The organism is Streptomyces sp. NPDC046727, assembly GCF_040645635.1.
In the GTDB taxonomy this organism is placed as follows: domain Bacteria; phylum Actinomycetota; class Actinomycetes; order Streptomycetales; family Streptomycetaceae; genus Streptomyces.
The window spans coordinates 56,333-114,003 of the sequence record NZ_JBEYYR010000005.1 but is presented as its reverse complement, the minus strand read 5'-3'; the positions used below and the strand labels follow the sequence as shown (position 1 = coordinate 114,003).

At 73.7% G+C, this 57,671-nt stretch carries 34 protein-coding genes (1 of these 34 cut by a window edge); 11 read left to right on the top strand and 23 right to left on the bottom strand.

Annotation, left to right across the window (positions count from 1 at the left end):
- Positions 1 to 90 carry the 5' portion of an FUSC family protein gene (locus tag ABZ937_RS07920; protein ID WP_361687217.1) on the bottom strand. The gene continues 2,115 nt to the left of window position 1, outside the view, so the window shows 90 of its 2,205 coding nt (coding positions 1–90); it begins with the start codon at positions 88 to 90; its stop codon lies off the left edge, out of view.
- A gap of 281 nt (positions 91 to 371) precedes the next feature.
- Here ABZ937_RS07920 and ABZ937_RS07915 point away from each other — a divergent pair, with 281 nt between their 5' ends.
- Both ABZ937_RS07915 and helR read left to right on the top strand, forming a co-directional pair.
- Positions 372 to 1,583 (top strand): glycosyltransferase, encoded by a 1,212-nt coding sequence (locus ABZ937_RS07915; protein WP_361687215.1) that lies wholly within the window; start codon positions 372 to 374, stop codon positions 1,581 to 1,583.
- Positions 1,584 to 1,720: 137 nt separating this feature from the next.
- Complete coding sequence (helR, locus tag ABZ937_RS07910; RefSeq protein ID WP_361687212.1) at positions 1,721 to 3,877, top strand: RNA polymerase recycling motor ATPase HelR; 2,157 nt, start codon at positions 1,721 to 1,723, stop codon at positions 3,875 to 3,877.
- Between the two features lie 64 nt (positions 3,878 to 3,941).
- On the opposite strand, the gene ABZ937_RS07905 is transcribed toward helR, so the two are convergent.
- From ABZ937_RS07905 to ABZ937_RS07895, 3 genes are all read right to left on the bottom strand, one after another.
- The gene (locus ABZ937_RS07905; protein WP_361687209.1) at positions 3,942 to 7,790 is read right to left on the bottom strand and encodes a helix-turn-helix domain-containing protein; all 3,849 of its coding nucleotides are present in this window, start codon (positions 7,788 to 7,790) and stop codon (positions 3,942 to 3,944) included.
- 177 nt (positions 7,791 to 7,967) lie between these two features.
- Positions 7,968 to 8,336: a hypothetical protein gene (locus ABZ937_RS07900; protein WP_361687206.1), complete on the bottom strand. Its 369-nt coding sequence runs from the start codon at positions 8,334 to 8,336 to the stop codon at positions 7,968 to 7,970.
- 233 nt (positions 8,337 to 8,569) lie between these two features.
- Complete coding sequence (locus tag ABZ937_RS07895; RefSeq protein ID WP_361687203.1) at positions 8,570 to 9,421, bottom strand: LysR family transcriptional regulator; 852 nt, start codon at positions 9,419 to 9,421, stop codon at positions 8,570 to 8,572.
- Between the two features lie 185 nt (positions 9,422 to 9,606).
- Between ABZ937_RS07895 and ABZ937_RS07890 the strand changes: the two genes are divergently transcribed.
- Complete coding sequence (locus ABZ937_RS07890; RefSeq protein WP_361687753.1) at positions 9,607 to 10,050, top strand: cupin domain-containing protein; 444 nt, start codon at positions 9,607 to 9,609, stop codon at positions 10,048 to 10,050.
- A 40-nt stretch (positions 10,051 to 10,090) separates the two neighbouring features.
- On the opposite strand, the gene ABZ937_RS07885 is transcribed toward ABZ937_RS07890, so the two are convergent.
- Positions 10,091 to 10,558, bottom strand: a complete 468-nt coding sequence (locus ABZ937_RS07885; RefSeq protein WP_361687200.1) for a helix-turn-helix domain-containing protein — start codon at positions 10,556 to 10,558, stop codon at positions 10,091 to 10,093.
- A gap of 91 nt (positions 10,559 to 10,649) precedes the next feature.
- Here ABZ937_RS07885 and ABZ937_RS07880 point away from each other — a divergent pair, with 91 nt between their 5' ends.
- Positions 10,650 to 11,144 (top strand): PaaI family thioesterase, encoded by a 495-nt coding sequence (locus ABZ937_RS07880; protein WP_361687197.1) that lies wholly within the window; start codon positions 10,650 to 10,652, stop codon positions 11,142 to 11,144.
- 10 nt (positions 11,145 to 11,154) lie between these two features.
- Here ABZ937_RS07880 and ABZ937_RS07875 read toward each other — a convergent pair whose 3' ends face one another.
- Entirely contained in the window at positions 11,155 to 12,732 is a 1,578-nt protein-coding gene (locus ABZ937_RS07875; RefSeq protein ID WP_361687194.1) for a DUF4118 domain-containing protein, read from the bottom strand.
- 63 nt (positions 12,733 to 12,795) lie between these two features.
- Positions 12,796 to 13,203, bottom strand: a complete 408-nt coding sequence (locus tag ABZ937_RS07870; RefSeq protein ID WP_361687191.1) for an ATP-binding protein — start codon at positions 13,201 to 13,203, stop codon at positions 12,796 to 12,798.
- Positions 13,204 to 13,488: 285 nt separating this feature from the next.
- Between ABZ937_RS07870 and ABZ937_RS07865 the strand changes: the two genes are divergently transcribed.
- Positions 13,489 to 13,896: a response regulator transcription factor gene (locus tag ABZ937_RS07865; RefSeq protein WP_361687188.1), complete on the top strand. Its 408-nt coding sequence runs from the start codon at positions 13,489 to 13,491 to the stop codon at positions 13,894 to 13,896.
- Here the strand turns inward: ABZ937_RS07865 and ABZ937_RS07860 are convergent.
- The 3 genes from ABZ937_RS07860 to ABZ937_RS07850 all read right to left on the bottom strand — a co-directional run bounded on the left by ABZ937_RS07860 (position 13,874) and on the right by ABZ937_RS07850 (position 16,219).
- On the bottom strand, positions 13,874 to 14,581 hold the full coding sequence (locus ABZ937_RS07860; protein ID WP_361687185.1) for a response regulator transcription factor: 708 nt from the start codon (positions 14,579 to 14,581) through the stop codon (positions 13,874 to 13,876). The genes ABZ937_RS07865 and ABZ937_RS07860 overlap by 23 nt on opposite strands.
- 118 nt (positions 14,582 to 14,699) lie before the next feature.
- On the bottom strand, positions 14,700 to 14,984 hold the full coding sequence (locus tag ABZ937_RS07855) for a hypothetical protein (RefSeq protein ID WP_361687182.1): 285 nt from the start codon (positions 14,982 to 14,984) through the stop codon (positions 14,700 to 14,702).
- A 365-nt stretch (positions 14,985 to 15,349) separates the two neighbouring features.
- Complete coding sequence (locus ABZ937_RS07850; RefSeq protein ID WP_361687179.1) at positions 15,350 to 16,219, bottom strand: alpha/beta hydrolase; 870 nt, start codon at positions 16,217 to 16,219, stop codon at positions 15,350 to 15,352.
- A gap of 396 nt (positions 16,220 to 16,615) precedes the next feature.
- On the opposite strand from ABZ937_RS07850, the gene ABZ937_RS07845 reads away from it, so the two are divergent.
- Both ABZ937_RS07845 and ABZ937_RS07840 read left to right on the top strand, forming a co-directional pair.
- Positions 16,616 to 17,410, top strand: a complete 795-nt coding sequence (locus ABZ937_RS07845) for an SDR family oxidoreductase (protein ID WP_361687176.1) — start codon at positions 16,616 to 16,618, stop codon at positions 17,408 to 17,410.
- A 646-nt stretch (positions 17,411 to 18,056) separates the two neighbouring features.
- Entirely contained in the window at positions 18,057 to 20,843 is a 2,787-nt protein-coding gene (locus tag ABZ937_RS07840) for an AAA family ATPase (RefSeq protein WP_361687173.1), read from the top strand.
- Between the two features lie 131 nt (positions 20,844 to 20,974).
- Here ABZ937_RS07840 and ABZ937_RS07835 read toward each other — a convergent pair whose 3' ends face one another.
- From ABZ937_RS07835 to ABZ937_RS07785, 11 genes are all read right to left on the bottom strand, one after another.
- A complete protein-coding gene (locus ABZ937_RS07835; RefSeq protein WP_361687170.1) occupies positions 20,975 to 31,492 on the bottom strand; it encodes an SDR family NAD(P)-dependent oxidoreductase in 10,518 nt (3,505 codons plus the stop codon).
- A 110-nt stretch (positions 31,493 to 31,602) separates the two neighbouring features.
- Positions 31,603 to 42,291 carry a type I polyketide synthase gene (locus ABZ937_RS07830; protein WP_361687168.1) on the bottom strand — a complete coding sequence of 3,563 codons (10,689 nt, stop codon included), beginning with the start codon at positions 42,289 to 42,291 and terminating at the stop codon, positions 31,603 to 31,605.
- A gap of 82 nt (positions 42,292 to 42,373) precedes the next feature.
- The gene (locus tag ABZ937_RS07825) at positions 42,374 to 43,630 is read right to left on the bottom strand and encodes a methylaspartate mutase (protein WP_361687165.1); all 1,257 of its coding nucleotides are present in this window, start codon (positions 43,628 to 43,630) and stop codon (positions 42,374 to 42,376) included.
- Positions 43,627 to 44,073, bottom strand: coding sequence for a cobalamin-dependent protein (locus ABZ937_RS07820; RefSeq protein WP_361687162.1), 447 nt, complete (start codon positions 44,071 to 44,073; stop codon positions 43,627 to 43,629). The genes ABZ937_RS07825 and ABZ937_RS07820 overlap by 4 nt, the downstream gene beginning before the upstream one ends.
- A complete protein-coding gene (locus tag ABZ937_RS07815; RefSeq protein ID WP_361687160.1) occupies positions 44,073 to 45,320 on the bottom strand; it encodes a type III PLP-dependent enzyme in 1,248 nt (415 codons plus the stop codon). The genes ABZ937_RS07820 and ABZ937_RS07815 overlap by 1 nt, the downstream gene beginning before the upstream one ends.
- The gene (locus tag ABZ937_RS07810; RefSeq protein ID WP_361687157.1) at positions 45,317 to 46,843 is read right to left on the bottom strand and encodes an AMP-binding protein; all 1,527 of its coding nucleotides are present in this window, start codon (positions 46,841 to 46,843) and stop codon (positions 45,317 to 45,319) included. The genes ABZ937_RS07815 and ABZ937_RS07810 overlap by 4 nt, the downstream gene beginning before the upstream one ends.
- Positions 46,840 to 48,402 (bottom strand): amino acid adenylation domain-containing protein, encoded by a 1,563-nt coding sequence (locus tag ABZ937_RS07805; protein WP_361687154.1) that lies wholly within the window; start codon positions 48,400 to 48,402, stop codon positions 46,840 to 46,842. The genes ABZ937_RS07810 and ABZ937_RS07805 overlap by 4 nt, the downstream gene beginning before the upstream one ends.
- Positions 48,403 to 48,426: 24 nt before the next feature.
- Entirely contained in the window at positions 48,427 to 48,678 is a 252-nt protein-coding gene (locus tag ABZ937_RS07800; RefSeq protein WP_361687151.1) for a phosphopantetheine-binding protein, read from the bottom strand.
- Between the two features lie 25 nt (positions 48,679 to 48,703).
- Positions 48,704 to 49,639, bottom strand: coding sequence for an acyltransferase domain-containing protein (locus ABZ937_RS07795; RefSeq protein WP_361687149.1), 936 nt, complete (start codon positions 49,637 to 49,639; stop codon positions 48,704 to 48,706).
- Between the two features lie 30 nt (positions 49,640 to 49,669).
- Positions 49,670 to 50,566 (bottom strand): proline iminopeptidase-family hydrolase, encoded by an 897-nt coding sequence (locus tag ABZ937_RS07790; RefSeq protein ID WP_361687146.1) that lies wholly within the window; start codon positions 50,564 to 50,566, stop codon positions 49,670 to 49,672.
- A gap of 231 nt (positions 50,567 to 50,797) precedes the next feature.
- Positions 50,798 to 52,078, bottom strand: coding sequence for an MFS transporter (locus ABZ937_RS07785; RefSeq protein ID WP_361687143.1), 1,281 nt, complete (start codon positions 52,076 to 52,078; stop codon positions 50,798 to 50,800).
- A gap of 236 nt (positions 52,079 to 52,314) precedes the next feature.
- Between ABZ937_RS07785 and ABZ937_RS07780 the strand changes: the two genes are divergently transcribed.
- The 4 genes from ABZ937_RS07780 to ABZ937_RS07765 all read left to right on the top strand — a co-directional run bounded on the left by ABZ937_RS07780 (position 52,315) and on the right by ABZ937_RS07765 (position 55,716).
- Complete coding sequence (locus tag ABZ937_RS07780; protein WP_361687140.1) at positions 52,315 to 52,836, top strand: methyltransferase domain-containing protein; 522 nt, start codon at positions 52,315 to 52,317, stop codon at positions 52,834 to 52,836.
- Between the two features lie 148 nt (positions 52,837 to 52,984).
- A complete protein-coding gene (locus tag ABZ937_RS07775) occupies positions 52,985 to 54,217 on the top strand; it encodes a cytochrome P450 (RefSeq protein WP_361687750.1) in 1,233 nt (410 codons plus the stop codon).
- A gap of 45 nt (positions 54,218 to 54,262) precedes the next feature.
- Entirely contained in the window at positions 54,263 to 55,498 is a 1,236-nt protein-coding gene (locus ABZ937_RS07770; protein WP_361687137.1) for a cytochrome P450, read from the top strand.
- A gap of 26 nt (positions 55,499 to 55,524) precedes the next feature.
- Complete coding sequence (locus ABZ937_RS07765; RefSeq protein ID WP_361687135.1) at positions 55,525 to 55,716, top strand: ferredoxin; 192 nt, start codon at positions 55,525 to 55,527, stop codon at positions 55,714 to 55,716.
- A 46-nt stretch (positions 55,717 to 55,762) separates the two neighbouring features.
- Here the strand turns inward: ABZ937_RS07765 and ABZ937_RS07760 are convergent, their stop codons facing one another.
- Complete coding sequence (locus tag ABZ937_RS07760; protein ID WP_361687132.1) at positions 55,763 to 56,407, bottom strand: response regulator transcription factor; 645 nt, start codon at positions 56,405 to 56,407, stop codon at positions 55,763 to 55,765.
- Entirely contained in the window at positions 56,371 to 57,603 is a 1,233-nt protein-coding gene (locus ABZ937_RS07755; RefSeq protein WP_361687128.1) for a sensor histidine kinase, read from the bottom strand. The genes ABZ937_RS07760 and ABZ937_RS07755 overlap by 37 nt, the downstream gene beginning before the upstream one ends.
- Positions 57,604 to 57,671: the final 68 nt, after the last annotated feature.

The window sequence follows — 57,671 nt, the reverse complement described above, 5'->3', positions numbered from 1 at the left end:
GCCTGCCGCCGCGACCAGTGTCACGCGCAGCGCACGACGGCCTGAGGCGGCGTAGGCCGCCCGCAGCCGAGCACCTGGAACACCCCGCACCTCTTCAGAATCACCCAGCACCGGGCATCCGGCACCTCTGATCACCGTCTGACCGATGCACCCGCCGCACCGTCTGGATGACCGAGTCCCCCCGACGGCCGAGGGAGGAGGGGCGGCAGGACGGGACAAAGACAAAGGGGGCAAATGACAAAGGCAAGGAGATCAGCCACTCCTTGCCACTCTCAACTTATAGCGCACTGGGGGGCTTGCGGCAAGGCCCCCGTCGTACCGCAGAATCGTCCGCCGAGGCCAGGAAGCTGCGGGAACGGGAGATTCACGAAGTGCGTGTGCTGTTGTCGACCTACGGGTCGCGCGGGGACGTCGAACCACTGGCGGGGCTCGCGGTGCGGCTGCGGGAACTCGGCGCGGAGGTGCGGGTGTGCGCGCCTCCGGACGAGGACTTCGCGCGGCGGCTGGCCGGTGTCGGCGTACCGATGGTGCCGGTCGGACCGTCGGCGCGTGCCCTCACGAAGGCGGCGCCGCCGGCCTCGTCCCTGTCCCGGCGTGCGGCCGACCTGATCGCCGGCCAGCTCGACCCGGTCACCGCGGCGGCCGAGGGATGCGATGTGCTGGTGGCGACCGGCCCGCTGCCCGCCGCGGCCGGTGCGCTGTCGGTGGCCGAGAGGCTGGGCGTCCGCTCCGTGTCCGTGACGTTCCAGCAGCTCACCGTGCCGTCGCCGCACCATGCGCCGCTGGCGTACCCGGGCCGGCCCCTCCCGCCGGAGGTGACCGACAACCGGGCGCTGTGGGACCTGGACGCCCAGAACATCAACGCGCTGTTCGGCGAGGCGCTCAACACGAACCGGGCGTCGCTGGGCCTGCCCCCGGTGGACGACGTGCGTGACTACGTCCTCGGCGGCCGGCCGTGGGTGGCGACGGACCCGGTCCTCGATCCGCTGCACGAGCGGCCGGGCCTGGACGTCGTGCAGACCGGCGCGTGGATCCTGCCCGACGAACGCCCGCTCCCGGCCGGGCTGACGGCGTTCCTGGACGCCGGCACACCGCCGGTGTACGTGGGCTTCGGCAGCATGCCGATGCACGCGTCGTCGGACGTCGCCCAGGTCGCCGTCGAGGCGGTCCGCGCGCAGGGCCGCCGCGCGGTCGTGGCCCGCGGCTGGGCGGATCTGTCCCTGATCGACGACCGGGACGACTTCTTCGTCGTCGGCGAGGTCAACCAGCAGGCTCTGTTCCGCCGGGTGGCCGCCGTCGTGCACCACGGCGGTGCGGGTACGACGACGACGGCGACCCGGGCCGGCACGCCCCAGGTGGTGGTGCCCCAGCTGGCGGACCAGCCGTACTGGGCCGGGCGGGTGGCCGAGCTGGGCATCGGCGCGGCACACGACGGTCCCACTCCGACCCTCGCGTCCCTATCCGCCGCTCTCAGGACGGCCCTCACCCCCGAGACCGGCGCGCGGGCGACCGCCGTGGCCGGCCGGGTCCGCACCGACGGAACATCGGTGGCCGCGCGGCTGCTGTTCGACGCCGTCCGCTGAATTCGCTGCCCCGCCGGCGGGCCGAGCCGGAACCCAAGTCCCGTACATGAGAAACCTCGGCGCGCTGTTCCTCGCGCCTGCCCGGACGCCCTGCCGCGCACCATGGCCGGAAGCGGCCTCAGATCGGAGCCAATGACGTGAAACAGCCCCTGTCCACCAGCGCTTTCGACCTCCCCGACCGCCTTTCTGCGAAGTCCGACGCGACGCTGATCGCCGACGACGAGAAGCACTTCGCGGCCATCGCGGAGTGTCTTGAGGAGTCGATCTCCGAGCTGTCCGGCCGCCTCGCCGCCGAGCGGAAGGCGCCCGGCGGCAAGGGCCGGCAGGCCATGGACCGGGACGCGGAGATCCACCGGCTGACCGGCCGCCTGCGCGCGCTGCGCCGCTTCGGCCTGGACCTGTGCCTCGGCCGCATGGTCGGCCCGGACAGCGCCGAGCCCGTGTACGTCGGACGGCTCGGCCTCACGGACAGCACGGGCCGGCGGCTGCTGGTCGACTGGCGCTCCCCCGCCGCCGAGCCGTTCTTCGGCGCCACCCACGCCAACCCGATGGGTCTGACGAGCCGTCGCAGGTACCGCTGGACCGGCGGCCGGATCAGTGACTACTGGGACGAGGTGTTCACCGCGGACGGACTGGTCGGGCACGCCGCGCTCGACGACCAGTCCGCGTTCATCGCCAGCCTGGGCGGCAACCGCTCGCCGCGGATGCGGGACGTGCTCGGCACCATCCAGGCCGACCAGGACGCCATCATCCGGGCGGGCTCGCGTGGCGCTCTCGTCGTGGACGGCGGCCCCGGTACGGGGAAGACCGTCGTGGCTCTGCACCGTTCCGCCTACCTCCTCCACTCCGACCCCCGGCTCGGTCATCGCCGGGGCGGCGTCCTGTTCGTCGGTCCGCACCGGCCGTACCTGGCGTACGTCGCCGACGTCCTGCCCAGCCTCGGCGAGGAGGGCGTGCAGACCTGCACCCTGCGGGACTTGGTGGCCGAGGGAGCGGGAGCCGCGGTCGAGGCCGATCCGGAGGTGGCCCGCCTGAAGTCGTCCGCGGACCTGGTGAGGGCGATCGAGAGGGCCGTCAGGTTCTACGAGGAGCCGCCCACCGAGCCGATGACGGTCACGACCCCCTGGTCCGACATCCAGCTGAGCGCCGACGACTGGGCCGTGGCGTTCGAGGCGGCGGAACCCGGCACTCCGCACAACGAGGCGCGGGACCAGGTACGGGAGGAACTGCTCACGATCCTGGTGGACAAGTACGACGGCGACGGGGACGCCTCACCCGAGCTGCTCCGCCGGTCGCTGCTGCGGAACAGGGAACTGCTCACGGCGTTCAACCGCGCGTGGCCGCTGCTGGAAGCCGCTGACCTCGTCGGAGACCTGTGGTCGGTACCCGCGTACCTGCGGATGTGCGCCCCCTGGCTCAGCCGCGAGGAGGTCCGGTTGTTGCAGCGCGCGGACGCCCAGGCGTGGACGGTGTCCGACCTGCCGTTGCTGGACGCGGCACGGCAGCGACTCGGTGATCCGGAGGCGGCGCGACGGAAGCTCCGGCACAAGGCCGCGGTCGCCGCCGAGCGCGCGCGTATGGCCGTCGTCATCGACCACATCCTCCAGGCCGATGACGACGGCGAGGGCGCGGTGACGATGCTGCACGGACAGGACCTGAAGGACTCGCTCGTCGACGAGACCGCGCTGCCGAGCGTCGAACCTGACCTGCTCGCCGGGCCGTTCGCGCACATCGTCGTGGACGAGGCCCAGGAACTGACCGACGCGGAATGGCAGATGCTGCTGCTGCGGTGCCCGTCCCGGAGCTTCACCATCGTCGGGGACCGCGCCCAGGCCAGGCACGGGTTCACGGAGTCGTGGCGGGAGCGGCTCGAACGGGTCGGGTTCGGCCGGATCAACCTCGCTTCGCTCAGCGTCAACTACCGGACGCCGGAGGAAATCATGACGGAAGCCGCGCCGGTCATCCGGGCCGCTCTCCCGGACGCCAACGTACCGACCTCCATCCGCAGCAGCGGCGTCCCCGTCGTACACGGATCCATCACCGACCTGAACCCGGTCCTCGACACCTGGCTCGCCGCACACGCCGACGGCATCGCCTGCGTCATCGGCGCTCCCACGTTCCGCCCCACGTCCCGCGTCCGCTCCCTGACCCCGGAGCTGTCCAAGGGACTCGAATTCGACCTGGTCGTCCTCGTCGACCCGGAGGATTTCGGCGAGGGCGTCGAAGGAGCGGTGGACCGCTATGTCGCGATGACCCGGGCGACACAGCGACTGGTCATCCTCACGAGCACGTGACGCGCCTGCCCGTGGCCCTACTTCGACAGGCAACGGGAAACCCCCGGCCGAGCAGGGCGGTTGCTCAGTGCTCCGGGCACGCGGACGTGCCGGGGGCGGGCTCGCCGGGGAGCAGGGAGCGGCGTGTCGCCGGGTCCATGTCCCGGTCCAGGCGGCAGATCTCGGCCAGCCGCGCCCGGGTGTCCAGGTTCCACAGCCGTACCGTGCCGTCGTTGCTGCTGCTCGCCACCGTCCGCCCGTCGGGTGCGAAGGCCACGCCCCACACCGCGTTGGTGTGCCCGGCGAGTGTGGCCCACGGCCGCTGTCCGGGCACGTCCCACAGCCGTACCGTACGGTCGTTGCCGCTGCTGGCGAGCAGTCGTCCGTCCGGCGAGAACGCCAGGCCGCGCGCCGATCCGGTGTGCCCCGTCAGCGAGGCGAGGAGCCGGTGCCGTGCCAGGTCCCACAGGCGTACGGTGCCGTCGTTGCCGCAACTGGCCAGCGTGCGGCCGTCGGGGCTGAAGGCGACGCCCCGGACGGCGCCGGTGTGGCCGGTCAGCGCGGCGAGCGAGCGGTGCGCGCGCACGTCCCACAGACGCACCGTCAGATCGTCGCCGGCGCTGGCCAGGGTCCGTCCGTCGGGGCTGAAGGCGACGTCGTTGACGTAGTCGGTGTGGCCGGTGAGGACGGCGAGCGTGCGATGGCCGGTGACGTCCCAGAGGCGCAGGGTGCGGTCGGCGCCCGCGGAGGCGAGGGTGCGGCCGTCCGGCGCGAACGCCACCGCGAACACGGCTCCGCGGTGGCCGTGCAGCACGGTGTGCGGGTGGCGGGCGGCCGTGTCCCACAGCGTCACCGTGCCGTCGGAGCCGGCCGCGGCCAGGGTGGCGCCGTCCGGCGCGAACGCCACGGTGGTGACGCTTCCGCGCGTGCCCGTCAGGGTCGTGGGCGCGGCGCGCCGCCGGGCGGGGTCCCACAGGCGCACGGTGTGGTCGGCGTCCGCGGTGGCCAGCAGCCGCCCGTCGGGGCGGTAGGTGACGGCGGAGACCTCCGTGAACGGGCGTGCGGCCAGGGTCCGGCCGCGCAGGTCCCACAGGACCACGGTCTGGTCGAACCCGCCGGTGGCGAGCAGTGTGCCGGTGGCGTCGACCGCGACGGACATCACGTAGTCGGTGTGTCCGGTGAGGGTGGTGACGAGCCGTCCGCTGCGCACGTCCCAGAGCCTGGTCGTGCTGTCCCCGCTCGCGCTGATCACGGTGGTGCCGTCGGGGGTGTAGGCCACGGCGTTGACGTCGTCGCTGTGCCCGCTGAGCGTCGCGGTGGCCCGGCGGCGGCCGGTGTCCCACAGCCGTACGGTCCGGTCCACTCCCCCGCTGGCCAGGCCGCGGCCGTCGGGGGCGAACGCCAGGCCGAGCACCTCGTCGGTGTGACCGCGCAGGACGGCCAGTTGCTCGGCCCGGCCGGGATCCCACAGCCGTACGGTCCGGTCCGCGCCGGCCGAGGCGAGGGTCCGGCCGTCCGGGGCGAACGCGAGCGTGTCGACCTGGCCGGTGTGGCCGGTGAGGCGGGCCGCTCGCCGGGGCGTTCCGGCCGTGTCCCAGAGCTGGACGGCTCCGTCGGCGGCGGCGACGGCGAGGGTGTGACCGCGGGGGTCGAAGGCGACCGCGCGGGCCGCGCGGGTGTCCGCCGGCAGCAGGACGGCGCGGGCGGAGCGGCCCGGGGACCACAGCCGTACGGGCCCGGTGGTGTCCGTGACGGCGAGGGTACGGCCGTCCGGGCTGAAGGCGATCGAGCGGATCCGGCCGGGGACGGTGAGCGTCGCGGTCGTCCGGCGGTCGGTGGGGCGCCGCAGGCGGACCGTGCCGTCCGAGCTGCCGGTCGCCAGCAGGCCGCCGCCCGGCGCGAAGGCGACCGTGTTGACCGGGCCGTGGTGTCCGCCGAGCCGGGCCGCGAAGGGCTCGGCCTGGGTGCTCAGCAGGGCTCCGCGGGCCGTGGCGGTGGGTTCCGTGCGGTAGGCCTCCGCGGCGAGCAGCATGGACGCCTCGGGTCGGCCCCCGGCCAGCAGGGTGGACCGGGCGGCGAGGGCCTGGGAGCGGGCGAGGCGTTCCTGGACGAGTGCGTCGGCCCGTTGCCGGTGGGCGAGGCCGCCGGCGGCCAGGGCGCAGCCGAGCAGGACGACGAGGGTGGCCACCATCGCCTGCCGCAGCCGGGTCTGCCGCCGTGCCTGGCGCTGCCGGGCCTCCTCCTCCGCCTGACTCGCGGTCAGGAAGGCTTCCTCCACGGGGTCCAGCGGTCCGAGGCCGTCCTGCTCCTCGGCCCAGGACCGTACGGTGTCCAGCCGTGTGCCGCGGTACAGCGCCGACGGGTCGCGGCTCTCACGCTCCCATTCGGCGGCGGCGTGGGCGAGTTGCTGGCGGACGAGGAGGCCGGCCCGGTCGGCGCTGATCCAGGTCCGCAGCCGGGGCCAGCTGTGCAGCAGTGCCTCGTGCGCGATCTCGACGCTGTCGCTGTCGACGGTGACGAGCCGGGCGCGGACGAAGACGTCGAGCGCGGTGCCGGCGCCCTCCGCGCCGGCGAGCTGCGTCGTCAGGGCGGTACGGCCGACCCGGCGGCGGGTGGCACCGGTGCCGTCGGAGACCTGGACGAGCCGGGACAGGATGCGCCGGATGGTCTGCTGCTCGGCGGGGTACAGCTGGGCGAACGCGTCCTCGGCGGTGCGTGCGACGGCTCCCTGGATGCCGCCCGTGCTCTCGTACCCGGCGACGGTCAGGGTGCCCGCCTCGCGGTGGCGCCAGGTGGCCAGCAGCGCGTGGGAGACCAGGGGGAGCGCGCCGGAGGGGACGCCCCGCGTACCGGCTTCACCGGTCAGCCCGGCGTCCCGCAGCAGGACGGGGACCAGACCGGGATCGAGGGTGACACCGGCGAGTTCGGCGGGTCGGGTGATGGATTCGCGCAGCTCCGCCGTGGTCATCGGGGGCAGGACGTAGAGGCCGTCGGCGAAGAGGGGGGCGAGTTCCGGGAGGTCGAGACAGCGGCCGGAGAAGTCGGCGCGGACGCCGAGGACGACCACCGCGGGATCGTGCGCGGGGGACGGTGGGGGCGCGGCGAGCGCGCACAGCACACGGGCGAAGGCGCGCTGTTCGGCCTCGTCCAGGCAGAGGGTGAACAGTTCCTCGAACTGGTCGACGAGCAGGACCAGCCGGGGCGGTGGCGGTGGCCGGCGCCCGGCCGGGGTCGCTTCCGCGCGGGACCGGACGGCGCCCAGGAGGGCCTCGGGCCGCTCGCCGAGCTGGGCGGCGGTGAGGTCCAGGTCGCCGTCGAGGGCTTTGGCGGTGCGTTCGAGCAGCTCGTCCAGCGGGTGGGCGGTGGGGGTGAGGGTGACGACCGGCCAGCGGTCGGCGCCGGCCATCGGGAAGCCGCCGGACCGTCGGAGGGCGGGCACGAGACCGGCGTTGAGGAGGGACGACTTGCCCGCGCCCGAGGGGGCGACGAGCAGCAGCGGCCCCGCGCCGACGCGTGCGAAGACCCGCTCCACGAGGGCGGCCGTGGCCCGTTCCCGGCCGAAGAATCGTCCGGCGTCCTGCGCGGTGTACGGCGACAGGCCCGGGTAGGGGCAGGCGGCGCCGGTGACATCGTTGCCGTCGTCGGGTTCCGCCGGGCGCGCGGGCGCGACCAGGCGCAGCAACTCGCCCTCGGCGCACAGGATCTGGTCGCAGCGGCGGGCCACGTCGACGGTGGGGCGCTTCGCGCCGGTTTCGATCTTGCTCAGATATCCCTTGCTGTAGTGGGTCTGTCTGGCCAGGCCGGCGAGCGACAGACCGCGTTGCTGCCTCAGTCGTCGTAGCTGTGCGGGGAAGGACGGTGTGGTCGGCACCGTCCGGTCCCCGTCGTTCTCGTTCCGGTTGCCGGTGTCGGCTCCCTGTTGCGGCTCCCCCAAGGCGTCCCCCATGGCAGACGTGCCCAGGCCGTGAGACGGCGGGAGCCCAGGTTACTGCCGGTGTGGGGCAGGTGGCCCAGCCATGCGCGGGGAGTGACCGAAAACGAGCTTCCGGAACCGCGGTTGCGGTTCCGGAAGCTTCCCCCGTCGGTCCCCCTCGGCCGGCCGTGGGTGGGGTTACGGCCGGTTGAGGGTGATGGAGTTGATCGGCGTGAGGTCGGCGTACACGCCCGTGCCTTCCGCGATGGGGGTGCCGCAGCCGGTGCCGTTGTAGCCGGTGCACAGGCTCGCGGTGGCACCGCCGTACTGGTTGTTGAGGACCCAGTGGCGGCCGACCTGGTTGTTGAGGTTGTGCGGCCCGTAGCTGTAGAAGACAAGGCTCGGCGACTGGGCGGGGTTCTGGTTCTGCGGGTAGACGCACACCGCCCCGTCCGGGCAACCCGCCCAGGGGTCGGCGGCCGGCTCGGCGTGGGCCGCGCCGCTCATCGCCATCACCGCTGCCGCGGCGGTCGCGAACGCGGCAGCCCCGCGAATCATGTTGCGCATGGATTCCCCCTTGCAGTTCTCCTGCGTCATCTGCGTCGCCGCAGGTCGTGCTTGGCGCTGACGCCATCAAAGCTCCCGCCGCGGCCGACCGGCGTCCACGGGTTTCCCGTCGCCCGTCCCCACCGCCTGCGGGAAACCGCACCTGACCAGCGGGAGCGGGAGGGGTGGGCAACGCGGGCGGCACCGGGCGAGGTGCCGCGCGCGGGCGGCTGCCGGCACCGGTCGCGGGAACGTCAGCCGTGATAGGCGGCGACCGCGAGCTGGACGAACGAGCGGATCAGCGGATTCGTGTCACCTTCCTTCCATGCCACCACCACACGGCTCGGCGGCATGTCGGTCAGCGGCACCACGGTGAGCCCCTCGCCGTGTTCGTGACCGAGAGGGGTCATGCCGACCGTGCCGTTCCAGAGCACGGCCTGCCGGCACTCCTGGACGGCGCGCACCACCGGACCCTCGCGGAGCTCCCCGCCGTTCCAGTACGACTGCCACAGGGGGTCGGTGCCCGCCGGGAACCGGAACCAGCGGCGGTCGGCCAGGTCGGCCCGCTCCAGGCTGCCGCGGCCGGCCAGCGGATCGTCGGCGCGCAGCAGCGCCCCCACCGGGTCGGCCCGCAGTTCGCGCACCGTCAGACCGGTCTCGTCGAACGGCCCGCGGGTCAGGGCGGCATCGACCAGTCCGGCGTGCAGCCCGCAGGTGGGATCGGCCAGGTCGGTCTCGCGGACGCGGACCTCGACGCTCGGGTGCCGCCGGTGGTAGGCGCGGGCCAGCCGGGTCGCGCCCGGGTCGGTGCTGCCCCCCAGGAAGCCGACGGTCAGCGTCGCGGCGCCGGCCGCCGCGGCCACGCGTACGCGTGCGCGGTCGGCCTGGTCGAGCAGGGCACGCGCCTCGACGAGCAGCGTCGCTCCCGCCGGAGTCAGCGCGACACCGGCGGACGACCGCTCGAACAGCACGGCGCCGAGTTCGGCCTCCAGCCGCTTGATCGCCCGGCTCAGTGGCGGCTGGCTCATGTGCAGCCGGGCGGCGGCCCGGCCGAAGTGGAGTTCCTCGGCGACCGCCACGAAGTAGCGCAGCGTGCGTAGCTCCACGGTGCGACGATACCCGTGCGGTATCGAGGTCACCGAACGGGTCTTGGACAGTGACGGGAGCCCGGCGGTGGAATCGAGGCATGGGTGACAAACGGAAGAGCAGTGGGCCGGGGACCGGCGGGCCGTCCGCCGGTGAGCCGACCGTCGGCCCCACCGTGTCGGTGGTCGGTCCGGGTGACGGGGAGATGATCGTCCTGGGCACCACGCGGATGCGCGTTCTCGAAGACGGGAGCAACACCGGGCACCGCCTCGGGCTCGCCGAATCCGTCCTCGCGCCGCACACGCCCGGACCGCCGCAGCACCGTCACGCCCGGCACGACGAGGGTTTCTACGTCATCTCGGGCACGGTGCGGTTCACCGTCGGAGAGGACGGCTACGACGCGACGCCGGGCACGCTCGTCATGGTCCCGCCCGGGGTCCCGCACACGTTCGCCAACACGACCGGCCAACCGGCCGTCATGCTCAGCACGTTCACGCCGGACCTGTACGTGCAGTACTTCCGGGACCTGCGGGACATGTACGCCGACGGCGGGGCGCCGGCCCCACAGGCGGCCATCGAGGTCATGAGCCGCTACGCCACCGAGCCGGCCACCGATGTCGCCGGGGCCGAGCGGGGACGCGACTCGTGACCGTCGCCGACCGGTCCTGCTGTGAGTGCCAGGGTGCCCGTCAGGTCACAGCGCGGGCCGAGGCGCCGGGTTTCGTGTAGGCCTGTCGTGGGTCGAGACGTCCGTGATCGGTCGGGCAGACGACGACGGCTTCCACCTGTTCGCCGCAGTCGCGGTGCCGTACCTCCAGGGGCGGTCCCTCCGGGTCCGCGGTGTAGCGGTCGCCCCACTGCTTGAGGGCGATCATCACGGGCCACAGGTCCCAGCCCTTGGCGGTGAGCCGGTACTCGCGGCGCGTGCGGTGGCCCGGCTCCTGGTACGGGACGGTCGTCAGGATCCCGGCGGCGACCAGTTTGCGCAGCCGGTCCGCCAGCACGGCCTCGGACAGTCCCACATGCCCGCGGAAGTCATCGAAACGGCGCACGCCGTTCATGGCGTCACGCAACACCAGCAGCGACCACTTCTCGCCGATCACGTCGAGGGTTCGCTGCACCGTGCAGTTCTCGGTGCTGGTATCCAACCAGGTCATGCGGCCATCGTAGGCTGGCTTCGGCATTGACAGCCAGATGTCTCGCTGGCTAGCTTCGCATGGTGAAGTCAGTCGACGAGGAAGAGGCCCCATGACAAGGTCACGCACGTTCGAGTGGCAGGATCCGGGCATCTCCGCCGCCGCCGTGGGCCGGCAGAGCGGTCTCGACTTCTTGCGGAGCGTGCTGAGCGGACGCCTGCCCGCCCCGCCCATCATGGCGACCCTCGGATTCTCCTTGGAGGAAGTCGAGTTCGGCCGCGTGGTCTTCGCCGTGGAGCCGGGAGAGGAGCACTACAACCCGATCGGCAGCGTCCACGGCGGTGTCTACGCCACTCTCCTCGACTCGGCCGCGGGCTGTTGCGTGCAGACCGTGCTTCCGGCCGGCATGGGGTACACCTCGCTCGACCTGAGCGTGAAGTTCCTGCGCAGGATCACCGTCGACACCGGCAAGGTCCGCGCCGTCGGCACCGTCCTCAGTCACGGCCGTCGTACGGCCCTGGCACAGGCCGAGCTGCTCGATTCCGAGGACCGCCTGCTCGCCCATGCCACGAGCAGCTGCATGATCTTCCCGGTTCCCCCGAGCTAGGCCCTCGGGCTCACTGTCGTCCTCGGGTCGACTCCGTGTCGGTGTGGTGTCGGTCCGTGAGCGGCAGTTCGGCGCGCAGCGTGGTTCCCGCCGTGTGCGGACTGTCGAGGAAGACGCGGCCGCCGAGCGCCTCCACGCGGTCCTTGAGGCCGACGAGTCCGGTGCCGCGGCTGAAGTCGGCACCGCCGACACCGTCGTCGCGGACGGTCAGGCACAGTGTCTCGTCGCGCTGCTCGACCGTGACGGTGGCGGCCGAGGCGCGCGCGTGTTTGACCACGTTGGTCAGCGCCTCGGAGACGACGTAGTAGCCGCTCACCTGGACCTGTCCGGGCAGCTCCCCGTCGTCACGCACCACGAGATCGACCGGGAGGGGGCAGCGGCGGGCCAGCGCCTTGAGCGCGGCGACGAGCCCGCCCCTGGTGAGGATCGCGGGATGGATGCCCCGTGCCATCTCGCGCACCTCGTCCGACGCGTCCGTCAGCCCTGCGACCACCTGGTGGAGCCTGGCCCGGACTTCGTCCAGCCCGTTCGGCACCATCGCCTGCGTCGACCCCACGAGCAGGACCAGTGAGACCAGTCGTTGCTGGACGCCGTCGTGCAGGTCGCGTTCGATGCGCCGGCGCGTCTCGTCGGCCGCGTTGACGAGACGGGCGCGTGACGCGGTCAGCTCGGCACGGGCCTCGGCGTTCTCCACGGCGGTGGCGACCAGCGCGGTGAAGCGGGCGATCTGCTCCTCCGTCTTCGCCGGGAAGGGCTTGTCGCCCCTCGTCGAGGCGGCGATCGCGCCCCACAGGCGGCCGCCCACGATGACCGGGCAGCCGACAGACGAACGGATCCCCTTCGCGCGCGACTCCCGTGCGATGGCCCCCGTGGCGCCGGCGAAGCTCTCGATCCGTACCGGGCGCCCGCCGTCCCGGACGTCACGGGCGACGCTCAGCCCGTCCAGGTCGATCCGGGTGCCGACGGGCAGCGGGTCCGGTCCCCTGCTGCGGCTCCAGGCGGCGATGCCGGTGACGGTTCCGTCCGCCTCGTAACGCTCCATGCGGGCCACGTCCGCACCGCACAGCAGCCCGACCTCGCGGGTGACCGCCTCGAAGACCGCTGCCGGCGGCACCGACCGGGCGACCAGTTCCGCGACCCGGCGCAACGCGGACTGCTCTTCCATCAGCCGTTCCGCCGCCAGGGCCGCTCGCCGCAGCCGGTCCGCCAACTGCCCCACGACCACCGCCGTGAGGAAGAAGACGCCCAGGGCGAGGAGATCCTCGGCGCTGCCGATCCGCAGCGCGTGGAACGGCGGAATGAACAGGTAGCCGTAGACGAAGACGCACAGCACGGAGGTGAACAGCGCGAGTGCCGTCCCCCAGAACATGGCGACGGGAAGAACGACCAGCAGGTAGAGCAGCAGAGGGTGCACCGACGTGAGGTGCGGCTTGAGGAGCGCGATGACGCCGGTCATCGCAGCGACCATGATCACGCTGGCGAGAACTCGATTGGACCAGCGCAGAGCCGGCGAGCGGATCCGGCGCCGTGCCATCACATCGCTTCCCTGGCCGAGCGTGAACGGATACTGCCCTTCAAAGTGTGACATAGAGGGAAAATGCGGCCAATGCTGGGCTCGCATGGCCGCCGCCGCGCGGGTCGCGCCGATCGGTCACGTCGCGTAGGCGATGTCGGCCCAGTGGACGGCCTGCCCGGCTTCGTGGCGGTCTCCGTGGGCCGCGGTGATCCCGTCGATGATCAGCAGTCCGCGGCCGTGTTCGTCGTCGGGCAGACCCGCCGTCGTACCGTCGGCGGCGGGACCTCCGTCCGACACCTCGACGTACACGTGCCCGGTGGTGTGGTCACACCCCAGTCCCAGGCACAGCGGCGGCTGCGCGTGCCGTACGGCGTTGGCGACCAGCTCCGAGACGGCCAGCAGGACCGAGTCCGCCGCTTCGCCGGAGACCCCCCACCGGCTCAGCAGCCTCCGAGCGATCGTGCGGGCCTGCCCGGCGGCTTCCGGACAGTGCGCCAGGGTCCATGGACGTACCGACGTCGGCGTGCCGCGGTCGTCCAGCACGGCGACCACCTCCTCCAGCACCTCGGCCCGGCCCCGGGCTCGGGGTGCCGTGCGTGCCAGTGGCCCCCATGTTCGCCCGCGGCGCCCGTGCGCGTCTTCGAGGCCAGCGCCCAACGTCTCTACCGGACAGCGGGAACGGCCGGACTCCAGCTGGCAGCAGTGCGCGCGGGTCGGCTCCCGATGAGCCCGCGGTGGCACGGGGACGACGGGACGATCGCCCGGCGTATGCCTGCGAATACAGCTAGCAGGAATGCCGATCAGCTACCGCCCTGGGATTCTGGAGGCATGCTGCGCTGCCTGATCATCGACGACAGCCCCTACTTCCTGAGCGCCGCCCGTTGTCTGCTCGAACACCAGGGCGTCGCCGTCGTGGGCGTGGCGTCCGACTGCGCCCAGGCACTGCGGCTCGCCGAGCAGCTCAGTCCTGAGGTGGCCCTCGTGGACATCGACCTCGGTGGCGAGTGCGGCCTGGAGCTGGCCGGCCGGCTGCACCGCCAGTCCGGTGCGGCACACCTCCCGGTGATCTTGATTTCCAGCCATGCCGAGGAGGACTACGCCGACCTGATCGCGGCCAGCCCCGCGGTGGGGTACCTGTGCAAGACGGCACTGTCGGGCGACGCCATCCGGGCTCTGCTCGCCGGAACGGACGACCGTCACCCGGACGACCGGGTCAACGGGCCTCCAGGTAGGTGATCACCGCTCGGACACGGCGGTGGTCGTCATCGGTCTCCGGCAGGTCCAGCTTGGCCAGGATGCTGCGCACGTGCTTCTCCACCGTGCCTTCGGTCACCCACAGCCGACGGCCGATGCCGGCGTTGGACCGGCCCTCCGCCATCAGCTCCAGCACCTCGCGCTCCCGCGAGCTGAGCTCGGCCAGTGGATCGGACCTGTGCCGGGCCGACACCAGCTCCTGCACCAGCGCCGGATCCACGACCGACCCGCCTCTGGCGATCCGGTGCAGTGCCTCAAGGAACTCCTGGACGTCACCCACGCGGCTCTTGAGCAGGTAGCCGACGCTGTGGCCGCTGGCCAGCAGCTCCATCGCGTGCTCCACCTCGGCATGCGCCGACAGGACCAGGATGCCCACGGCGGGGAAGTCCTGCCGGATGGTGCGTGCCGCGTCCAGCCCCTCGGTGGTCTGCCCCGGCGGCATCCTGATGTCCACCACCACCAGTTCCGGTGTCGTCTGCCGGACCACGTCGAGCAACTGCGTCGCGTCGGCGGCCTGGCCCACCACCGCGCAGCCCGAGCGCTGCAGCAGGCTGGCCAGTCCTTCGCGCAGCAGGACGTCGTCGTCGGCAAGGACGACCCGCAGATCCGCCAAGGCCGGTCCGTCACCGCTGGGCCCGTCCCCGGTGCTGGGGGTTCCTGGCGTCATACCTCACATTGTCGGTGAGCGTCGTCGGCTGAGCACCCGGCAGAGTGGGGCCCGACGGCGCAGTGCGTCATCGCGGGCATGACTCCGGGCTGGTCGGCCACACCGACCAGCCCGGACTTCAGGACAGACAGTCCTCAGCCGTGGCCTCCGCCACCATGGCCTCCGCCACCGTGACCGCCGCCGCCGTGGCCTCCGCCACCGTGGTCTCCACCGCCGTGGCCTCCGCCACCGTGGTCTCCACCGCCGTGGTCTCCACCGCCGTTGTGGCCGCGACCGCCGTTGTGATCGCCGTGGTCGTCGTGGTCTCCGTTGCCGTGGTGTCCGTTGCGGTCGTGGTCGTGACCCCAGCCGTAGCCGTACCACCAGCCGCCGTCGTCGTCATCGTGGTCGTAGCGGCCGTCATGATCCCGGTCACCATGGTGGCTCGCGGAGACAGAACCGCTGTGTACGTCCGAGTGGACGGTGGCGGCACTGGCGGCACCGACCCCGGTGAATGCCAGGGCGACCGATGCGACGGGGACAGCAGCCAAGCGTACGATCCTGGACACATTGGTACTCATGACGTGTCCTTTCAGGAGGAAATGGGCTGGTCCACGGCGGAGGTTGGGGCTTCCATGCCTCCGCTGTCGGGAACCGGGTCGGCTTCCAGCCTTGCTCGGCGACCGGGACGTGTCTTTGCAGCCAGCGGTGGTTCTCGCCTACAGCTAGCAGGAATCGGGGAGTGTTCACGCGGTCGGCACCGGGTGCCGCACCTCCGCCCCCGGCACGTCAGTCGAGGACGCGGCCGAGGAAGTCGCGGATGTGCTCGGTGATGGGCTCCAGGTGGCTCTCCAGGGCGAAGTGGCCGGAGTCGAGCAGGTGGATCTCGGCGTCGGGCAGGTCGCGGCCGAACGCCCTGGCGCCCTCGGGGCCGAAGATCTCGTCGTTCGCTCCCCAGACCGCCAGCAGCGGAACCCGGGAGTCACGGAAGTACTGGTGGACCTGCGGGTAGAGATCCACGTTGGTGGGGTAGTCGCGGAAGAGCCTGAGCTGGATCTCGTCGTTTCCGGGGCGGTCCAGCAGGGCCTGGTCGTGGACCCAGTTGTCGGGGCTGACCAGGGTCGGGTCGGCGACTCCGTGGACGTACTGCCACCGGGTGATCTCGGGGGTCAGTGCGCCGCGCATCGAAGCCTCGGTGTCCGGGCCGGGGGCCTGGGCGTAGGCGAAGACGCCCTCCCAGAAGGGCTTGACGAAGCCTTCTTCGTACGCGTTGCCGTTCTGGGTGATGATCGCGGTGATCCGGTCCGGGGTCTTCAGGGCGAGCCGCCATCCGATGGGGGCGCCGTAGTCCTGGACGTACATCGCGAACCGGTCGATGCGCAGGTAGTCGAGCAGGCCGGCGGTGACCTCGGTGAGGGCCTCGAAGGTGTACGGGAACTCCCCCAGGGCGGGCATCGCGGACTGGCCGAAGCCGATGTGGTCCGGGGCGATCACGTGATACCGGTCGGCGAGCGCCGGGATCAGGTGGCGGAACATGTGCGAGCTGGTCGGGAAACCGTGGAGAAGAACGACGGCCGGCGCCTTCGGGTCGCCGGCCTCCCGGTAGAAGACCTGAAGTCCGTCGACGGTGGCGGTGCGGTGGTGGACTGCGGGAGCCATGCTTCTAACCCCTATCTCAACATTTTGCGGTTATACATCCAGTCGAGCACGCCTCGTCTAACTAGTCAAGTGTGTTTTGGTGGTTAGATAACGCCCCTGGGTGGCTCGGCCCCGCGCGCACGCCGCCCCCGGTAGACCGCCCGCATGAGGTCCGTGATGGCCCTGGTCACCCACACCCAGGTCACTCACCCCTCGAACCCCCCGAGCCCGACACCGTCCTCGTGTGCCGCGGCGAGCCGGCCGCCGAGACCGTCCTGCCGTGCGCACGGCACCCCGGGCGCGAAGAGCCCCGCCGAACGGCCGATCCGTTCGCGTCCTTCGGCGGATCCGCGGGCCAGGCGGTCACACTTGACAAACCGTGACATTCCGGCACGCAGGAAGGGAACCCGTCCGCCCATGCATCTCGACCTCACAGGACGCACCGCACTGGTCACCGGATCGACGCAGGGCATCGGGGCGGCCATCGCCGTCGCACTCGCCCGGGCCGGGGCCCGCGTGGGAATCAACGGCCGTGGCGAGCAGCGGGTGGCCGACAGCGTGGAGTCGCTGGCGAGGGACGCACCCGGAGCCGATCTGGTGCCGGTGGCCGCCGATGTGACCAGTCACGAGGGCGCGGCCCGGGTGACGGAAGTGCTGCCCGACGTGGACATCCTGGTCAACAACCTCGGCGTCTTCGGCGCCGCCGACCCGCTGGAGATCACCGACGAGGAGTGGCGGCGCTACTTCGAGGTGAACGTCCTCGCCGCCGTACGGCTGACCCGGCTGTATCTGCCGGGCATGACCGGGCGCGGCTGGGGGCGGATCCAGTACGTCGCCAGCGACTCGGCGGTCGTCATCCCCGCGGAGATGATCCATTACGGGATGTCGAAGACCGCGCTGCTGGCGGTGAGCCGCGGCTTCGCCAAGAAGGCGGCGGGCACCGGCGTGACGGTGAACTCCGTCATCGCGGGGCCCACGCACACCGGGGGCGTCGAGGACTTCGTATACGAACTCGTCGACCGGGACCTGCCCTGGGAGGAGGCGCAGCGCGCGTTCATGCGCCAGTACCGCCCGCAGTCGCTGCTGCGGCGGCTGATCGAGCCGGAGGAGATCGCCCACATGGTCGTCTACCTCAGCTCCGAGCAGGCATCCGCCACGACCGGCGGCGCCCTGCGGGTCGACGGCGGATACATCGACTCGATCCTTCCCTGACTGTCCGGGAAATGCACGTTGCCCGACCGGGCACCGGAAGCGCTTTCCCGTGACCGATGTCACGATTACCCGTGCCCGGTTCCTTTCTTTAACCATCCGGTAAATCACAGGACTGTAAAAGGACGTCTCGGTGGACGATCCGGAGAGTAGGCAAGGGTCATCACCAGGACGTAGTTGACAACGTTGACCTGGACAGATAGCGTCTCTGTCTGCTATGAGCATCTAAATCTCAATTCGGCACTCGACCAGCAAAGCCGTGGACGTCCCGAATCAAAGTCAGCCAGAAATTGGCCGAAACCATTCGGTCCAGGGATTCCGGACCCTCTCGCGGCTGTACCGGCGGCAGGAATCGGCACATCAATGCGTGGCAGCATTGGGGTCCGCCCGCGGTACGCGGCAAAAACGGGAGACCAGAGGATGCGACGCCTCTCTCGCGGTGCAGTCAGGGATCACACCGGCGGGCGAACGGACGTTTCGCCGCGGTCCAGAAGCCGTCCACCAGGGCCCGGACCGGCTCGGCGCGCCGCCTTTGCGGCGGCACCGTAGCGCTCACAAAATCTTCACGCACCGTTGCACGACGCCGCCTCGTCACGCGGGAAACGGGGCACCACCTCGCTTGGAAAAATGAATCTAGGGGGGACCCACAATGCACCTCTTCGGCCGTTCGAGAGAACTGCGGGCCCTGGGCGAAGCGTTCACCGAGAGCGCGCGGGGAAACGGCCGACTCGTGATCATCACGGGCGGTCCCGGATCCGGCAAGACCCAGCTTGTGCATGAATTCCTCACCACTCTGAACAGCACCGACGCGCGCATACTGACGGGTACGGCCTGCTCGACCGAACGAGATCAGCCACTGAGCCTCGTAGGGCAATTACTACGGAACGCGGAGGCGGAGTGCGCGATATCACACCACGCACCTCCGGCAGTGAACTCCGCGGCGGAAAATCGCCGTCCCACCGGGCACGGGAACAATGCCGTGCCCGTGCACGGCGGGCACCGGCCGGGCGAGGCGCTCCTGGACCTCGTCCGCGGTGAACGTCCCCTGGTCATCGCCGTGGACGACGCCCACGCGATGGACCGCGCCTCGCTGCACACGATCGTCCGTCTGCTGCACCGCAGCCGCTCCAGGCGGGTCCTCGTGGTGTGTGCCACCTCAGGGCATTTCGGCGAGATCCGCTCGCCCGCGCACACGGAACTCCTGCGCCAGCCGCACCGACGGGTGCGGCTGGCCCCGCTGTCGGAGGCCAGCGTCGGCGAACTCCTCGCCGCCCAGGCCGGACGGAGCCTGCCGGGGCACGTCCGCAGCGCCTACCACCGGGCCACCGCCGGGAGCCCCCTGCTGGTGCACGCCCTGCTGGACGACAGCACGCGCTTCGCGCCCGAGATCGACCGGCCCATCGCCGGCGCCGCCTACCGCCAGACCGTGCTGTCCCTGCTGCACCGCGGCGATCCGGGCCATGTCCGGGTGGCCCGGGTCCTGGCCGCGCTCGGCCCCCTGGCGGAGACCGTTCCCGTCGCGGAGCTGGCCGGCACCACTCCGGCCGGCGCGCAGGAGGCCGTCGACGTCCTCAACTCCTCCGGGTTGCTGGACGGTTACTCCTTCCGGCAGCCGACCGGCGCCGCGGCCGTCCTGGCGGACATGGACGCCGCCGCACGCACCGAGCTGCACAGCCGGATCGCCCACACGCTGTATCGTTCCGGCGCGCCCGCCGTCGAGGTGGCGCGTCACCTCCACCTCACGGACCTCGTCCCCGCCCGATGGGGCGCGGGAATCCTGCGCGCCGCCGCGGAGCAGGCGCTGGCCGCGGACGACGTGGAGCGCTGCACCGACTACCTCGGGCTGATCCTGCGCGACTGCGCCGACGAACGCGAACGCCACGCGCTGTCGGTGGCTCTCGCGCGCGCGGAGTGGCGCACCAACCCCGCCGCGGCCGGCCCGCACCTGGAACCGCTGCGCGAGGCCGCGCTGGAGGGCGACCTGAGCATGCGGGACACCGCCACGGTCCTGCGGTACATGCTGTGGCGGGGCGACACCGAGCTGGCCGCCCAGGCCGTGGCCACCCTCGTCCACCCGCAGTCGCCCGCCGACGCCCAGCTCGTCGCCGAGGTGGAGTTCGTACGGCAGTGGTTCTACGGCGTGGCGCTCCCCGGCAAGGGCGCCCCGGCCGCCGGTCTTGACCCGCGCCGCCGGCCGGTGCACACCGAGACCGGTGGACTGGCCGCCCGGGTGGCGGCGCTCATCGGCGGTGAGGCCACCGACGAGTCGGCGGCGGCCGTCGCCCAGGCCCTCCAGGGACACCAACTGGACCATCTGAACCTGGAGTTGGTCGCCATGTCCCTGCTGGCGATCGCCCACGCGGACCGGCCCGCGATCGCCGCCGACGCCTGCGACGCGCTGCTGGAGTGCGCCGTGGAACGCCGGGCGACGACATGGCAGGCCCTGCTCGGCAGCGTCCGGGCGGAGATCGCCCTGCTCCAGGGGGACGTGACCACCGCGGCGCGGGGCGCGCTCGCCTCGCTCGGCACACTGCGCGCCCAGAGCTGGGGGGTTCTCATCGGCCTCCCGCTGTCGACGGCGATCTCCGCGCACACCGCCCTGGGTTCCTACGCCGAGGCCGAGGAGCTGCTCAAGCACGATGTGCCCGAGCCGATGTTCCGTACCGTGTTCGGCATCCAGTACCTGCGGGCCCGTGGTCATCACTATCTCGCCACCGACCGCCCGTTCGCGGCGCTGGGCGACTTCGAGACCTGCGGCCGGCTGCTCCGGGAGGGCAACCCCAGCCTGCAGAAAGGGATCCCCTGGCGGTCGGACCTGGCCCTGGCCAACCTGCGGATCGGCAAGGCCCGCACGGCCCGGGAGTGGGCCGAGGAGCAGCTGCGGCTGCCCGGCGGCCACAGTTCCCGGGCGCGGGCCATGGCGCTGCGCCTGCTGGCCGCGACATGCAAGCCGCACCGCCGGGCCTCGCTGCTGCGCGAGTCGATCGACCTGCTCAAGACGTGCGGCGACCGCTACGCGCTGGCCCAGGCGTACGCCGACCTGTCCGCGGCGCACTACGAACTCGGCGAGTACGCCCGGGCCCGGCTGGTGGCGCGGCAGGCGGCACGGGAGGCCGAGGCCTGCCGTATCGAGTCGCCGGTCGACGCGCACCTGCTGGAGGATCCGGCACGGCCCGAGACCTCGGAGTCGGAGGGCGGCCCCGCCATCCTGAGCGACGCGGAGTGCCGGGTCGCCGGGCTGGCCGCGCTCGGATACACCAACCGGGAGATCAGCGCCCGTCTGCACGTCACGATCAGCACGGTGGAGCAGCACCTGACCCGGGTCTACCGCAAGCTGAACGTGGCCAGCCGTTCGGAGCTGCCGTCGAAGATGCTGGACCACCGCATCCCGAAGCTCTCGGACCGCTGGGCCGGCACCCACTCGTCCACGGGCTGACAGCGCTCCCCCTCTCTTTTTTGTGCGTGGTCTGAGAGCGCTCCCTCCCGTCGTCCGCGCGACGGAGCGCGGCCTCGCCGGTGACTCCACCGGTGGGGCCGCGCCCTGCCCGTCGCAGGGACACAGGGGGCTCAGCTGAAGCTGCCGAGTTCGTCGTCCAGGATGTCGAAGAGTTCGTCGGCGGAGGCGGTCTCCAGGCCCGTGTCGCCGGTGTGCCCGGGTCCGCTCTCCCGCCACTCCCCGGTGCCGTCCCACCGTGCGCTGAGGGTGCGCAGCCGGGCGGCCACCCGGGCCCGCTGCTCCTCATCCAGGGCGGCCGAGTCCAGCGCGGTACCCAGCACCGTCTCCAGGCGCACCACTTCGGCCTCGATGTCGACGAGGCCGGCGGAGGTGTCCCCGCCGAGTTCCTCGAAGAGGTGCCGGGCGAGGGCGTCGGAGGTGGGGTAGTCGAAGGTGAGGGTGGTGGACAGCCTGAGGCCGGTGTCGGCGCCGAGCCGGTTGCGCAGTTCCAGGGCGGCGAGCGAGTCCACGCCCAGGTCGCCCAGCGGGCGCCGGGGGTCGACGGCGCCGCCGGAACCGTGTCCGAGGACGTCGGCGACATGTCCGCACACGGTGTCCACCAGCAGCTGCAGGGCGTCGGCGGCGCTCAGCCCGGCCAGCCGCCGCGGCAGCGGCTCGGCGGACGCCGGCGCGGGGCCGGCCGCCGCCCGGGCGGTGCGGCGTACGGCCGCCGGGGCGAGGCCCCGTACCAGGGCGGGGGCGTCGTCGGTGACCTGGACGCGGACCGGCAGCAGCAGGGCCCGGTCGGCGGCCGGGGTGTCGTCCGCGGTGAGCGCCCGGTCGAACAGGGCCAGCGCCCGGTCGGCGGGCAGCGGCAGGATTCCGTCGCGGGCCAGCCGGCGCAGCTCGGTCTCGCCGAGCCCGGCCGCCATGCCCTCCCCCGTGTCCCACAGTCCCCAGCCCAGCGACAGCGCCGGCAGCCCCTCGGCTCGGCGCAGCGCTGCCAGGGCGTCCAGGAAGGCGTTCCCGGCGGCGTAGTTGGCCTGGCCCGCCGCGCCGAGGGTGCCCGCTGCGGAGGAGAACAGGACGAACGCGGCGAGGCCGAGGTCACGCGTCAGCTCGTGCAGATGCCAGGCGGCGTCGGTCTTGGGCCGCATCACCGCTTCCAGCCGCTGCGGGGTGAGGTCGGTGAGCAGCCCGTCGTCCAGGACACCCGCGGCGTGCACCACGGCGGTCAGCGGATGCTCGGCCGGCACCGACGCGAGCAGGGCGGTGAGCGCGTCCCGGTCGGTGACGTCGCACGCGGCGACGGTCACGGTCGCGCCGAGGGCGGCCAGGTCGTCCACGGCGGCGGGGTCGGGCAGGCGCCCGCCGCGGCCGGCCAGCAGCAGGTGGCGTACGCCGTGCCGGGTGACCAGGTGCCGGGCCAGCAGCCGGCCGAGGCTGCCGGTGCCGCCGGTGACGAGGACCGTGCCGTCGGGATCCACGGTGGTCGCCCTCGCCTGCTCCGTCTCGGCCGTCCTCGCCAGTTCCGGTACGTACACCGTGCCTGCCCGCAGGGCGAGTTCGGGTGCGCCGGTGGCGACGGCGGCGGGGAGGGCGGCGGCCGAGGCGGGGTCGTCGTCGGTGTCGACGAGCACGAACCGGCCGGGGTGCTCGACCGCCGCCGCCCGGACCATGCCCCAGACGACGGCCTGCGCCGGGTCGGGCGCGCGGTCGGCGTGGACGGCGACGGCGGACCGGGTCAGGACCACCACAGGCGCACCGTCCGGGGTGTCGGCGAGGTGCCGGCGGAGTGCCGTGAGGGCCTCCACGGCGGTCCGTCGGGCCAGCGTCGGCAGATCCGCGGCGGAGTCCTCCACGGTCACGGTGAGCGTGCGGGGCACGGGTCCGGAGCCGTCGGCGACGACCGGCAGGGCGGTCCACCGCACCCGGAACAGGTCCCCGGGCGCCGGCGTGGCCGCGTTCAGCTGCCCGGCGGTCACCTGGCGGATGCGCAGCGACGTCACCTCGGCGACGGGCGCGCCCGAGCCGTCGTACAGGCGGAGGGTCATGCGGTCGGTGCCGTGCGGGGTCAGGCGGAGCCGCACCGCCGTGGCCCCGGTCGCGTACAGGGTGACGCCCTCCCAGGAGAAGGGCAGCGTCATCACGGTCGGGTCCTGGCCGTCGAGCAGGTCGATGGCGTGCAGCGTGGCGTCGAGCAGCGCCGGGTGCAGTGCGAAGCCGTCGGCCGCGTCGGCGTCGGGCAGGGCGAGTTCGGCGCAGACCTCGTCGCCGAGCCGCCAGGCGGCGCGCAGGCAGCGGAACGACGGGCCGTAGTGGTAGCCCTGGCCGGCCAGGTGGTCGTAGGTGCCGGAGACGTCCACGGGTACGGCTCCCGTGGGCGGCCAGACGGTGTCGGCGGCCGGTTCGGGTGCGGTGTGCGGGGCGAGGACGCCGGTGGCGTGCCGGGTCCACTCGCCGTCCGCGCCCTCCGGGCGGGCGTGCACGGTCAGCTGCCGGCGCCCGTCGGCGTCGGGGGCCGCGGCGGCCGCCTGGAGGTGGACGGCGCCGTGCCGGGGCAGCACGAGGGGCCGTTCCAGGGTGAGCTCCTCCACCCGCGGGCAGTCGGTGCGGTCGCCTGCCTGGACGGCCAGTTCGACGAAGGCGCTGCCCGGGACGAGGACGACGCCCGCCACCGCGTGGTCCGCCAGCCAGGGGTGGGTGGTCAGGGAGAGGCGGCCGGTCAGGGCCACCCGGTCGGCGCCGGCCAGCTCCAGGGCGGCACCGAGCAGCGGGTGCCCGGTCGGCGCCTGGCCGAGACCGCCCGCGTCGGTAGCCGTGGCGGGCGCGTCGTTCAGCCAGAGCCGCGTGCGCTGGAAGGCGTAGGTCGGCAGGTCGGTGCGGCGGGCGCCGGTGCCGGCGAACGCGCGCTGCCAGTCGACGGTCAGACCGCGCACGTGCGCGGTGCCGAGCAGGGTCGCGAAGGTCCGCTCCTCGTCGCGGTCGCGGCGCAGCGCCGGGACGAACGCCGACTGCTCGGCGTCGGCGACGGCGTGTGCGCCCATGGCCGACAGGACGGCGTCGGGGCCGAGTTCGAGGAAGGTGCGCACGCCGTCGGCCTCCAGGGCCCGGACGCCGTCGCCGAAGCGGACGGCCTCGCGGACGTGCCGGACCCAGTACGCGGGGTCGCACAGCTCGTCCTCGCCGGCGCGCGCGCCGGTCACGTTGGAGACGACGGGGATCGCGGGCGGCGCGTACCGGAGTGCGCGGGCGGTCTTCTCGAACTCCGCCAGCATCGGGTCCATGAGCGGGGAGTGGAAGGCGTGGCCGACCCGCAGCCGCTTGGTACGGCGGCCGGGGAAGGCCTCGGCGACGGCTTCCACGGCGGCCTCGGTGCCGGAGACGACGACGGCGCGGGGCCCGTTGACGGCGGCCACGGACACCTCGGGGCCGAGGTACGGGAGCACCTCCTCCTCGGTGGCGTCCACGGCGAGCATCGCACCCCCGGCGGGCAGCGCCTGCATCAGCCGGCCGCGCGCGGCGACCAGCCGGGCGGCGTCCGCGAGGTCCCAGACGCCGGCGACGTGCGCGGCCGTCAGCTCGCCGATGGAGTGGCCGGCCAGCCAGTCCGCGCGGACCCCGTGGGACTCGAGCAGCCGGTACAGGGCGGTCTCCACGGCGAACAGGGCGCTCTGCGTGTACAGGGTCTGGTCGAGCAGGCCGGCCTCCTCGGTGCCGGGCTCGGCCCACATCACGTCCCGCAGCGGGCGGTCGAGGTGGGCGTCGAGCGCCTGGCAGGCCGCGTCCAGCGCCTGCCGGAAGGCGGGGTGGGCGGCGTACAGACCGCGGCCCATGCCGACGCGCTGGGCGCCCTGGCCGGTGAAGAGAAAGGCGGTCTTCCGTCCGGCGGGCCGGCCGCGGACCACGGTGTCGGCGGCGGTGCCGTCGGCCAGCGCGGTGAGTCCGGCCAGGAGTTCCTCCCGGTCACGGGCGACGAGCGCGGCCCGGTGGGTGAGGGCGGCACGGCCCGTGGCCAGGGAGCGGGCGAGGTCGGCCAGGGGCCGGTCGGCGACCGCGCGCAGCCGTGCGGCCTGGGCGGCCAGTGCCTCGGGGGTGGCGCCGGAGATCACGAGGGGCAGGAGCGGGGCCGGTTCCGCTGTCGGTGCGGGCTCCTCGGCGGGTGCCTCCTCGATGATCGTGTGCACGTTGGTGCCGCTGATCCCGAAGGACGACACACCGGCCCGGCGCGGACGGTCTCGCCGGGGCCACGGCTGATGCTCCGTCAGCAGGCTGACCCGGCCGGCGTCCCAGTCGACCTTCGTGGACGGCTGATCCACGTGCAGGGTCCGTGGCAGCACGCCGTGCCGCATCGCCATGACCATCTTGATGACGCCCGCGACCCCGGCGGCGGCCTGGGTGTGCCCGATGTTGGACTTGACCGAGCCCAGCCACAGCGGCTCCTCGCGGTCCTGGCCGTAGGTGGCCAGCAGGGCCTGCGCCTCGATCGGGTCGCCCAGCGTCGTACCGGTGCCGTGCGCCTCCACCGCGTCCACGTCCGCGGCCGACAGCCGGGCCGCCGCCAGCGCCTGCCGGATCACCCGCTGCTGCGACGGGCCGTTCGGTGCCGTCAGGCCGTTGGACGCACCGTCCTGGTTGACAGCGGAGCCACGGACCACGGCCAGCACCTCGTGACCGTTGCGCCGCGCGTCCGACAGCCGTTCCACCACGAGGATTCCGGCGCCCTCGGACAGGGCGGTGCCGTCCGCGGCGTCGGCGAAGGACTTGGCGTGGCCGTCACCGGCGAGGTTGCGCTGCCTGCTGAAGTCCACGAACGTGTCGACGGTCGACATCACGGACACACCGCCGGCCAGCGCCAGGGTGCACTCGCCCTGTCGCAGCGCCTGCGCGGCCAGGTGCAGCGCCACCAGGGACGACGAGCACGCCGTGTCGACGGTGAGGGTCGGACCCTCCAGGCCGAGGGCGTAGGCGACCCGGCCGGAGGCCACACTGCCGAGGCTGCCGTTGCCGAGGTAGTCGCGCACGGACTCGGGCACGCGCCGCAACCGGCTGCCGTAGTCGTGGTACATGACGCCCGCGAAGACGCCGGTACGGCTGCCGCGCACGGAGTGCGGGTCGATGCCGGCCCGCTCCAGCGCCTCCCAGGACGTCTCCAGCAGCAGCCGCTGCTGCGGGTCCATGGCCAGTGCCTCGCGCGGTCCGATGCCGAAGAAGTCGGGGTCGAAGTCGGCGGCGTCGTACAGGAATCCGCCCTGGCGGGTGCTGCAGTGGCCGGCCTTGCCGGGCTCGGGGTCGTACAGGCCGTCGAGGTCCCAGCCGCGGTCGGCCGGGAAGGCGCCGATGCCGTCACCGCCGTCGGCCAGCAGCCGCCACAGCTCCTCGGGCGTGCTGACGCCGCCGGGGTAGCGGCAGGCCATGGCGACGATGGCGACCGGCTCGTCGTCGGGTCCCGGCACGGCGCTCTCGGCGGCGTCCTCGGCAAGCGCTCCGAAGAGTTCCGTCCTCAGGTGGCCCACGAGCGCGCCCGCGTCGGGGTGGTCGAAGACGAGGGTGGCGGGCAGGCGCAGGCCCACCGCGTTGCCGAGGCGGTTGCGCAGTTCCACCGCGGTCAGCGAGTCGAAGCCCACCTCGCGGAACGAGCGGCGCGGGTCCAGGGTCATGTCGCTGCCGTGTCCGAGCACGGCGGCGACATGGGTGCGGACCAGTTCCATGAGGGCCGCGTCGCGTTCGGCGGGGCCGAGGGCGGCCAGCCGGTCGGCGAGCGACCCGGAGTCGGTGCGGGAGGCCGCGGTGCGGCGGGCGCGTGCGGGGACCAGGCCGCGCAGCACGGCCGGGACGTCGGTGGCGCGGCGCAGCACGGCCAGGTCGAGACCGACCGGGAGCAGCAGTGACTCGTCGGTGGCCAGGGCGGCGTCGAGCAGGCGCAGGCCCTGCTCGGTGGGGAGGGGGCGGACCCCTGCGCGGGCCATGCGCTCCACGTCGGCGTCGGTGAGGTGCGCGGTCAGTCCCGTGCGCTGCTCCCAGAAGCCCCAGGCCAGGGAGTGCGCGGGCAGGCCGTGGTGCCTGCGGTGGGCGGCCAGCGCGTCGAGGAAGGCGTTGGCGGCGGCGTAGCCGGACTGCCCGGCGCCGTCGACCGTGCCGGCGGCGGAGGAGAACAGGACGAACGCGGCGAGGCCGAGGTCACGCGTCAGCTCGTGCAGATGCCAGCCGGCGTCGGCCTTGGGCCGCAGTACGGCGGCCAGGCGCTCGGGCGTCTGGTCGGTCAGCAGCCCGTCGTCGAGTACGCCGGCGAGGTGGACGACGGCGGTCAGCGGATGAGCGGGCGGCATCTCGGCGATGAGTGCGGCCAGTTGCTCGCGGTCGGCGGCGTCGCAGCGGGCCACGGCGATGTCCGCGTCGACGTCGGCGAAGTCGTCGGCGGCGGTGCCGCTTCGCCCGGCCAGCACCAGGCGGCGCACGCCGTGCTCGGCGACCAGGTGCCGGGCGACCAGGGCGCCCAGGACGCCGGTGCCGCCGGTGATCAGGACGGTGCCGTCCGGATCGAGGGACGGTATCCGTCCCTCGGGGGTGGCGCGGGCGAGCCGGGGGACGTGCAGCGTGCCGTCGCGCAGGGCGAGTTGGGGCTCGTCGCTCACCGCGGCGGCGGCCACGGCGGCGTCGGCGTCCGCGGCGGAGTCCATGGCGGCTTCGGCATCCGCTACGCAGTCCACGAGCACGAACCGCCCGGGATGCTCGCCCTGCGCGGCCCGGACCAGTCCCCACACGGCGGCGCCCGCCAGGTCGGTGACGTCCTCCTCCCCCACGGCCACGGCGCCCCGCGTGAGGACCAACAGCCGTGCGGCGGCGGTGCGTTCGTCGGCCAGCCAGTCCTGTACGGCGGTCAGGACCCGCTCGGTCGCCCGGCGGGCGCCGGTGACCGGGTCGTCGCCGCCGGCCCGCAGCACCACCCAGCCGGGCACGGCCTCCAGCGCGGCCAGGCCCTGCTCGTCCAGCACGGCGTACGCGGGTGCGGGCGTCTCGGGCACGGGCAGCGCCGGCCAGTCCAGGCGGTACAGGTCGTCCACGCGGGCGGTCGACGCGAGCGCGGCCGGGTCGACCGGCCGGGACACCAGGGCCTCGACCTCGGCGACCGGGGCGCCCGTGGCGTCGGCCAGCTGGACCGACAGCGTCTCGCCGCCGTGCAGCCGGATCCGCAGCGCGGTGGCGCCGGCCGCGTACAGCGAGACCCCGGTCCAGGCGAACGGCAGCCGGGCGGTGTCCTCGCCGTCGGTGCCGAGGCCGTCGGCGTGCAGCGCGGCGTCGAACAGGGCCGGGTGCAGGGCGAAGGAGTCGGCCTCCACGGGCAGTTCGACCTCGGCGAAGGTCTCGTCGCCGCGCCGCCAGACCGCGCGCAGCCCCTGGAAGGCGGGCCCGTAGTCGTAGCCGAGTCGGGCCAGCCGGGCGTAGGCGTCCTCGGCCGGTACGGGCTCAGCGCCCCGGGGCGGCCAGGCCGTGAGGTCGAAGGCGGGCGCGGCGGTCTGCGGGGCGAGCAGGCCGGTGGCGTGCAGGGTCCAGGCCGTGTCGTCGGCGTCCTCGGGGCGGGAGTGGACGGTCAGCGCCCGGTGTCCGGAGTCGTCGGCGGCGGTCACGTGCAGCTGCAGCCGGCTCGCGCCCCGGCCGGGCAGCACCAGCGGTGCCTGGAGGGTGAGTTCGGCGAGGTGTCCGCAGCCGAGGTCGTGGCCCGCACCGAGCGCCAGCTCCACGAGGGCGGTGCCGGGCAGCAGGGTGGTGCCGGACACGGCGTGGTCGGCCAGCCAGGGGGCGGTGGCCGTGGAGAGACGGCCGGTGAACAGGGTGCCGCCCTCGGCGACCTGGACGGCGGCGCCGAGCAGGGGGTGGCCGGTGCTCTGGAGTCCGGCGGCGGTGACGTCGCCGGCGCCGGCGGAGCGGCCGAGCCAGTACCGCTCGCGCTGGAAGGCGTAGGTGGGCAGGTCGGCGGGGCGTACCGGCATGCCGTGGAACACGGCCGACCAGTCGACGGGGACGCCGGCGACGAAGGCCTCGCCCAGGGCGGCCAGGACGCGCTCGGGGCCGCCGTCGTCGCGGCGCAGCGAGCCGAGGCCGGTGACGTCGGCGCCCGCGGCGTCGGCGGTCTCCTCGATGCTGTGCAGCAGCACGGGGTGCGGGCTGCACTCCACGAACACCCCGTACCCGGCGTCGAGCAGGGTGCGGGTGGTCGGCTCGAAGAGCACGCTCTGCCGCAGGTTGGTGAACCAGTAGCCGGCGTCCAGACCGGTGGTGTCGAGCCGGGCGCCGGTGACGGTGGAGTAGAACGGCACCTCGGCGGGCCGGGCCCGAACGCCCGCCAGGTCGGCGAGCAGCCGTTCCCGGATCGACTCGACGTGCGCGGAGTGCGAGGCGTAGTCCACGGGGAGCCGCTTGGCGCGGTCGCCGCCGGCCACGATCGTCTCGCGGAGTTCGTCGAGGGCGTCGGCGTCGCCGGACAGCACCACGGAGGAGGCCCCGTTGACGGCGGCGACCGAGACGCGGCCGTCGTAGCGGGCGACGAGGTCGCGGACCCGGGCCTCGGGCAGGGCCACCGACATCATGCCGCCGCGGCCGGAGAGTTCGCGGGCGATGGCCTGGCTGCGCAGGGCGACGACGCGGGCGCCGTCGGCGAGGGAGAGGGCACCGGCCACGCAGGCGGCGGCGATCTCGCCCTGGGAGTGGCCGATGACGGCCGCGGGCCGGACCCCGTGCGCGCGCCACACCTCGGCGAGCGACACCATGATCGCCCAGAGCACGGGCTGGACGACGTCCACGCGTTCCAGCGGCTCACGCGCCCGTACGGTCTCGATGAGATCCCAGTCGGTGACGGGCGCGAGGGCGGCGGCGCAGTCGGCCATGGTGGCGGCGAACACGGGTGAGGTGTCGAGCAGGTCGGCGGCCATGCCGGCCCACTGGGAGCCCTGGCCGGGGAAGACGAAGGCGATGCGGGACTCCCCCGCGGGCCTGCCGCGCACCACGTTCGGCGCGGCGTTGCCCTCGGCGAGTGCGGCCAGGCCCGCGGTGAGGGCGGGCAGGTCGGCGCCGGTGACGACCGCCCGCTCGTCCAGCGCGGCCCGCCCGGTGGCGAGCGTGAGGGCGACGTCGGGCACGGGATCGGTGCCGGCGGTGAGGTGGCCGAGGAGGCGGCGGGCCTGCGCGGCGAGGCCCTGCTCGCCGCTGCCGGACAGCACCAGCGGGAGCGGCCCGGTCCAGGAGGGCTCCGCCGCCCGGGCCTCGGGCTCGGGGGCGGCCTCGACGATGACGTGGGCGTTGGTGCCGCTGATGCCGAAGGAGGACACGGCGGCGCGGCGGGCCTCGCCGTCGGCGGGCCAGTCACGGGCCTCGCCGAGCAGTTCGACGGCGCCCGCCTCCCAGTCGACCTGGGAGGTGGGCCGTTCGGCGTGCAGGGTCTTGGGCAGCCGGCCGTGCCGCATGGCCATCACCATCTTGATGACGCCGGCGACGCCGGCCGCGGCCTGGGTGTGCCCGATGTTCGACTTGACCGAGCCGAGCCACAGCGGCTCCTCGCGGTCCTGGCCGTAGGTGGCGAGCAGGGCCTGGGCCTCGATCGGGTCGCCGAGCGGAGTGCCGGTGCCGTGCGCCTCGACGGCGTGCACCTGGCGGGGTTCCAGGCGGGCGTCGGCGAGGGCGGCGCGGATGACCCGCTGCTGGGAGGGGCCGTTGGGGGCGGTGAGGCCGTTGGAGGCGCCGTCCTGGTTGACGGCCGTGCCGCGCACCACGGCGAGCACGCGGTGGCCGTTGCGGCGGGCGTCGCCGAGCCGTTCCAGCAGGAGCAGGCCGGCGCCCTCGCCCCAGCCGGTGCCGTCCGCGCCCTCGGCGAAGGACTTGCAGCGGCCGTCCAGCGCGAGACCTCGCTGGCGGGAGAAGTCGATGAAGGTGTCGGGGGTGGACATCACCGTCACACCGCCCGCGAGGGCCAGGTCGCACCCGCCGGTGCGCAGCGCCTGCACCGCGAGGTGCAGGGCGACGAGCGAGGAGGAGCAGGCGGTGTCGACGGTGACGGCGGGCCCCTCCAGGCCGAGGACGTAGGAGACGCGCCCGGAGGCGACGCTGCCCAGGTTGCCGTTGCCGAGGTAGCCCTCCACGCCTTCGGGCACCTCGGTGAGCCAGCTGCCGTAGTCGTGGTACATGACGCCCGCGTAGACGCCGGTGCGGCTGCCCTTGAGGGTGTGCGGGTCGATGCCGGCGCGTTCGAAGGCTTCCCAGGCGGTCTCCAGCAGCAGCCGCTGCTGCGGGTCCATGGCGATGGCCTCGCGCGGGCTGATGCCGAAGAAGCCGGGGTCGAACCGCGGCGCGTCGTACAGGAACCCGCCCTCGCGCACATGGGTCCTGCCGGGGGCGTCGGGGTCGGGGTCGTAGATGCCCTCGACGTCCCAGCCGCGGTCGGCGGGGAAGTCGCCCACGGCGTCCGTCCCGGAGTCGACCAGCTGCCACAGCTGCTCGGGCGTGCTGACGCCGCCGGGGTAGCGGCAGCTCATGCCGACGATCGCGACGGGCTCCTGCGCCGCCTCGGTGATCTCGGCGTGTCGCCGGCGCAGCCGCTCGTTCTCGAGCAATGACTCGCGCAGCGCCTCGACGATCTGCTCGACGGATGTGTCCACGGTCGGTGTCGCTCCCTGCTGGCTCGGCGGCGCTGGTGACGCGGTGGAGGGTGCGCCGGGGGACGGGGGCCCGGTGCCGGACGCGGCGCGTCGCCGGCACCGGGGCGGGATCACTGGGTGCCGCTGCGGTCGAGCGCGGCGCGTACCAGGTCGGCCACGGCCATGGACTTGATGTCCGGGGCCCGGTCCGCGGGGGCGGGGGCCGGGGGCTGCTCGGACAGCTTCAGCAGGCTGTCGAGCAGCCCGGCCTCCCGGATGCGGGCGACGGGGATGCGGGAGATCAGGGTGCGCAGTTCGTCGTCGCCGTGCGGGACGGTGGAGGGCTCGGGTTCCGCGCTGTCCGGGAGGAGCCGTTCCAGGAGGTGGCCGGCGAGCGCCGCCGGGGTCGCGTAGTCGAAGACCAGCGTGGACGGCAGGCGCAGTCCGCAGACCGCGTTCAGCCGGTTGCGCAGTTCGACGGCGGCGAGCGAGTCGAAGCCCAGCTCGGTGAAGGCCCGGCGCGGCTCGACGGCGGCGGGTCCGGCGTGGCCGAGCACGGCGGCCACCTCGGTGCGGACCGCCTCCAGCACGGTGTGCTCGTGGTCGGCGGCGGGGAGTTCGGCCAGCTGTTCGCCCAGGGTGCGGGCCCGGTCGTCGCGGTCCGCGCGCCGGGTGACGCCGGCCAGGGTCCGCAGGACGGCCGGGACGCCCTCGCCGCGCCGGCGCAGGGCCGCGGTGTCCAGCCGTACGGGCACCAGGGCGGGGCTGCCCGAGGCCACGGCCGCGTCGAACAGCTCCAGCCCCTCCTCCGGGTCGAGCGCGCCGATGCCGGAGCGTTCGATCCGCTGCACCTCGGCCGCGTCCAGGGCGGCGCCCATGCCGCCGCCGGACCACAGGCCCCAGGCGAGGGAGGTGGCGGGCAGGCCGAGAGCGGCGCGGTGGGCGGCCAGCGCGTCGAGGAAGACGTTGGCGGCGGCGTAGTTGCCCTGGCCGGAGGCGTCGATGGTGCCGGCGGCCGAGGAGAACAGCACGAAGCGGGACAGCTCCCGGTCCAGGGTCAGTTCGTGCAGGTGCCAGGCGGCGTCCGCCTTGGGCCGCAGCACGGTGTCCAGCCGCGCCGGGGTCAGCGAGGCGACCAGGCCGTCGTCGAGGACACCGGCGGTGTGGACGACGCTGTCGACGGGGTGCGCGGTGAGCAGGGCGGCGAGCGCGGCGCGGTCGGACACGTCACAGGCGACGATCTCGGCCTCGGCGCCCGACGCCCGCAGTTCGGTGCGCAGATGAGCGGCACCGGGCGCCTCGGGTCCGCGGCGGCCGGCCAGCACGAGTCGGGTGACGCCGTGCCGTTCGGCCAGGTGCCGGGCGACCAGGGCGCCGAGTCCGCCGGTGCCGCCGGTGACGAGGACGGTGCCCCACGGACGGTCCGCCGCCGGGGAGCCGTCGGCGCGCACCAGGCGGGGCGCGTGCGCCCGGCCGTCCCGCCACCGCACCTCCGGCTCCCCGGAGTCGAGGAGGGCGGCCAGCGCGGCCCGGTCCGGTACGGGGCCGTCGGGCGCGGCCCGTCCGACGAGGAGGATCCGGCCGGGGTCCTCGGCCTGCGCGGCCCGCACCAGTCCGTGCACCGCGGCGTCGGCGAGGCCGCCCCCGGTGAGGACGACGAGCACCGAGCCGGCGTACCGGTCGTCGGACGTCCAGACCCGCAGCGTCTCCAGGGTGCGGACGAGGGCGGCCCGCACCGCGCCCGGCAGATCCCCGCCCTCGGCGGGCGGGGCGGTGACGGACAGGATCACCACGTCGGGCACGGTGGCGCCGAGCGCGTCCGGGCCGGCGTGCACCGGGACGCCGAGGCCGAGGTCGTCGTCGCCGAGGACGGCCCAGGTACGGCGGTCGGGGCGCCCCGCGGCCTCGGGCAGCGGCTCGTCGGTGACGGTGTAGAGGGGGCGCTGCTGCCGGGTGAGCCGGTCAGCGGTGACGGGGCGGGTGCGGTACGACTCGACGGTGGCGAGCGGCCGGCCCTCGGTGTCCGTCAGGTCGACGCGGGTGCCGTCGGTGCCGGGCGTGACGCGGACGCGGGCGGTGAGCGAGCCCCGGGCGTGCGGGGTGACGCCGCTCCAGGCGAAGGGCAGGGCGATGCCCTCGCCGGGGTCCGCCTCGCCGTCCAGGAGGGACGTGACGTGCAGGGCGGAGTCCAGCAGCGCCGGGTGGAGGGTGTGCCGGGCGGCGTCCTGCCGTGCGCTCGCGGGCAGTTCGAGTTCGGCGAGGAGGGTGTCGCCGTGCCGCCAGGCGGCCCGGACGCCCTGGAAGACGGGGCCGTAGTCGTAGCCCTCGGTGTGCAGGCGCGGGTAGAGGCCGGTGATGTCGAGCGGGGTGGCGCCGGGCGGCGGCCAGGCTCCGGGCATGGGCGCGGGTGCGCCGGCGTTGCCGGTGAGGGTGCCGGTGGCGTGCCGGGTCCAGCCCTCGTCCGCGGGGGCGTTCTCGGCGCGCGAGTGGATCTCTACGGTGCCGTCGGCGCCGGCGGCGACCTGGAGGTGCACGGCGGTGTCCGCGGGCAGCACCAGCGGGGCCTGCAGGGTCAGTTCCTCCAGGACGGGACGGCCGGTCAGGGCTCCGGCGTGGAGGGCGAGGTCGACCAGGGCGGCGCCGGGCACCAGGACCGTGCCCAGCACCGCGTGTTCGGCGAGGACGGGGTGGGTGGCGGTGGAGATCCGGCCGGTGAGCAGCAGACCGGCGTCGCCGGGCAGGTCCAGGCGGGCGCTGACCAGCGGGTGGTCGACGGGGGCGAGGCCGTGCCCGGCGGCGTCCTTGGCGGTGACGGCGGGCGTGGGCAGCCAGTACCGGCGGCGGTCGAAGGCGTAGGTGGGCAGCTCGACCCGGCTTCCCGCGTACGTCGCGTACAGCGCAGACCAGTCGACGTCCGCGCCCCGCGTGTGCACGGCGGCCAGGGCGGCGAGCAGGCCGGGCAGCTGGGCGGTGTCCTTGCGGGCGGTGGCGAGGAACGCGGTGCCCTCGGCGTCCGGCAGGCAGTCGGGGCCCAGGGCGGTGAGCACGGGCGCGGCACCGAGTTCGAGGAAGGTGTCGGCGCCCTTCGCGGCCAGCGCGGTGACGGCGTCGGCGAAGCGTACGGTCCCCCGTACATGCCGTACCCAGTAGTCGGCGGAGCCGAGTTCGGCGGCGGTGGCGGGGGCGCCGGTGAGGGTGGAGACGATCGGCACGGTCGGCTCGGCCGCCTCGATGCCGTCCATGACCTCCCGGAACGCGGCCAGCATGGGCTCCATGCGGGGCGAGTGGAAGGCGTGCGAGACACGCAGCGTGCGCGTGGTCGGGAAGCGGGCGGCGACCTCCCCGACGGCGTCCTCGTCGCCGGAGACGACCACGGCGCGGGGCCCGTTGACGGCGGCGATGCCGCACCGCCCGTCCAGCAGCGGTGTCACCTCGTCCTCCGACGCCTGTACGGCGATCATCGCGCCGCCTTCGGGCAGCGCCTGCATGAGCCGGCCCCGGGCGGCCACGGCGGTGACCGCGTCCGTCAGTGACCACACGCCCGCGGCGTGCGCGGCGGCGAACTCGCCGACGGAGTGCCCGGCCAGCCATGCGGGGCGTAGTCCGAAGGACTCCAGCAGCCGGTAGAGGGCGATCTGGGTGGTGAACAGCGCGGCCTGGGTGTAGGCGGTCTGCTCCAGGGTCTCGGCGTCGTCGCCGAACACCACCTCGGCCAGGGGCCGTTCCAGGTGCTTGTCGAAGAGCGCGGCGGCGCGGTCGAAGTGCTCGGCGTAGACGGGGAAGGCGTCGTACCAGTCGCGGCCCATGCCGGGGCGCTGGGCGCCCTGACCGGAGAACAGGTAGGCCAGGGTGCCGTCGGTGGCGGAGCCGGTGACGAGCAGCCCCGGGGCCTCGGTGCCGCGGGCCAGGGCGTCCAGCGCGGTGGCGGCCTGGTCTTCCCGGGTGGCGAGGAGCACGGCCCGGTGGGGGTGGGTGCCGCGGGTGGTGGCGAGGGCCAGGCCGAGGTCGGCGGGGGCGGTGCCGGTCAGCTCCAGCAGGCGGCGGGCCTGCCCGCGCAGGGCCTCGGGCGAGCGGGCGGAGACGGGCAGGGCCAGTACCGGCGGGGCGGTGGCGGGGTCTGCCTCGGGGGGCTCGGGCTCGGTGAACTCCTCCAGGATCACATGGGCGTTGGTGCCGCTGATCCCGAACGAGGACACCCCGGCGCGGCGCGGCCGGTCCGGCGCCGGCCACGGGCGCTGCTCGGTGAGCAGTTCCACGGCGCCGGCGCTCCAGTCGACCTGGTGGGACGGCGCGTCGACGTGCAGGGTCTGCGGCAGCACCCCGTTGCGCATGGCCATCACCATCTTCATGACGCCCGCGACCCCGGCAGCGGCCTGGGTGTGCCCCATGTTGGACTTGACGGAGCCCAGCCACAGCGGCTCCTCACGGCCTTGGCCGTAGGTGGCGAGCAGCGCCTGCGCCTCGATCGGGTCCCCCAGCGTCGTACCGGTGCCGTGCGCCTCGACGGCGTCGACGTCGGCCGGGGTGAGCCCGGCGGCGGCCAGCGCGGCGCGGATGACACGCTGCTGGGAGGGGCCGTTGGGGGCGGTCAGACCGTTGGAGGCGCCGTCGGAGTTGACGGCGGAGCCACGGACATAGGCGAGCACACGGTGGCCGCCTCGGCGCGCGTCGGAGAGGCGTTCCACGACGAGCACGCCGGCGCCCTCGCCCCAGCCGGTGCCGTCCGCGCCCTCGGCGAAGGACTTGCAGCGGCCGTCGGCGGCCAGCCCGCGCTGCCGGGCGAAGTCGATGAACGTGTCCGGTGTCGACATGACCGTGACGCCGCCGGCCAGGGCGAGGTCGCACTCGCCCTGCCGCAGGGCCTGGGCCGCCAGGTGCAGGGTGACCAGCGAGGACGAGCAGGCGGTGTCGACGGTGACGGCCGGCCCCTCCAGGCCGAGGGCGTAGGCGACCCGGCCGGAGACGACGCTGCCCAGGCTGCCGTTGCCGAGGTAGGCGGCGAGGTCCTCGGGCACGTCGGCCTGCCAGGTGCCGTAGTCGTGGTACATGACGCCCGCGAACACGCCGGTGCGGGAGCCGCGCAGGCGCTGCGGGTCGATGGCGGAGCGCTCCAGCGCCTCCCAGGACACCTCCAGCAGGAGCCGCTGCTGCGGGTCCATGGCGGTGGCCTCGCGCGGGCTGATGCCGAAGAAGCCGGCGTCGAACTCGGCCGCGTCGTAGAGGAAGGCGCCTTCGCGGGTGTAGGTGCGGCCGGGGGTGCCCGGCTCCGGGTCGTACAGGGCCTCGGTGTCCCAGCCGCGGTCGGCCGGGAAGTCGCCGACCGCGTCGACGCCGTCGGCGACGAGCCGCCACAGGTCCTCCGGGGAGCGGACCCCGCCGGGGTAGCGGCAGCTCATGCCGACGATGACGATCGGGTCGTCGTCGGCCGCGGTGCGGGGGGCGGGGGCGGTGGTCTCCCGCTCGCCGGTGCCGAAGAGCGTGTCGCGGATGTGGTCGGCGAGGGCGCGGGAGGTGGGGTGGTCGAAGACGAGGGTGGCGGGCAGCCGCAGCCCGGTGGCGGTGCCCAGCCGGTTGCGCAGCTCGACGGCGGCCAGTGAGTCGAAGCCGAGGTCGGTGAAGGCCCGGCCGGGGTCGATGGCGGACGGCCCGTCGTGCCGCAGTACGGCCGCCACCTCGGTGCGCACCAGGTCCAGCAGGGAGCGGTCGCGGTCGGCGGCGGGCAGCGCGGCCAGCTGTCCGTCGGTGGCCGTCGCGGGGGCGGCGCTCGCCGTGGCCCGGCGGGTGACCGGGCGGACGAGGGTGGTCAGCAGCGGGGGTATGCCGTCGGGGCGGCGGCGTACGGCGGCGGCGTCGATCTCCACGGGCACCAGGTGGGGTGCGCGGGAGCGGAGGGCGGCGTCGAACAGCTCCAGGGAGCGGGTGGCGGACAGGCCGGGGATGCCGTGGGCCGCGATGCGCTCCAGGGCCGTGTCGTCCAGGGCTGCGCCCATGCCGCTGTCGGTGTCCCACAGGCCCCAGGCGAGCGCGGTGGCCGGCAGGCCGAGGGCGGCGCGGTGCTCGGCGAGGGCGTCCAGGTAGGCGTTGGCGGCGGCGTAGTTGCCCTGGCCGGGGCCGTCGAGGACGGCGGCGAGGGAGGAGAACAGCACGAAGTGAGCGAGGTCGCGGTCCCGGGTCAGCTCGTGCAGGTGCCAGGCGCCCAGTGCCTTGGCGTGGAAGACCTCGTCCACCATCTCGTCGGTGAGGGTGTCCACGACGCCGTCGCGGACGGTGCCCGCCGCGTGGACGACGGAGTCGACCGGGTGCTGGTCGAGCAGGCGGCGCAGTGCCTCGCGGTCGCCGGCGTCGCAGGCGGCCACGCTCACCTCGGCACCGAGCGCGGTGAGTTCGGCGTGCAGTGCGGGGGCCGTACCGCGGCGCCCGGCGAGCACCAGGCGGCGTACGCCGTGCGCGCGGACCAGATGCCGGGCGAGCAGCGCGCCGAGGCCGCCGGTGCCTCCGGTGACGAGGACGGTGCCCCAGTCGGTGGGGGGTTCTTCCCCGGAGGGCCGCGCGATCAGCCGGGGCACACTGAACTGCCCGTCGGCCAGGGAGAGTTCGGGTTCACCGGTGGTGAGGGCCCGGCGCAGGTCGGCCTCGGAGGGCACCGCCTCGTGCTCGACGAGGACGTACCGGCCGGGGTTCTCCGCCTGGGCGGAGCGGACCAGGCCGCGGACGGCCGCGTGGGCGGGACTGGCGGGCGGGGTGACGACGACGAGCCGGGTCTCGGCGAGGCGCTCGTCCGCCTGCCAGGTGCGCAGCAGCCGCAGTACGTCGCGGACGTGGGCGCGCGCGTCGGTGGCGTCGGCTCCCGCCGGGCCGGGCACGCGGTGCACGACGGCGTCCGGGGCGGGGCCGTCGAGCAGGGAGTCGACGGAGCCGGTCGTGTCCTTCAGGTCGGCGGTGCGCAGGGGTGCGGTGGCCGCCGGCCGGGGGTGCGGCGACCACCGCACGGCGTACAGGACGTCGCCCGCCGGTACGGGCCGGGAGGTCAGGGCCTCGATGTCGGCCACCGGGGCGCCGGTGGCGTCGGCGAGGTGCAGCGCGAGGGTGTCGCGGCCGCTACGGGTGATCTTCACACGGAGGGCGGACGCGCCGGTGGCGTGGAGGGTGACGCCGGTCCAGGAGAACGGCACCAGCACCTCGGGGCGTGGCGGGGCGTCCAGGTCGGCGGCGTGCAGCGCGGCGTCGAGCAGCGCCGGGTGCAGGCCGAACCCGGTCGCGCCGGCGGCGGTCTCCTCGGGCAGGGCGACCTCGGCGTAGACGGTGTCGCCGTGCCGCCAGGCGGCGCGCAGCCCCTGGAAGGCGGGCCCGTAGCCGTAGCCCTGGCCGGCGAGGTCCGTGTAGACGCTCGCGGTGTCGAGCGGCTGGGCGTTCCGCGGCGGCCACTCGCTCAGGCCGGCCGGGGCAGCCGGGGCGGTGGTGGCGAGGACGCCGGCGGCGTGCTGGGTCCAGGGGGCGGCTTCGTCGGCGCGGGTGTGGACCGTGACGCCGCGACGCCCGGAGTCGTCGGGTTCGCCCACGGCGACCTGGACGGCGACGTCCTGGTCGGCGCGCAGCACGAGCGGGGCGCCGAGGGTCAGCTCCTCCAGGGTGCCCGCGCCGACGTGGTCGCCCGCGCGGAGGGCGAGTTCGACGAAGGCGGTGCCGGGGAACAGGACCCGGCCGGCGATGACGTGGTCGGCGAGCCAGGGCTGGGTACGGGTGGAGAGCCGGCCGGTCAGCACGACGCCCTCGGCGCCGACGGCGACCACGGCCGCGAGCAGCGGGTGGCCGGCGGGGAGCTGGCCGAGGCCCGCGGCGTCGGTGGCGGTGCTCTGCTCCAGCCAGAAGCGCCGCCGCTGGAAGGGGTAGTGGGGCACGTCGACACGGCGCCCGCCCAGGCCGGCGAAGTGCCGCCGCCAGTCGACGGGGACGCCCCGGGCGTGGGCGGCGGCGAGCGCGGTGAGGGCCTCGCGGGCCTCGGGCCGCTCGCGTCGCAGCACCGGCAGGAAGGCGGTGCCGGGTATGTCGGTGCAGTCGGGGCCCATGGCGGACAGCACCGCGTCGGGGCCGATCTCCAGGAAGGTCCGTACCCCGTTGCCGGCGAGTGTGCGGACGGCGTCGTGGAAGCGGACCCGGGCGCGGACGTGCTCCACCCAGTACTCGGGGTCGCACAGCTCGGCGGTGACGGGGCCGCCGGTGACGGTCGAGACCACCGGCAGCCTCGGCTCGGCGTAGTCCAGGACGTGCGCCACCCGGCGGAACTCGGCCAGCATCGGTTCCATCAGCGGCGAGTGGAAGGCGTGGCTGACCCGCAGGCGCTTGGTGTCGTGGCCGCGCGCGGCGAGTTCGGCGGCGATGCGCTGCACGTCGGCCGCGTCGCCGGAGACCACGACGGCGGCGGGCCCGTTGACGGCGGCGATGCCGGTGCGCGGCGTGAGCAGCGGCGCCACCTCGTCCTCGGCGGCGCGTACGGCGACCATGGCGCCGCCTTCCGGTAGCTGCTGCATGAGCCGGCCACGGGCGGCGACCAGGATCGTCGCGTCCTGGAGGGTGAGCACGCCGGCCACGTGCGCGGCGGCGATCTCGCCGACGGAGTGCCCGGCGAGCTGGTCCGGAGTCAGGCCCCAGCTCTCCAGGAGCCGGTGGAGGGCGACCTCCACGGCGAACAGGGCGGGCTGCGCGTACTCGGTACGGTGCAGCAGCTCGGCCTCGTGGGTGCCGGGCCCGGCGGACAGGATGTCCCGCAGCGGCCGGTCGAGCTGGAGGTCGAAGTGGGCGCAGACGTCGTCCAGGGCGTCGGCGAACGCCGGGTGGGCGGCGGCGAGTTCGCGGCCCATGCCGGCCCGCTGGCTGCCCTGTCCGGTGAACAGGAAGCCGAGTTCGCCGTCGGCTCGGCCGGTGAGGGGCGTGGCGCCGGAGGCCAGGTCGTGGAGGGCGGCGCGCAGTTCGGTGCGGTCGGCGGCGACGAGGACGGCCCGGTCGGGCAGGGCGGCCCGGGTGGTGGCCAGGGTGTGGGCGAGGTCGAGCGGGTCGGCCTGGTCGGCCAGGGGCAGCAGGTCGGCGGCGCGGGCCCGCAGCGCGGCTTCGCCCCGGGCGGACAGGGTGAAGGGCAGCGGTGTTCCGGCGGGCAGGACCGGGCGGGTGTCCGCTTCGACGGCCGCGGGCTGCTCCAGGATGACGTGCGCGTTGGTCCCGCTGACCCCGAACGAGGACACGCCGGCCCGCCGGGCCCGGCCGGTCTCGGGCCACGCACGCTGCTCGGTGACGAGCCGGACGGCCCCGGACGACCAGTCGACGTGCGGGGTGGGCTCGTCCACGTGCAGCGTCGCCGGTATCTGCCCGTGCTCCATGGCGAGGATCGCCTTGATCATGCCGGCGACGCCGGCGGCGGCCTGGGTGTGCCCGAGGTTGGACTTGACCGAGCCGAGCAGCAGCGGGGCGTCGTCGGGGCGGTCCCGGCCGTAGGTGGCGAGGAGCGCGGTGGCTTCGATGGGGTCGCCGAGCCGGGTGCCGGTGCCGTGTGCCTCGACCATGTCGACGTCGGCGGCGGTGAGCCCGGCGTCGGCGAGGGCCCGGCGGATCAGCCGCTGCTGGGAGGTGCCGTTGGGGGCGGTCAGGCCGTTGGAGGCGCCGTCCTGGTTGACGGCGGAGCCGCGGACGACGGCGAGCACGCGGTGCCCGTTGTCGCGGGCGTCGCTCAGCCGTTCCAGGACGAGCACGCCGACGCCCTCGGCGAATCCGGTGCCGTCCGCCGCGGCGGCGAACGCCTTGCAGCGGCCGTCGGGGGCGAGGCCCCGCTGCCGGCTGAAGGCGGTGAACACGCCGGGGCCGCCCATCACGGCCACCCCGCCCGCGAGCGCCAGCGAGGACTCGCCCTGGCGCAGCGAGCGGCACGCCAGGTGGACGGCGACCAGGGCCGCGGAGCAGGCGGTGTCGACGGTGACCGCCGGGCCCTCGGCGCCCAGGACATAGGCGACGCGGCCGGAGATGACGCTGTTGGCGTTCCCGGCGAGGAGGTAGGCGTCGAGGCCGTCCGGGGCGTCGTGCAGACGCGGCCCGTACTCCTGCACCTCGGCGCCGAAGAACATGCCGGCCGGGGTGCCGCGCAGGGCCGTGGGGTCGATGCCGGCGTCCTCCAGGGCCTGCCAGGAGGTCTCCAGGACGAGCCGCTGCTGCGGGTCCATGCCGAGTGCTTCGCGCGGGCTGATGCCGAAGAACTCGGCGTCGAACTCGGTGGCGGTGTCGAGGAAGCCGCCGCTGCGGACGTAGGCGCTGCCGGGCACCTCGGGGTTCTCGTCGTAGAGGGCGTCCAGGTCCCAGCCGCGGTCCTGCGGGAAGCCGGACAGCACCTCGCCGCCCTCGGTCAGCAGCCGCCACAGGTCGGCGGGCGAGGAGACGCCGCCGGGGAAGCGGCAGCCGATGCCGACGATCGCGATCGGTTCGTCGGCGGTGCCGTCACCGGCCGGCTCGGGGTGGTCGTCCGCCCGGCCGTGGACCTCGGCGAGCAGCCGGGCGGCCAGGTCGTGGACGGTCGGGCAGTCGTAGGCGAGACCGACCGGCAGGTCGAGGCCGGTCCGTTCGGTCAGCCGCCGGTGCAGGTCGACCGCGGCGAGCGAGTCGAGTCCCTGCGCGGAGAACGGGGTGGCCGGATCGAGGGAGTCCACCGTGCCCGGCCGGGCCGCCTCGATCGCCTCGGTCACGGCCGTGCGGACCAGTTCGGTCACCAGCCTGCGGTGCTGGGACGGTACGGCCGTGGCGAGCCGTCGTGCCAGAGCTGAATCGGATCCGGGCCCGTTCATCCACGCATCTCCACTTTCGGCCGACACCGGTTTTCCTCACCTTTTTCCACACGCTAGTGACGGCCCGCGAAAGGCCACACCCTTAGGCACCCCTAGGGGCGTGCCGGTCGAACGAACGGCGCACGTACGACAGGGAGTCGAGCAGATCAGCGGATGTGATGGCCCGGGCCGGGCGTACGTCGGCGATACCGCTCAGCGGCATCTTCCCGATGTCGGACCAGCGCAGCCGGCCGTCCGCGTCGATGTAGCTCCGGCTGAATCCGGCGTTGTCCGGATGCAGACAGTAGGGAACGTCGAGACGTCCCTCGGCGAACGCCGTCAGCAGGGCCGCGCCGAGGTCGTCGTCCAGTTCCAGCACGGCGTCGACCAGGGCCGATGCCTCGGCGTAGGTCTGGCTGCCGGTGCCGTCCAGCGGGGCGCGCGGGGTCCGCGCGGCGACCGCCGCCGCGTGTTCGAGGGCGGCGACGTTCTCGGCCACCGTCGGAATGCGGCGGGATTCCGCGACGGTTTTCACGATGAGCCGTTCGGAGCCGCTGGCGACGGCGAGTTCGGCTGCTTTTCCGAGCAGCCGGTAGGCGCCTTCCTCGGTTTCCGGGAACAGGCCCATGTAGGCGTAGACGACGACATGCCATTCGGTGTCCGGCAGGAACCGTGCGCACAGGCTGCGCAACGCGGCCACCGCTTCGGCGTCCTGTCCCGGATGGGTCTGCTGGGCGTAACTCAGCGAAATGCTCCGGATGCCGTGCCGGTGGAAGAACAGCGCCTCCAGCACGCTGACGGCGACGAGCAGGCTGGGCGGGCAGAGCTGGCCGAGGACGCATCCGCCGAAGGTCTCCAGGTGCGGTTCGGCACCCGCTCCGCGCAGGGCGGCGAACAGTTCGCAGGAGGCGGACCAGTGGGCGACGGACTCGCGCAGCGGGACCCGGCCGTAGGGCAGGCAGTAGGAGACCGGGCCGCCCTCGGAGGCGTCGAGCCCGACGGCCGTCAGCGCCCGGAAGATGTCCTGCGGCGCGGCCGAGCCGTGCCGGACCTGGACCGGGAAGCCGGGGCCGCGGATGCCGTCGAGCACGTCGAGGGTGGTGGCCGTCTCGTGGCTCACGATCGGGTAGCCGTTGAGGGCGACGCCCTCCAGGACGGCCAGTCCGGCCGACTCCAGGTCGCCGACCCGGGTGTAGCTGTCCAGGGTGATCGTGCCGACGGTGGTCGCCGCTGCGTTGCGGGTGGCGAGCAGCCCGGCCCGCATGCGTTCCGGGCTGCTCATCCCCATCCGGGGCTGGACCACCAGGTGGCCGGCGTCGTGAGCCCGGCGCACGAAGGCGCCGAACCCGACGCCGGTCACACCAGGGCTCGCTGCGGCAGCGTGTCGAGCATCCGCCGGAAGGCGGCGACGCCCTCGGCGCTGTCGTCGAACACCGCGTCGTAGCCGGCGGCGCGCAGCGCGGCCGTCTCCTCGCTGCCGCAGCGCCCGGCGATACCGAGCTTGCCGCCGATGACGGCGGGCACGGCGGCGAGTCCGGGGTGCTCGCGCAGCCGGGTGACGGTCCGCATGCCGTCGTGGTAGCCGTGGCCGTTGACGCTGCTGATCACGATGAGGGCCGGGCGGTGGGTGAGGGCCTCGGTGATGAGCAGGTCCTCGGGGACACAGGGGCCGAGGTTGATCACGCGGTGCCCGTGCTCCTCGAGGAGCAGCTGGAGGTAGACCAGGTTCCAGGTGTGGGAGTCGGAGATGCCGCCGGCCACGAGCACGGGCGGGTCGGCGGGGGTCATCGGGAAGGGGCTCATCACAGGGCCTGTCCGTGGGTGAAGGGTTCGCATGTGCGGGTGTGCTGGATGCGCGAGACGGAGACGACGTCGTCACCGCGGACGACGATCTCGGCGGGGGCGGGCCTGCCGAGGAACATCAGCAGGCTGGCCGTCGGGCCGTAGGCGCCGGCGTTGGGCACGGTGAGCAGGTCGCCCGGTGCCAGGTGGGGCAGCGGGACGTTCCGGCCGAGCAGATCGCCGGGGGTGCACAGCGGCCCGGCGAGGTTCGCGGGTGTGCCGTCCGCGCCCACGGACTCGTGCGGCTCGACGGACACGGGCAGGATGCGTCCGAGGCCGGACATGCCGCCGAAGGTGTTGATGCCGGCGTCGAGGACGAGGTAGCGGGTGTCGCGGCTGTCCTTGACGTTGACGACGGAGGTGAGCAGGGTGCCGCTGTCGGCGACGAGGTAGCGGCCCGACTCGCAGGCGATGCGCGGGGCGCCCGCGCGCCAGCCGGGGAAGTGCTCGTCCAGCGTCCCGGCCAGGGCGGCGCGCAGTGCGCCGTAGACCGGCCGCTCGCCCTGCACGGCGTACGGCGCGGCGAACCCGCCGCCGATGTCGACGAAGCGGAACGTGACGCCGAGGGCGTTCTGGAGGGCGGCGGCGGTGGCGACGGTGTGGCGGAACTCGGCGATGAGGCTCGCCTCGTCCTTGGCGTTGCTCAGCGGGAAGAAGTGCAGCCCGGCGATGCTGGTGCCGGGCACGGCGCGCAGGTCGGCGGCGAGGCCGGGCAGGGTCTCGCTGTCGAAGCCGAACTGCGAGGGCACGCCGGTCATGCGGATGCCGGTGGCCGCGGCGCCGGTGGCGTTGTTGACGCGGATCAGGCAGTCGGCGGTGAGGCCGAGCCGGAGCGCACTCTCGCCGACGCGGCGGAGGTCGCCGTAGGACTCCGCGGAGAACAGGCGGACGCCCCGGGTCAGCGCCTCGGTGAGTTCCTCGGTGGTCTTGCCGGGGCCGGTGTAGAGGATCCGGTCGCCGGGGAAGCCGGCCTGGAGGGCGGCGTCCAGTTCGCCGACGGAGCTGATCTCGGCGCGGCAGCCGCGGGTCCCGCCGGAGCGCAGCTCGCGCAGCAGCTCGGGGTGCGGGTTGGCCTTGGCGGCGTAGAACACCTCGATCTCGTCCGGGAGCGCGCCGAACAGGTCGTCGCGGGCCGCCGCCACCCGGTCCAGGTCGTAGACGTAGGAGGGGGTGCCGAAGCGCTCGGCCAGCTCGGTGGGGCCGGTCACGGGGTGGTTCCTTCCAGGAGGCGGGCGAGCTGCTTGCGGTCGTGCTTGCCGTGCGGGGTCAGGGGCAGCTCGGCCACGATGCGGCTGACGCCGGGCACCTTGGCGGGCTCCAGCCGCAGCGACAGCTCCTTGAGCAGGGCGTGCGGGTCGATGTCGCCCTCGGCGAACACCGCGAGGTCGCGGCCTTCGGCCGGCGGCAGGACGGCGGCGGCGCGGACGCCGGGGACGTCGGTCGCGGCGCTCTCGATCTCGGTGGTGCTCATGCGCACGCCCTTGTGCTTGAACATGTCGTCGCGGCGGCCCTCGTAGTAGAGGAAGCCGTCCTCGTCGACGTGGCCGAAGTCGCCGGTGTGCAGCCGGAGTCCGCCGTCGGGGGCGGGGCGGAACGCGCGTGCGGTCTGTTCGGGTGCGCGCCAGTAGCCGGGCATGACGTGCGGGCCCTCAACCACGATCTCGCCGGTCCGCCAGGGCGGCAGCGCGTTGCCCTCCTCGTCCACGACGAAGGCGCGGGTGCCGGGCAGCGGGCGGCCGACCGAGTCCGGCCTGGCGTCCTGGTGGGCGGGCGGCAGCACGGAGACGCGTTTGCACTCGGTCTGCCCGAACTGGATGATCACCTCGGCGCCGGGGAAGGCCGTGCGCAGCCCGTCGGCGGTGGCCTTCGGCAGTGCGGCACCGGTGTTGGTGAACATCCGCACCCGGGACTCCCGGTTCGGTTCGCGTTCGGCGAGGGCGACGATCATGGTGGCCAGGGACGGCACGATCGGGACGACGGTGGCTCCGGTCTCGCGGATGCGGCGCAGCAGCACCAGGTCCGACTCGCCGTCTGCGAGCACGAGTTCGCTGCGGCCGGCGGCGGTGAGCAGCACCTTGTACAGGCCGTAGTCCCACGAGATGGGGAAGCGGCAGAGCACCACGTCGTCGGGGCGGTAGCCGAGTTCCTGGTTGATGGCCTCGGTGGCGAAGACCATCCGGCCGTGCGGGCAGATCACCGCCTTGGGGGCGGCGGTCGAGCCGGAGGTGTAGACGAGGACGGCGAGGTCCTCGGGGCCGACCTCGGCCCCGCCGGACCGGGTCTCCCGCACCCGCAGCGCGGTGATCTCCCGCCACACCTCGCCGAGGCCGAGGACCGGGACGCCGTCGGCGAGGGCGGCGATCCGCTCCACGGCGGCGTCGGTGACGAGGACCAGCGACGGCTCGGCGTTCGCGACGACCGCCCGCAGGTGGAAGTCCTTCATGCCGGTGTTGACGGGGACCAGGACGGCGCCGCGGCGCGCGGTGCCGTACAGCAGCGCGACCAGTTCGCGGGTGCTGGGCAGCTGGACGAGGACCCGGTCGCCGTGGCCGATGCCGCGTGCTTCCAGCCAGGCGTCGACGGCGTGGCTGTGGGCGGCCAGTTCGCGGTAGGTCCAGCGGCCCGCGCCGTCGGCGACCGCCGGGGCGTCGGGGCGCTCGGCGGTCGCCTCGTCGAGCAGGTCGTGCACCCGGGCGTCGGTACGGGCCCGCGCTGTCGGTTGACCGTTCACTGCGACTCCTGCCGCCTTTCGTGTGTGCCTCCCGCTCGGGCGGTCTGCCGCATGGCCGTGGCCCGGGAGGCGAGCTTCCTGCGATCGGTCTTGCGGTTGGAGTTGAGCGGGAGTGCGTCCAGGTGGTGGTAGGCGCGCGGCACGACCGCGGCCGGCAGCAGCTCCCGCAGGTGACGGGCGAGCCGGGCGGGCGGCACGGGCTCGCCGGTGTGGAAGACGGCCAGCTCGACCGTGCCGTCCACGGGCACCGCCACGGTCACGGCGTCCTCGACGCCGGGGCAGGTGCGGGCGGCGGCGTCCACCTCGGCCAGTTCCACCCGCACCCCGTGCACCTGGACCTGCGCGTCCTGGCGGCCCAGGTAGAGCCAGCCGCCGCCGTCGGCGCGCCGGACGCGGTCGCCGGTGCGGTAGAAGCGCCGGCCGTCGTGCTCCAGGAACCGTCCGGTGTCATCGGCCGGGTCGAGATACCCCGGGGTCAACTGGGGTCCGGCGATGCACAGTTCGCCCTCGCCTTCGGCGGTGGGTGCGCCCGTCGGGTCCAGCAGGAGGGTCTCGTGGCCCGCGTGCACGGCGCCGATGGGCACCATGTCGTTCGGGTACCGCCCCGGCGTCCAGCGCTGCGCGGTGACGGTGATGGTCAGTTCGGTGGGGCCGTACAGGTTCTCCAGGGTCGCGCCCGGCGCGGCGGCGGCCCAGTCCTCGGCGTCCTTGCAGCTGAGCGCCTCCCCCGCGAAGAAGCTCCACCGCAGTGACGGCAGCGCGCCGGGCGCGAGCCCGCCGGTGCGGCGGACCAGGGTGATCGCGCTGGGCGTGGCGAACCAGACGGTCATGCCTCGCTCTGCCACGAACTCGGGCAGGTGCGCGTACGCCCGTGCCGGAACGGGTACGACGGCGGCGCCGGCACCCCAGGCGCAGAACAGGTCGAACATCGCGCAGTCGAAGTTGAGGTCGAAGGTCTGCGAGAAGACGTCGTGCGGGCCGAAGTCGTACCGCCGGTCGAGCAGGTGGAAGTAGTGCGCGGTGTTGGCGTGGGTGACCGGCACGCCCTTGGGCCGGCCGGTGGAGCCGGAGGTGAACAGCACGTAGGCGATGTCGGAGGGCCGGGCCGGCATGGGCGCCTTCAGGGCGCTGTCCGGGTCGACGGCGAGCGCCGGCATCGGCTGCCCGCCGGGCGCGAACAGCGTCGGCAGGGTGACACCGGCCTCGTACAGGGCGGCCAGGGCGGGGAGGGCGTCGTCGTCGGCGAGCAGCGCGCCGACCCCGGCGGCCTCGATCATCTGCCGGGTGCGGGCGGCGGGGAAGGCCGGCTGCAGGGGTACGACGGTGACGCCGCTGTACAGGCCGGCCAGCAGGGCCTCGTACGCCGTGGGTCCCTTGCCGGCCAGCACGCCCACGGCGGGCGGCCGGCCGGGGAGCCCGGCCAGCAGGGAGCCGGCCCGGACCAGGGCGCGTTCGTGCAGTTCGCGGTAGGTGAGGTCGACGCCGTCGGCGCGCAGCGCGGGCCGGTCCGGGGCGAGGGCCAGGCCGCGCGCGAACCGGCCGGACAGCGTGCCGTCCATGGTGGGATCCACGGTGGCCGCCCGTCAGCTCGCGGCGCTCTGCAGCATGCTCCGCACGGTGTCCCACAGCACGCCGGCGGTGCGGAAGGTGTCCATGGTCAGCGCGCTGTCGCGGAAGCGGACCTGGTAGGCATCCTCCAGCATGCCGAGCAGCTGGACCGTGCCGAGGGAGTCCAGGCCGAGGTCCTTCAGGTCGGACTCCGGCGTCAGCTCCTCCTGCGGAGGGAGGAACGGCAGTAAGGGGCGGAGTATCTGTTCGAACCGGTCGTCCCACATGGGGCCTCCAACGAGTCGGGCGGGGTCAGGCGGCGCGGGTACGGCGCCGGGGGGTCATCGCCAGCCGGGGCGGTGCGGCGACGACGTCGAAGTTGCGGGTAGCGCAGGGCACGCGGCCGAAGAGGCCGTCGGGCCCGGCGACGCACAGGCGGCGGGCGCCGGCGTCCTTGAGGGCCGTGGTGACGCTCGGCCAGTTCATCGGGTGGTCGAAGCCGTCGAGCAGCATGGTGCGCAGCTCCTCTCCGGTGTGCAGCAGCCTGCCGTCCTGGTCGGCGACGACGGGCAGCGCGGGGTCGGCGAAGGAGTAGCGGGAGACCACCTCGCGCTCGGCCTTGTCGCGCAGCGGCCGGAACGCCGAGGCGTGCATGGGGGGCCGCATGGTGTACAGCGGGAGGCTGCCGACGGCGCGCAGCCGCTCCTCCATCCATGCCACCCGGTGTTCGGACAGGGAGACCATGTGGAAGCCGTCGTCGATGTGGCAGGAGATCTCGTGCCACTCCCCCGCCTCGTCCAGCTCGGCGAGGATCGCGTCGAGGCCGTCGCGGGGGGCGCGGACGAAGGACAGGGTGACGATGTCCCGGTGCTCCTCGGCGAAGTACTCCTCCAGGCAGCGGGCGATCTCGGCGGTCAGCCGGACCGCGTCGGGCAGCTCCAGGGCCCCGGTGTAGGCGAGGGCGGCCTTCTCGCCGAAGCTGGGGCCGGCGACGATGCCGGGTTCCACGCCGAGGTGGTCGCGGGCCCAGTGGGCGCAGGCCAGGCAGTTGACGAAGAAGGCGACCTGGGCGGCCTCCGAGTAGTCGCCCGGGGAGGTCCGGAAGGCGTCGACGAGCGAGTAGCCGAGTGCCTCGTCGGCGACGGCGACCAGCTCCCGGGCGTACGGGTTCGCCACCATGAACCTGCCGACCTCGGCGAACGGGACGGGGCCCATGCCGGGGAAGACGAGAGCGGTGTCGTGTGCCATGGCGGGATTCCCTTTCGAAGGCCCTGGCGGTCAGAGGCTCTTGAGGAAGTCGGTCAGCACCGCGAAGAAACGCTCCGGCTCCTCCAGGTGCGGCAGGTGGCTGGACTCCTCGAAGATCTCCCAGCGCGCTCCCGGGATCTCGTCCTGGTACGGCTGGACGACGGCCGGCGTGGCCTCGTCGTGGCGGCCGCTGATCAGCAGGGTCGGGGTGCGGATGCGGTGCAGCTCGTCGACGATCGACCAGTCCTTCAGGGAGCCGATGACATGGAACTCGTTGGGTCCGTTCATCGCGTAGTAGACGGTCGGGTCGTTGTAGATCTCCATGAAGGAGGACAGGAAGTCGCGGGGCCAGGGCGTCACGCGGCACACATGGCGGTCGTAGAACACCCGCATCGCGGCCAGGTACGCGTCGCTGTCGTACGTGCCGGCCGCCTCGTGCCGCAGCAGGGTCTCCCGCACGTCCGGCGGCAGCTCCGCGCGCAGCCGGGCCATCTCCCGCAGCCAGATCGGGTAGGAGGCCGGCGCGTTGGCGATGACGAGTCCGCGCAGACCGGGCGGCCCGGCCATGGCGTGCCGGGCGCACAGGGGGCCGCCCCAGGACTGGCCGAACAGCACGTAGTCGTCGGCGATCCCCAACCGCTCGACCAGGTTGGCCAGTTCGTCCTCGAACAGCTCGACGGTCCAGAACTCGGTGCCCTTGCCGGGCAGATGGGTCGAGCCGCCGTTGCCCAGCTGGTCGTAGTGGACGACGGGCCAGCCGTCCTCGGCGAGCCGGGCCAGCGGCAGCAGGTAGTCGTGGGTGCTGCCGGGCCCGCCGTGCACGGCGACGACCGCCGGCCGTCCCGCGCCGAGTTCACCGGTCACCCGGTACCAGGTCCGGTACTCCCCGAAGGGGACGGTGCCCTTCGTGCTGGGATCCGGGGACACGCTGATCACCTCTGCTCGGCTGCGGGACGCGGCGGCGGCCGGGGACGGGACGCCGGCCGGGACCGGGAGAGCCGGGGCGCTGCGATCCGTGCCTCTGCCCGTGTTCCGCTGCCGACGCTAACCGCCGCCGCGCCGGCGCCCGACCCCTAACCGCCCCTAGGCGGTGCCGGGACGGCCGGGCAGCGCATAGGGGTCGTCGACCACGGCACACGAAAGAGGGGCGTCAGAGGGTCATCCCTCCATGTGGTCGTCCGCCTTTGCGTCCGCCGCGCGCTTCCCCGCCGGTTCCGGCGAGCCGGACGGCATTCTCCGCAGCAGCGGAAGGCAGCCCAGGAGAAGGAGGCCGGCCACGGCCCAGGGCGCGTCGAGACCGGCGTCCTCGGCCAGGACGCCGCCCAGTGCGGCGCCCAGGGGCATGGTCCCCCACGCGGCGACGCGGTAGCCGCTGGTGACCCGGCCCAGCATGCCCGGTGGGGCGAGCCGCTGCCGCAGCGAGACCGTGCACACGTTCCACAGCACCACACCGGCGCTGTTGCCGGCCAGCATCAGCGCGACCAGCGGCCACCAGGGCACCGCCGCGACGACCAGATAGCTGAGCGCCGAGACGGTCACCGACACCACCAGACTGCGCCCGGAGCCCAGCCGTCCCGCCGCCCAGGGCGCCGCCCTGGCTCCCGCCAGACTGCCGAGGGCCGCCGCCACGAGCATCAGGGCGTATCCGTGGGCCGGCAGGCCGAGACGTCGTTCCACGTACACCACCAGCACCGCGTAGACAGCCTGCTGGCCCACGCCGAGCACCGCGACCACCACCATGAGGCGGCGCAGGATCCGATGGCCGCCCAGCAGCCGCAGACCGGCCCAGGTGTCGCGGAGCAGGCCGCGGACACCGTGCTCCGCCGGCCCGTCGTCGGCCTGTCGTCCGCCCGGCCGCGTCGACGGCAGCCCCGTGAGCAGCAGCGCCGAGACGAGGAACGACACCGCGTCCACCGCGAACGGCAGCGGCTGCCACACCGCCCACAGCGCCGCACCCGCCGGCGGGCCCAGGAAGCCGGTGCCGGTGATCTGTGCGGCGATGATCCGGGCGTTCGCCCGTTCCAGCTCCCGGTCCGCGGCCAGTGACGGCACGATCGCCTGGGCCGCGCTGTCGAAGAACACCTCGGCGATGCCGGCCAGCAAGGCGATCAGCACGAGCAGCGGCAGCGGCACCCGCCCGGTCACCGTGCACGCGCACAGCAGCGCCAGCACCGCGCAGCGCACGAGATCCGCGGCGACCATGGAACGGCGGGCGGGCACGCGGTCGACGAGGGTGCCGATGAAGGGTGCGAGGAGCCAGGCCACCCGGCCTGCGGCGGCGACCACGGACACCCAGAACACGTCACGCGTGACAGCCGCCGCCAGCATGGGCAGCGCCGCGAACCGCACACCGTCGCCGACGGAACTGATCGCGCCTGCGGCGGCCAGCCGGCCGAGCGGCGCCGTACGAAGGCGAACGAGGGTGAAGGCGGACCACACCCTGCCCTCGATACCCGGCTCGTCACCGAATCCACCTGCGCCGAACCGGCTTTGTGCGTTTCAACAGCCGCTTGCACCTGTGCCGATTGCCCGCATTCCGTGAAATTGCGGCCCGGTCGACCGACGACGAGACTTTGGTCATGCGTGGAAAACTGCGCTCTTGGACTGCGCGCCGGCCTTTCGTTTCACCGTTCGTCCACCCCCGCGGCATTCTCGGGCGTCTCGCGGGGCGGTGGATGCTGTGGACCAACAGGCAGGACGAGGTACTCGAAGTCCTTGACGTCCGCCCCGGTGACCGGGTCCTGGAGGTGGGGTTCGGGCCCGGCGGGCTGCTGCGTCTGCTGGTCTCCAGGACCGAGGCCGCCCATATCGTGGGAGTGGACCCCTCGCCCACGATGCGCGCCGCCGCGACCAGGCCCAACCACGCCGCTGTCCGGTCCGGCCGGATGACACTGGTCCTCGGCACAGCGGAACGCACCGGCCTTGCGGACCAGAGCGTCGACCGCGTGGCCTCCGTGAACAACGTAGACCTGTGGAGCGATCTCGAGGCCGGGATGCGGGAACTCCACCGGGTGGTCCGTCCGGGAGGAAAGGTGGTCGTCGCCTGGCACGGCGGATCGTCGCCCGGGCGCATCGAGCGACGGCTGCGCATGCCGGAGGCCAAGCTCGCTCGCATCGAGGGCTGCATGCGCCGCGTGTTCACGGACACCGCCCGAGACCGGCTCAGCACCCTGGACGTCTTCACGGCAGTGCGCTGACGCCGAAGGCGTCACCGGCCCTAGGGGCGTCTAGGGGTTGGGGGCCCCGGCCGTGGCTGCCTAGCGTGCCAGGGACGGCCGACAACGCCGCGCCGGGACCCGCTCCGATGTCGGCGCGTTCCGGTCCCTCCCGTGCGAAGAGGACATGATGACTGCACCTGCCGAACCGGCCGACCAGGCCGCACTGCCGGAGTTTCCGATGCGGCGGGCCTGTCCCTTCAGCCCGCCGGCCGCCTACGCCGAGCTGCGCGAGAACGAGCCGGTCTCCCGGGCGCGGCTGAAGGTGAACGGCAAGCCCACCTGGCTGGTCACCCGGCACGACCTGTACAAGAAGCTGCTGGGTGACGCGCGGGTCAGCGCGAACCTGAAGCTGCCCGGATACCCCCTGCAGGTGCCGGTGCCGGAGGAGACGCTCCAGTCGGTGCCGCTGACGTTCCTGTCCATGGACCCGCCGGACCACACCGTGCAACGGCGCATGCTGGCACCGGAGTTCAGCGTCCGGCGGATGCGTGAGCTGCGCGGCCGGGTGCAGCAGATCGTGGACGAGCAGCTCGACCGGATGCTCGCCAAGGGCGCCGACGGCCCGGTCGATCTGGTCACCGCGCTCGCGCTGCCGGTGCCGTCCCTCGTCATCTGCGAACTGCTCGGCGTCCCCTACGAGGACCACGACCGGTTCGAGGAGTGGGCGTGGGCCATCATGAACCACGACATCAGCGACGAGGACCGGGGCCGCGCGCACTACGAGCTGGACCGGTACGTGGACGGGCTGGTCACCGCCAAGGAGAGCGATCCGGGCGACGACATGATCAGCCGGCTGATCGAGTTCAACCGGCAGGCGCCGGCGGTGGAGCACTCCGACATCGTCAGCATGTCCAAGCTGATGCTGGTCACCGGACACGAGACCACCGCGAACATGATCGCGCTGGGGGTGCTGGCCCTGCTGGAGCACCCCGACCAGCTCGCCGCCCTGCGCGAGGAGCCGGAGGCGATGCCGAAGGCCGTGGAGGAGCTGCTGCGCTTCTTCTCCATCTCCGACGCGGGCACCGCGCGGGTCGCCCTGGAGGACATCGAGCTGGGCGGGGTCACCGTCCGGGCCGGCGAGGGCATCCTGCCGCTGAACAACGCGGCCAACCACGACGAGCGCGTCTTCCCCGACCCCGACCGCCTCGATGTGCGCCGCGAGGCCCGCAGCCATCTGGCGTTCGGCTACGGCGTCCACCAGTGCATCGGCCAGAACCTGGCCCGCATGGAGCTGGACGTCGTCTACTCGACACTGTTCCGGCGCGTCCCGACGCTGCGCCTGGCCACCCCGGCCGAGGAGCTGCGCTTCAAGGACGACGCCATCGTCTACGGCCTGTACGAGCTGCCCGTCACCTGGTGACGGACCTCCCCCACCCCAGCCCCGTTCCGCCACCGAAAGGCAGCCATGACCCAGTCCGCCGACGCCGTGCCCGAGGCGGGGTCGCCGCTTCCGCAGTTCCCGATGCGGCGCGCCTGTCCGTTCAGCGAGCCGCGCGAGTACGCCGGGATGCGCACGGACCAGCCCGTCTCGCGCGCCGCGCTGAAGGTGAACGGCAAGCCCACCTGGCTGGTCACCCGGCACGAGCACGTCCGGCAGGTGCTGGGCGACAGCCGGGTCAGCTCCAACCTGAAACTGCCGGGCTACCCCCACCAGTTCCACATCCCCGAGGAGATGCTGGCGCAGGTCCGGCTGATGATGCTGAACATGGACCCGCCCGAGCACACCGCGCAACGGCGCATGCTCATACCGGAGTTCACCGCCCGGCGGGTGAAGGAGATGCGCCCGCGCATCCAGCAGATCGTGGACGAGCACATCGACGCGATGCTCGCCGAAGGCGGTCCGGTGGACCTGGTGACCGCGCTGGCGCTGCCCGTGCCCTCGCTGGTGATCTGCGAGCTGCTCGGCGTGCCGTACGAGGACCACGCCCAGTTCGAGGAGTGGTCGGCGGCCATGATGAACCACGATCTGAGCCCGGCGGAGTACGGCGCCGCGGTGCAGGCTCTGGACATGTACCTCGACAAGCTCGTCACCCTCAAGGAGAACGAGCCGGGCGACGACCTCATCAGCCGCTTCCTGGAGAAGAACCGCGCCGAGCAGGTCGCCGACCACGTCGACGTGGTGACGATGGCACGGCTGATGCTGGTCGGCGGTCATGAGACGACGGCCAACATGATCGCCCTCGGGGTGCTGGCTCTGCTGCGGCACCCGGAGCAGATGGCCGAGCTGCGGGCCGATCCCGCTCTCCTCCCGAACGCCATCGAGGAGTTGCTCCGCGTCTTCTCCATCTCGGACTCCGGCACGGCACGGGTCGCGGTGGCGGACATCGAGGTCGGGGACGTCACCATCCGCGCGGGTGAGGGCATCCTGGCCCTGAACAACGCCGCCGATCACGACGAGTCCGTCTTCCCGGACGCCGGGACCCTCGACATCCACCGCAAGGAGGCCCGCAGCCACCTCGCGTTCGGCTACGGCGTCCACCAGTGCATCGGCGCCAACCTCGCCCGGGTGGAGCTGGAGGCCGTCTACGGCACGCTGCTGCGTCGCATCCCGGGCCTGCGGCTGGCGGCCGAGCCGGACGAGCTGCGCTTCAAGGACGACGCCATGGTCTACGGCGTCTACGAACTCCCCGTCACCTGGTGACGGCCGACCCGATCGGAGTCACCCCCATGCGTGTCACCGCCGATCGCGACCGGTGCGTGGGCTCCGGCCAGTGCGCGCTGCACAGCCCGGAGGTGTTCGACCAGGACGACGAGGGTCTCGTCGTCGTCCTGCGGGAGGAGCCGGCCGAGGACCTCCGCGAGGAGGTCCTCCAGGCCGTCGACCTGTGCCCGGCGCGCTCCCTGCGCGCACACGGCTGACGAGCCACGGCCGGGCCTTTGGCGGAACGGGGCGGCGCCCTCGGGCTCAGGCGTTGAGATACGCCAGCACCGCCAGCACCCGGCGGTTGCTGTCGCTCGACGGCGGCAGCACCAGCTTGGTGAAGATGTTGGAGATGTGTTTCGCGGCGGCGCCCTCGGTGATGGTGAGCCGCTGGGCGATCGCCGTGTTCGAGCAGCCCTCCGCCATCAGCTCCAGCACCTCCCGTTCACGGCCGGTGAGCGCGGCCAGCGGCTCGTCCCGGGAGTGACTGGTCATCAACTGGGCGACGACGGCGGGGTCCATGGCCGTTCCGCCGGCCGCGACCCGGCGTACGGCGTCGATGAACTGCTCGTCGTCCAGCACGCTGTCCTTGAGCAGATAGCCGATGCCGCCGGTGCCGTCGGCCAGCAGTTCGCGGGCGTACATCTGCTCGACGTGCTGGGAGAGGACGAGGATGGGCAGGCCGGGCTGCTCGCGGCGGGCGCGCAGGGCGGCCTGGAGTCCCTCGGTGGTGAAGGTGGGAGGCAGCCGTACGTCGACGATGGCGATGTCCGGCCGGTGCTCGGAGATCGCCGCGGCGAGGTCCGTGCCGTTGTCGACGGCGGCGGCCACCTCGCATCCGTACGCCTCCAGCAGTTGGATGATCCCCTGCCTCAGGAGGAAGAGGTCTTCGGCGAGGACAACGCGCACGGTAGCTCCATCTTCATCACGGTCGGACCGCCCGGAGGGCTGTCGATCTCCAGGACCCCGTCAAAGGATGCCAGCCGCCGCCGGATGCCCTCCAGACCGCTCCCGGCCGACACGTCCGCGCCACCGCGGCCGTCGTCGGTGACGCGGGCGTGCAGCATGCCGTCCTCGGTCCAGGCGACGACCTCCACGCGCTCGGCGTCGGCGTGCTTGAGGGCGTTGGCGAGCAGCTCCGACACCGCGAAGTAGACGGCTGACTCGACCGGGTCGGGCAGCCGGTCGGGCAGGTCCACCACCACGGTGACGCTCAGCGGGCTGGCCAGGCCCAGGGCGCGCAGGGCATCGGACAGGCCGCGTTCGGCGAGGACCGGCGGGTGGATGCCGTGGACGAGGTCGCGCAGTTCACGCAGGGCCTGCACGGACGAGGTGCGGGCCTGCCGCAGCAGCCGTCGCGCCTCCTCCGGGTCCTGGGTCATCTTCCGGTCGACGGCGCCGAGTTGGAGTCCGAGGCTGACGAGCCGGGCCTGTGCGCCGTCGTGCAGGTCACGTTCGATGCGGCGCAGCTCGGCGGCCTGGATGTCCAGGGCACCGGACCGGGTCTCCGACAAGTGCTGGACGCGCAAGGCCAGTTGGGACTGGCGGGTGGGGCCGAGCAGGAAGCGGACGAAGTAGGCGTACCCCTTGAGGACCAGCGGGCCGAGGAACAGCCAGCCGGTGAGCACGACGAGGGCGAGCAGGGCGGCGGCCAGCGCGGCCGGCCAGCTGTCGACGGTGACGAACGCGTACCAGCGGCCCTGTCCGCCGTCCGCGACGGGCTGCCACAGTCCGCAGGCAAGGAACAGCCCCTCCCCCGCGTAGTAGAGCAGGGCGGCCGGTACGAAACCGACGAGGCCGACCACGCAGTTGAGGAGGAGCCACAGCAGGTCCCGCCAGGTCGCGGGGTCGGCGAGGATCCACTTGCAGCGGCGCGTCCAGCCGACGATGTCCTTCTCGATCTCCTGCGGCTCGGGCCGGTACGGCCGCTCCACCGGGACCCCGGACCGTGCGGCGGCACGGCGGTTGAGGTCGCACAGCCGGCGCACGGCCCGGGTCAGGTAGGGCAGCGCGAGGAAGCCGATGCCGATCAGGCACAGGATGATGAAGTAGGTGGTGGTGACGAAGAGGACGATCGACAGCAGGGCCCCGGTGGCGATGGCCACGCCGACCAGGGTGCCGGCACGAGCAGCGTCTGCATCACCGCGACCACGATGCCCGCGAAGGCGAGCAC

Coding starts and splice junctions, on each gene's coding strand:
- ABZ937_RS07900 (WP_361687206.1), bottom strand. CDS start 8,336: ATGCGCAACATGATTCGCGGGGCTGCCGCGTTCGCGACCGCCGCGGCA.
- ABZ937_RS07890 (WP_361687753.1), top strand. CDS start 9,607: ATGATCGTCCTGGGCACCACGCGGATGCGCGTTCTCGAAGACGGGAGC.
- ABZ937_RS07885 (WP_361687200.1), bottom strand. CDS start 10,558: ATGACCTGGTTGGATACCAGCACCGAGAACTGCACGGTGCAGCGAACC.
- ABZ937_RS07880 (WP_361687197.1), top strand. CDS start 10,650: ATGACAAGGTCACGCACGTTCGAGTGGCAGGATCCGGGCATCTCCGCC.
- ABZ937_RS07875 (WP_361687194.1), bottom strand. CDS start 12,732: ATGTCACACTTTGAAGGGCAGTATCCGTTCACGCTCGGCCAGGGAAGC.
- ABZ937_RS07865 (WP_361687188.1), top strand. CDS start 13,489: ATGCTGCGCTGCCTGATCATCGACGACAGCCCCTACTTCCTGAGCGCC.
- ABZ937_RS07860 (WP_361687185.1), bottom strand. CDS start 14,581: ATGACGCCAGGAACCCCCAGCACCGGGGACGGGCCCAGCGGTGACGGA.
- ABZ937_RS07855 (WP_361687182.1), bottom strand. CDS start 14,984: ATGACGGCCGCTACGACCACGATGACGACGACGGCGGCTGGTGGTACG.
- ABZ937_RS07850 (WP_361687179.1), bottom strand. CDS start 16,219: ATGGCTCCCGCAGTCCACCACCGCACCGCCACCGTCGACGGACTTCAG.
- ABZ937_RS07845 (WP_361687176.1), top strand. CDS start 16,616: ATGCATCTCGACCTCACAGGACGCACCGCACTGGTCACCGGATCGACG.
- ABZ937_RS07840 (WP_361687173.1), top strand. CDS start 18,057: ATGCACCTCTTCGGCCGTTCGAGAGAACTGCGGGCCCTGGGCGAAGCG.
- ABZ937_RS07830 (WP_361687168.1), bottom strand. CDS start 42,291: ATGAACGGGCCCGGATCCGATTCAGCTCTGGCACGACGGCTCGCCACG.
- ABZ937_RS07820 (WP_361687162.1), bottom strand. CDS start 44,073: ATGAGCCCCTTCCCGATGACCCCCGCCGACCCGCCCGTGCTCGTGGCC.
- ABZ937_RS07805 (WP_361687154.1), bottom strand. CDS start 48,402: ATGGACGGCACGCTGTCCGGCCGGTTCGCGCGCGGCCTGGCCCTCGCC.
- ABZ937_RS07800 (WP_361687151.1), bottom strand. CDS start 48,678: ATGTGGGACGACCGGTTCGAACAGATACTCCGCCCCTTACTGCCGTTC.
- ABZ937_RS07795 (WP_361687149.1), bottom strand. CDS start 49,639: ATGGCACACGACACCGCTCTCGTCTTCCCCGGCATGGGCCCCGTCCCG.
- ABZ937_RS07780 (WP_361687140.1), top strand. CDS start 52,315: ATGCTGTGGACCAACAGGCAGGACGAGGTACTCGAAGTCCTTGACGTC.
- ABZ937_RS07775 (WP_361687750.1), top strand. CDS start 52,985: ATGACTGCACCTGCCGAACCGGCCGACCAGGCCGCACTGCCGGAGTTT.
- ABZ937_RS07770 (WP_361687137.1), top strand. CDS start 54,263: ATGACCCAGTCCGCCGACGCCGTGCCCGAGGCGGGGTCGCCGCTTCCG.
- ABZ937_RS07765 (WP_361687135.1), top strand. CDS start 55,525: ATGCGTGTCACCGCCGATCGCGACCGGTGCGTGGGCTCCGGCCAGTGC.